Origin of the sequence: Mesorhizobium sp. BH1-1-5 (assembly GCF_020165615.1) — a bacterium.
In the GTDB taxonomy this organism is placed as follows: domain Bacteria; phylum Pseudomonadota; class Alphaproteobacteria; order Rhizobiales; family Rhizobiaceae; genus Mesorhizobium.
In genome coordinates, this window is record NZ_JAIUIM010000022.1 from 56,074 (window position 1) to 113,532 (window position 57,459).

General features: G+C 63.8%; 48 protein-coding genes and 1 tRNA gene (1 of these 49 only partly in view). 21 read left to right on the forward strand and 28 right to left on the reverse strand.

What is annotated here, in order from left to right:
- Window positions 1-106: 106 nt before the first annotated feature.
- Window positions 107-388 carry a DUF1778 domain-containing protein gene (locus tag LB572_RS25490; RefSeq protein WP_140806824.1) on the forward strand — a complete coding sequence of 94 codons (282 nt, stop codon included), beginning with the start codon at window positions 107-109 and terminating at the stop codon, window positions 386-388.
- Window positions 388-873 (forward strand): GNAT family N-acetyltransferase, encoded by a 486-nt coding sequence (locus tag LB572_RS25495; protein ID WP_224669676.1) that lies wholly within the window; start codon window positions 388-390, stop codon window positions 871-873. Before LB572_RS25490 ends, LB572_RS25495 begins: the two co-directional genes overlap by 1 nt.
- Window positions 874-960: 87 nt before the next feature.
- Here the strand turns inward: LB572_RS25495 and LB572_RS25500 are convergent, their stop codons facing one another.
- Window positions 961-1,965, reverse strand: coding sequence for an asparaginase (locus LB572_RS25500; protein WP_224669677.1), 1,005 nt, complete (start codon window positions 1,963-1,965; stop codon window positions 961-963).
- A 150-nt stretch (window positions 1,966-2,115) separates the two neighbouring features.
- Entirely contained in the window at window positions 2,116-3,282 is a 1,167-nt protein-coding gene (locus LB572_RS25505; RefSeq protein WP_224669678.1) for an acetyl-CoA acetyltransferase, read from the reverse strand.
- 281 nt (window positions 3,283-3,563) lie between these two features.
- Here LB572_RS25505 and betI point away from each other — a divergent pair, with 281 nt between their 5' ends.
- Genes betI through betB form a run of 5 tightly spaced genes read left to right on the forward strand, consistent with a single transcriptional unit; the run spans window position 3,564 to window position 9,863 of the window.
- Window positions 3,564-4,154 (forward strand): transcriptional regulator BetI, encoded by a 591-nt coding sequence (gene betI / locus LB572_RS25510; RefSeq protein ID WP_224669679.1) that lies wholly within the window; start codon window positions 3,564-3,566, stop codon window positions 4,152-4,154.
- Window positions 4,151-5,680, forward strand: a complete 1,530-nt coding sequence (betC, locus tag LB572_RS25515; protein WP_224669680.1) for a choline-sulfatase — start codon at window positions 4,151-4,153, stop codon at window positions 5,678-5,680. The genes betI and betC overlap by 4 nt, the downstream gene beginning before the upstream one ends.
- The gene (locus LB572_RS25520) at window positions 5,677-6,687 is read left to right on the forward strand and encodes a threonine/serine dehydratase (RefSeq protein ID WP_181179898.1); all 1,011 of its coding nucleotides are present in this window, start codon (window positions 5,677-5,679) and stop codon (window positions 6,685-6,687) included. Before betC ends, LB572_RS25520 begins: the two co-directional genes overlap by 4 nt.
- A 3-nt stretch (window positions 6,688-6,690) precedes the next feature.
- Window positions 6,691-8,343: a choline dehydrogenase gene (gene betA, locus LB572_RS25525; RefSeq protein ID WP_224669681.1), complete on the forward strand. Its 1,653-nt coding sequence runs from the start codon at window positions 6,691-6,693 to the stop codon at window positions 8,341-8,343.
- Between the two features lie 56 nt (window positions 8,344-8,399).
- A complete protein-coding gene (gene betB, locus LB572_RS25530; RefSeq protein ID WP_224669682.1) occupies window positions 8,400-9,863 on the forward strand; it encodes a betaine-aldehyde dehydrogenase in 1,464 nt (487 codons plus the stop codon).
- Here betB and LB572_RS25535 read toward each other — a convergent pair.
- Both LB572_RS25535 and LB572_RS25540 read right to left on the reverse strand, forming a co-directional pair.
- Entirely contained in the window at window positions 9,857-12,097 is a 2,241-nt protein-coding gene (locus LB572_RS25535; protein WP_224669683.1) for an AGE family epimerase/isomerase, read from the reverse strand. The two genes, betB and LB572_RS25535, sit on opposite strands and share 7 nt — an antisense overlap.
- Before the next feature lie 46 nt (window positions 12,098-12,143).
- The gene (locus LB572_RS25540) at window positions 12,144-13,043 is read right to left on the reverse strand and encodes a LysR family transcriptional regulator (RefSeq protein ID WP_224669684.1); all 900 of its coding nucleotides are present in this window, start codon (window positions 13,041-13,043) and stop codon (window positions 12,144-12,146) included.
- 99 nt (window positions 13,044-13,142) lie between these two features.
- Between LB572_RS25540 and LB572_RS25545 the strand changes: the two genes are divergently transcribed.
- The 3 genes from LB572_RS25545 to LB572_RS25555 all read left to right on the forward strand — a co-directional run bounded on the left by LB572_RS25545 (window position 13,143) and on the right by LB572_RS25555 (window position 14,712).
- The gene (locus LB572_RS25545; protein WP_224669685.1) at window positions 13,143-14,021 is read left to right on the forward strand and encodes an NmrA/HSCARG family protein; all 879 of its coding nucleotides are present in this window, start codon (window positions 13,143-13,145) and stop codon (window positions 14,019-14,021) included.
- Between the two features lie 203 nt (window positions 14,022-14,224).
- Window positions 14,225-14,301, forward strand: a tRNA-Pro gene (locus LB572_RS25550).
- A gap of 87 nt (window positions 14,302-14,388) precedes the next feature.
- Window positions 14,389-14,712 carry an Hpt domain-containing protein gene (locus LB572_RS25555; protein WP_224669686.1) on the forward strand — a complete coding sequence of 108 codons (324 nt, stop codon included), beginning with the start codon at window positions 14,389-14,391 and terminating at the stop codon, window positions 14,710-14,712.
- Window positions 14,713-14,840: 128 nt separating this feature from the next.
- On the opposite strand, the gene LB572_RS25560 is transcribed toward LB572_RS25555, so the two are convergent.
- A complete protein-coding gene (locus LB572_RS25560; RefSeq protein WP_224669687.1) occupies window positions 14,841-15,386 on the reverse strand; it encodes a glycosyltransferase in 546 nt (181 codons plus the stop codon).
- A 207-nt stretch (window positions 15,387-15,593) separates the two neighbouring features.
- Here LB572_RS25560 and LB572_RS25565 point away from each other — a divergent pair, with 207 nt between their 5' ends.
- Window positions 15,594-15,923 carry a hypothetical protein gene (locus tag LB572_RS25565; RefSeq protein ID WP_224669688.1) on the forward strand — a complete coding sequence of 110 codons (330 nt, stop codon included), beginning with the start codon at window positions 15,594-15,596 and terminating at the stop codon, window positions 15,921-15,923.
- A gap of 23 nt (window positions 15,924-15,946) precedes the next feature.
- Here LB572_RS25565 and LB572_RS25570 read toward each other — a convergent pair whose 3' ends face one another.
- The 4 genes from LB572_RS25570 to LB572_RS25585 all read right to left on the reverse strand — a co-directional run bounded on the left by LB572_RS25570 (window position 15,947) and on the right by LB572_RS25585 (window position 21,386).
- A complete protein-coding gene (locus LB572_RS25570; RefSeq protein ID WP_224669689.1) occupies window positions 15,947-17,563 on the reverse strand; it encodes an ABC transporter ATP-binding protein in 1,617 nt (538 codons plus the stop codon).
- A 14-nt stretch (window positions 17,564-17,577) separates the two neighbouring features.
- Window positions 17,578-18,702, reverse strand: coding sequence for an ABC transporter permease (locus tag LB572_RS25575; RefSeq protein ID WP_140803424.1), 1,125 nt, complete (start codon window positions 18,700-18,702; stop codon window positions 17,578-17,580).
- Entirely contained in the window at window positions 18,695-19,618 is a 924-nt protein-coding gene (locus LB572_RS25580; RefSeq protein WP_224669690.1) for an ABC transporter permease subunit, read from the reverse strand. The genes LB572_RS25575 and LB572_RS25580 overlap by 8 nt, the downstream gene beginning before the upstream one ends.
- 175 nt (window positions 19,619-19,793) lie before the next feature.
- Window positions 19,794-21,386, reverse strand: a complete 1,593-nt coding sequence (locus LB572_RS25585; protein WP_140803422.1) for a peptide ABC transporter substrate-binding protein — start codon at window positions 21,384-21,386, stop codon at window positions 19,794-19,796.
- 375 nt (window positions 21,387-21,761) lie between these two features.
- Here LB572_RS25585 and LB572_RS25590 point away from each other — a divergent pair, with 375 nt between their 5' ends.
- Both LB572_RS25590 and LB572_RS25595 read left to right on the forward strand, forming a co-directional pair.
- Window positions 21,762-22,127, forward strand: a complete 366-nt coding sequence (locus LB572_RS25590; RefSeq protein WP_263498329.1) for a TadE family protein — start codon at window positions 21,762-21,764, stop codon at window positions 22,125-22,127.
- Entirely contained in the window at window positions 22,127-23,890 is a 1,764-nt protein-coding gene (locus LB572_RS25595; RefSeq protein ID WP_224669692.1) for a pilus assembly protein TadG-related protein, read from the forward strand. The genes LB572_RS25590 and LB572_RS25595 overlap by 1 nt, the downstream gene beginning before the upstream one ends.
- Before the next feature lie 15 nt (window positions 23,891-23,905).
- Here the strand turns inward: LB572_RS25595 and LB572_RS25600 are convergent, their stop codons facing one another.
- From LB572_RS25600 to LB572_RS25645, 10 genes are all read right to left on the reverse strand, one after another.
- Window positions 23,906-25,561, reverse strand: a complete 1,656-nt coding sequence (locus LB572_RS25600) for an alpha-glucosidase family protein (protein ID WP_224669693.1) — start codon at window positions 25,559-25,561, stop codon at window positions 23,906-23,908.
- A complete protein-coding gene (glgX, locus tag LB572_RS25605) occupies window positions 25,561-27,561 on the reverse strand; it encodes a glycogen debranching protein GlgX (RefSeq protein ID WP_224669694.1) in 2,001 nt (666 codons plus the stop codon). The genes LB572_RS25600 and glgX overlap by 1 nt, the downstream gene beginning before the upstream one ends.
- A 196-nt stretch (window positions 27,562-27,757) precedes the next feature.
- Window positions 27,758-29,386: an alpha-D-glucose phosphate-specific phosphoglucomutase gene (locus LB572_RS25610; RefSeq protein WP_224669695.1), complete on the reverse strand. Its 1,629-nt coding sequence runs from the start codon at window positions 29,384-29,386 to the stop codon at window positions 27,758-27,760.
- Window positions 29,387-29,389: 3 nt separating this feature from the next.
- Entirely contained in the window at window positions 29,390-30,835 is a 1,446-nt protein-coding gene (gene glgA / locus LB572_RS25615; RefSeq protein WP_224669696.1) for a glycogen synthase GlgA, read from the reverse strand.
- An 86-nt stretch (window positions 30,836-30,921) separates the two neighbouring features.
- Window positions 30,922-32,190 carry a glucose-1-phosphate adenylyltransferase gene (glgC, locus tag LB572_RS25620; protein ID WP_140803415.1) on the reverse strand — a complete coding sequence of 423 codons (1,269 nt, stop codon included), beginning with the start codon at window positions 32,188-32,190 and terminating at the stop codon, window positions 30,922-30,924.
- 63 nt (window positions 32,191-32,253) lie between these two features.
- A complete protein-coding gene (gene glgB, locus LB572_RS25625) occupies window positions 32,254-34,467 on the reverse strand; it encodes a 1,4-alpha-glucan branching protein GlgB (protein WP_224669697.1) in 2,214 nt (737 codons plus the stop codon).
- Window positions 34,468-34,571: 104 nt separating this feature from the next.
- Window positions 34,572-37,034 carry a glycogen/starch/alpha-glucan phosphorylase gene (locus tag LB572_RS25630; protein ID WP_224669698.1) on the reverse strand — a complete coding sequence of 821 codons (2,463 nt, stop codon included), beginning with the start codon at window positions 37,032-37,034 and terminating at the stop codon, window positions 34,572-34,574.
- Between the two features lie 132 nt (window positions 37,035-37,166).
- Window positions 37,167-37,946 carry an ATP-binding cassette domain-containing protein gene (locus tag LB572_RS25635; protein ID WP_140803412.1) on the reverse strand — a complete coding sequence of 260 codons (780 nt, stop codon included), beginning with the start codon at window positions 37,944-37,946 and terminating at the stop codon, window positions 37,167-37,169.
- Window positions 37,943-39,019 carry an ABC transporter permease gene (locus tag LB572_RS25640; RefSeq protein WP_140803411.1) on the reverse strand — a complete coding sequence of 359 codons (1,077 nt, stop codon included), beginning with the start codon at window positions 39,017-39,019 and terminating at the stop codon, window positions 37,943-37,945. Before LB572_RS25640 ends, LB572_RS25635 begins: the two co-directional genes overlap by 4 nt.
- Before the next feature lie 192 nt (window positions 39,020-39,211).
- A complete protein-coding gene (locus tag LB572_RS25645; protein WP_140803410.1) occupies window positions 39,212-40,240 on the reverse strand; it encodes a sugar ABC transporter substrate-binding protein in 1,029 nt (342 codons plus the stop codon).
- 211 nt (window positions 40,241-40,451) lie between these two features.
- On the opposite strand from LB572_RS25645, the gene LB572_RS25650 reads away from it, so the two are divergent.
- The 4 genes from LB572_RS25650 (at window position 40,452) to LB572_RS25665 (ending at window position 44,440) form a co-directional block, all read left to right on the forward strand.
- The gene (locus tag LB572_RS25650) at window positions 40,452-41,675 is read left to right on the forward strand and encodes an ROK family transcriptional regulator (protein WP_224669699.1); all 1,224 of its coding nucleotides are present in this window, start codon (window positions 40,452-40,454) and stop codon (window positions 41,673-41,675) included.
- Window position 41,676: 1 nt separating this feature from the next.
- Window positions 41,677-42,123: an RbsD/FucU family protein gene (locus tag LB572_RS25655; RefSeq protein WP_224669700.1), complete on the forward strand. Its 447-nt coding sequence runs from the start codon at window positions 41,677-41,679 to the stop codon at window positions 42,121-42,123.
- Complete coding sequence (locus LB572_RS25660; protein ID WP_224669701.1) at window positions 42,120-43,043, forward strand: carbohydrate kinase family protein; 924 nt, start codon at window positions 42,120-42,122, stop codon at window positions 43,041-43,043. Before LB572_RS25655 ends, LB572_RS25660 begins: the two co-directional genes overlap by 4 nt.
- A 254-nt stretch (window positions 43,044-43,297) precedes the next feature.
- Window positions 43,298-44,440 carry a DegT/DnrJ/EryC1/StrS family aminotransferase gene (locus tag LB572_RS25665; RefSeq protein ID WP_224669702.1) on the forward strand — a complete coding sequence of 381 codons (1,143 nt, stop codon included), beginning with the start codon at window positions 43,298-43,300 and terminating at the stop codon, window positions 44,438-44,440.
- 206 nt (window positions 44,441-44,646) lie between these two features.
- On the opposite strand, the gene cysQ is transcribed toward LB572_RS25665, so the two are convergent.
- From cysQ to LB572_RS25685, 4 genes are all read right to left on the reverse strand, one after another.
- Window positions 44,647-45,426, reverse strand: coding sequence for a 3'(2'),5'-bisphosphate nucleotidase CysQ (gene cysQ, locus LB572_RS25670; RefSeq protein WP_224669722.1), 780 nt, complete (start codon window positions 45,424-45,426; stop codon window positions 44,647-44,649).
- Window positions 45,427-45,436: 10 nt separating this feature from the next.
- Window positions 45,437-47,374 (reverse strand): sulfate adenylyltransferase subunit CysN, encoded by a 1,938-nt coding sequence (gene cysN, locus LB572_RS25675; protein WP_224669703.1) that lies wholly within the window; start codon window positions 47,372-47,374, stop codon window positions 45,437-45,439.
- 2 nt (window positions 47,375-47,376) lie between these two features.
- Window positions 47,377-48,282, reverse strand: a complete 906-nt coding sequence (gene cysD / locus LB572_RS25680) for a sulfate adenylyltransferase subunit CysD (protein ID WP_263498330.1) — start codon at window positions 48,280-48,282, stop codon at window positions 47,377-47,379.
- Between the two features lie 112 nt (window positions 48,283-48,394).
- Entirely contained in the window at window positions 48,395-48,547 is a 153-nt protein-coding gene (locus LB572_RS25685) for a hypothetical protein (RefSeq protein ID WP_224669705.1), read from the reverse strand.
- 191 nt (window positions 48,548-48,738) lie between these two features.
- Between LB572_RS25685 and LB572_RS25690 the strand changes: the two genes are divergently transcribed.
- Together LB572_RS25690 and LB572_RS25695 are read left to right on the forward strand one after the other, a co-directional pair.
- Window positions 48,739-50,031, forward strand: coding sequence for an O-antigen ligase family protein (locus LB572_RS25690; RefSeq protein WP_224669706.1), 1,293 nt, complete (start codon window positions 48,739-48,741; stop codon window positions 50,029-50,031).
- Window positions 50,028-50,972: an NAD-dependent epimerase/dehydratase family protein gene (locus LB572_RS25695; protein WP_224669707.1), complete on the forward strand. Its 945-nt coding sequence runs from the start codon at window positions 50,028-50,030 to the stop codon at window positions 50,970-50,972. Before LB572_RS25690 ends, LB572_RS25695 begins: the two co-directional genes overlap by 4 nt.
- 4 nt (window positions 50,973-50,976) lie before the next feature.
- On the opposite strand, the gene LB572_RS25700 is transcribed toward LB572_RS25695, so the two are convergent.
- From LB572_RS25700 to LB572_RS25710, 3 genes are all read right to left on the reverse strand, one after another.
- Complete coding sequence (locus LB572_RS25700) at window positions 50,977-51,522, reverse strand: sugar transferase (protein ID WP_140803400.1); 546 nt, start codon at window positions 51,520-51,522, stop codon at window positions 50,977-50,979.
- 3 nt (window positions 51,523-51,525) lie between these two features.
- Window positions 51,526-52,437, reverse strand: coding sequence for a glycosyltransferase family 2 protein (locus tag LB572_RS25705; protein WP_318014065.1), 912 nt, complete (start codon window positions 52,435-52,437; stop codon window positions 51,526-51,528).
- Between the two features lie 158 nt (window positions 52,438-52,595).
- On the reverse strand, window positions 52,596-54,629 hold the full coding sequence (locus LB572_RS25710) for a UDP-N-acetylglucosamine 4,6-dehydratase (protein ID WP_224669708.1): 2,034 nt from the start codon (window positions 54,627-54,629) through the stop codon (window positions 52,596-52,598).
- Window positions 54,630-54,919: 290 nt separating this feature from the next.
- Between LB572_RS25710 and LB572_RS25715 the strand changes: the two genes are divergently transcribed.
- Complete coding sequence (locus LB572_RS25715) at window positions 54,920-55,645, forward strand: class I SAM-dependent methyltransferase (protein ID WP_224669709.1); 726 nt, start codon at window positions 54,920-54,922, stop codon at window positions 55,643-55,645.
- Between the two features lie 50 nt (window positions 55,646-55,695).
- Entirely contained in the window at window positions 55,696-56,400 is a 705-nt protein-coding gene (locus LB572_RS25720; protein WP_224669710.1) for a hypothetical protein, read from the forward strand.
- A gap of 6 nt (window positions 56,401-56,406) precedes the next feature.
- Here the strand turns inward: LB572_RS25720 and LB572_RS25725 are convergent, their stop codons facing one another.
- Both LB572_RS25725 and LB572_RS25730 read right to left on the reverse strand, forming a co-directional pair.
- A complete protein-coding gene (locus LB572_RS25725; protein WP_224669711.1) occupies window positions 56,407-56,961 on the reverse strand; it encodes a hypothetical protein in 555 nt (184 codons plus the stop codon).
- Window positions 56,962-57,373: 412 nt separating this feature from the next.
- Window positions 57,374-57,459, reverse strand: partial view of an ABC transporter ATP-binding protein gene (locus LB572_RS25730; RefSeq protein WP_224669712.1) — the end only. Its footprint extends 1,348 nt past the window's final position; only the last 86 of its 1,434 coding nucleotides appear in the window; the start codon falls outside the window, past its right edge; the stop codon is at window positions 57,374-57,376.

The following is a 57,459-nucleotide window of genomic DNA, read 5'->3' on the forward strand; positions in this document are numbered from 1 at the left end:
TGGGCAGCTTTTTTCGGGCTGTCCGGCGGCCAAACCTGACAGCCTTAGATTTAGATACACATTGTGTATGCAAAAATGCTATATGGTGATGGAAGGATTCATCGCCATGGCTACGAAAAACCAGGACAGCCACGCCAAGCCTGTCAATCTACGCATCCGCGAGGATGTCCGCAGCCTGATCGACCGCGCCGCGAAGATACGCGGCAAGACCCGCTCCGACTTCATGATCGACGCAGCTTACCGCGCGGCGGAAGACACGCTGCTCGACCAGACGCTCGTCAAGGTCGATGCCGAGAGCTATCAGCATTATCTCGATATCCTCGACCAGCCACCGAGCGGCGAAGGATTTGCCCGCCTGATGAATGCGCCCAAACCCTGGCGGGACTGATGCTTTCGGCGCCAATCCTTCTTGCCGATAGTCACGAACTCGATCTTTTTCAAAGCGGAACCGACAGCCTGGATCAATGGCTTCGACGGCGGGCGCGCGCCAACCAGGTCAGCGGCGCGTCCAGAACCTATGTGATTGCGGAAAGCACGCGCGTCGTCGGTTATTATTGCCTTTCATCAGGCAGACTTGATCTGGCGGATGCTCCCGGTTCGATCCGCCGCAACATGCCCGGTCCCGTGCCCATGGCTGTACTTGGCCGGCTAGCCGTCGATGCAAGCTGGCAAGGCAAGGGCCTGGGCGTCGCCCTGCTACAGGACGCGGTGCTGCGGACCGGTCAAGCGGCGGCCATTCTCGGCATTCGCGGCCTCCTGGTTCATGCGATATCGGATGAGGCCAAAGCGTTTTATGAGCGCTATGGCTTCCAGGCTTCGCCAAAAAATCCGATGACTTTGGTTCTATCGCTGAAGACGGCTAAGTCAGGATGACGATTCGTTGAATCGTTACCCTGACCTAGTTTTTTGTTGGAGCATGATCTTTTCCGAAAACCGGCTCCCACTTTTCGGGATCATGCTCTAGTTGAGCGCCGCCGTCGGCCGCAGCAAGCCTACCTTGGCCCCTATGCGGCTTTCGATTGCGGGATGGGCGAGCTCGGTGAGCTTTGCCGCAAGCGGTTCATCGCCGCGCAACAGCTTTGCCAGCACCGCGGCGATCATCACTTCCGCCGCCCTGCCGGCGCCGTCATCGCATTTCAAGGCGATGCCGAGGCCAAGTTCGGGCAATGCCGCGCAATAGACGCCTTCGGCGCCGGTCTTGACAAAGATGCGGCCGGGCGCGGCCTGCATCAGCGCGACATCGGCCTTGCCGGTGCCGGCGACGAGGAACGGCTCGGCCATGCAAGCCGAGAGCAGCCGCTTCGCCGCCTTGGCGCGCTCGGGCGCAAAGCCCCTGCCCGTCGCCATGCGGGCAAAGCCCTGGGCGAAGCTTTTCAGGGGCACGGCATAAGTGGGGATCGAGCAGCCGTCCGTGCCGCTGTGGTCGACGCTGTGCGCCGCGCCCGTCACGGATTGCATGGCGTCGCGCACCATCTCCTGCTGCGCATGACCTGCCCTGACATAACCAGCGTGCGCGATGCCGGCATGCACGCAGGTGCAAAGGAAGCCGGAATGCTTGCCGGAGCAGTTGTTGTGCAAAGCATTCGGCGCGCCGCCGGCGCGGGAAAGCGCGATCTCGGCGGCATGGTTCGATGGCCAATGCACGCCGCATTCCAGCGCGGTCTTATCGAGACCGGCCTTGGCCAGCATCGCGGCAGCCAGTTCGACATGGGCCGGCTCGCCCGAATGCGAGGCGCAGGCCAATGCCAGTTCGCGGTTCCTGAAGCCATAGGCATCGGCGGCACCGCTTTCGACCAGCGGCAATGCCTGGATCGCCTTCACCGCGGAGCGCGGGAAGACCGGGCGTTCCGTGTCGCCGATCTCCCAGACAGGCTTGCCGTCGGCGTCGAAGACGGAAACCGCGCCGCGATGCGCGCTTTCCACCACCGCACCGCGCGTGACTTCGACCAGAACCGGATTTGTCATGTCGCCTCCCGCATGCGCGCTCCAAGGTGCGCCGCTTAAAGCGCGCCGCGCTGAAACGGATTCAGAGGCGCGCTTTAAGCCTTTGTTTTGATGCATGTCGCCCAGAACCGCTGCGCAGTTCTGGGCGACATGCATTAATGCGGGCCGCTTCTAGCGAATCCTGTCGAGAATGGAAACGTAGTTGGCCACAGCCGCGCCACCCATGTTGAAGATGCCGCCGAGCTTGGCGCCCGGCACCTGGATGCCGCCGGCCTCGCCCATCAGCTGCATGGCGGTCAGCACATGCATCGACACACCGGTGGCGCCGATCGGATGGCCCTTGGCCTTCAGGCCGCCAGACGGATTGACCGGCAGGCGGCCGTCCTTGGCCGTCGTGCCGTCCAGCGCCAGCCTGGCGCCCTCGCCTGGCTTGGCCAGGCCCATCGCCTCATATTCGATCAGTTCGGCGATGGTGAAGCAGTCATGCGTCTCGACGAAGGAAAGGTCGTCGAGCGTGACGCCGGCCTTCTTCAGCGCCTGCTCCCAGGCGCGCTCGCAGCCCTCGAAGGAGAGGATGTCGCGCTTCGACATCGGCAGGAAGTCCTGCACATGCTCGTTGGCGCGGAAGGTCACGGCGCGGCGCATCTTCAGTGCCGTCGCGGTGTCGGTGAGAATGAGCGCCGCGGCGCCGTCGGAGACCAGCGAACAGTCGGTGCGCTTCAGCGGACCGGCGACGAACGGGTTCTTCTCGCTTTCCTGGCGGCAGAACTCATAGCCGAAATCCTTGCGCATCTGCGCATAGGGATTTTCGACGCCATTTCGGTGGTTCTTGGCCGCGATCATGGCCAGCGCGTCCGACTGGTCGCCGTAACGCTGGAAATAGGCCTGTGCGATCTTGCCGAAGACGCCGGCGAAGCCGGCCGGGGTCTCGCCATCTTCCGGCAGGTAGGAAGCCTTGAGCAGGTTCTTGCCGATCTCAGGACCGGGCGTGGTCGTCATCTGCTCGGCGCCGACCACCAGCACGATGCGGGCGGCGTTGGCGTCGATCGCGCGGATGCCCTGCCGGACGGCGGCCGAGCCGGTGGCGCAGGCGTTCTCGACCCGGGTCGCCGGCTTGAAGCGCAGCCGGTCATCGGCCTGCAGCACAAGGCTCGCGGTGAAATCCTGCGGCGAGAAGCCGGCGTTGAAATGGCCGAGCACGATCTCGTCGACGTCGTCCGGGCCGATGCCGGCATGGTCGAGCGCCTCGACGGCAACCTTGGTGATCAGGCCCTCGAGCGTCTCGCCTTCAAGCTTGCCGAAGCGCGAATGTGCCCAGCCGACGATGCATGCGGTCATAACAGCCTCCATTTGCCGCCGAGCCCAGCGTATGTTGATCTTCAGGTGATGCCGGCCTGCGAATGGGTTCTCGAAAATCGCCATTCTCGGCGCGGCCTGACCTGAACCTCAACCCACGCTAGCACGATCCTTCGCGGCACGTGATTCAATATTGTTCAATAGTGAACCGTTTTCCAGCCCCTGCCATGGTCCAGAACGACACGATCGGTTGATCTCAGTGTCGATTTTTTATTGATTGACGCGTCAATAAAAAATAATCTCTCTTCAGAACCGGATCCCAAATGCCGAAAATTGGAATGGAGCCAGTGCGCCGCAAGGCGCTGATCGATGCGACGATCTCGGCGATCGGCGAGCGCGGATCGCTGGACGTGACGATGTCGGAGATCGCCGGCCGCGCCGGCGTGTCGTCGGCGCTGGCGCATCACTATTTCGGAGCCAAGGACGAGCTGCTGTTCGCGACGATGCGGCACATCCTCGCCGAGCTCAACACCGACACGAGGCGCGCGTTCGGCCTTGCCGTGACGCCGCGCCAGCGCGTCTCGGTGGTCGTCGCCGTCAGCTTTTCCGACGACCAGTTCCAGCCTCAGATCATCGCCGCCTGGCTCGCCTTCTATGTCGAGGCGCAGAAATCGACCGAGTTGCGGCGGCTGCTGCGCATCTATGCGCGGCGGCTGCATTCGAACCTGATGAGCGGGCTGACCGGTATCCTGCCTCGGACCGAGGCCGACCGCGTGGCGGAAGCGACCGCGGCGCTGATCGACGGGCTCTACATCCGCCGCGCGCTGAAGGACGGCGTGCCCGACGCGCAGACCGCGATCACGCTCGTGGAAGACTATCTCGAAACCAAGCTCAACGGACGGAGCCTGCCTTGACCACCCGGCGACCCAATTTCCTGATCGTCATGGTCGATCAGCTCAACGGCACGTTCTTTCCGGACGGCCCGGCCGACTTCCTGCATGCGCCGCACCTGAAGGCGCTTGCCGCGAGCTCGGCGCGCTTCGCCAACAATTACACCGCCTCGCCGCTCTGCGCCCCGGGCCGCGCCTCGTTCATGAGTGGGCAACTGCCGTCGCGCACCGGGGTCTACGACAACGCCGCCGAGTTCACTTCTTCCATTCCGACCTTCGCCCACCATCTGCGCGCCGCCGGCTACTACACCTGCCTGTCCGGCAAGATGCATTTCGTCGGTCCCGACCAGTTGCATGGTTTCGAGGAGCGGCTGACCACCGACATCTACCCGGCCGATTTCGGCTGGACGCCGGACTACCGCAAGCCTGGCGAGCGCATCGAATGGTGGTACCACAATCTGGGTTCTGTCACCGGCGCCGGCGTCGCCGAGACCACCAACCAGATGGAGTATGACGACGAGGTCGTATTCCTGGCCACGCAGAAGCTCTACCAGCTTTCGCGCGAACAGGACGATGCGGGCCGTCGGCCCTGGTGCCTCACCGTCTCGCTGTCGCACCCCCACGACCCCTATGTCGCGCGCAAGCAGTACTGGGACCTCTATGAGCACTGCCAGGCGCTCGATCCGGAAACACCGTTCATCCCGTATGACGAGCAGGATGCGCATTCGCAGCGGCTCTACCGCGCCAGCGACTATCAATCCTTCGAGATCACGCCTGAACAGGTGCGCCGTTCGCGGCGCGGCTATTTCGCCAACATTTCCTATGTCGACGACAAGCTCGGCGAGCTTCTGGACGTCCTCAAGCGCACCCGCATGCTCGACGACACCGTCATCCTGTTCTGCTCGGATCACGGCGACATGCTGGGCGAGCGTGGCCTGTGGTTCAAGATGAGCTTCTTCGAGGGTTCGGCGCGGGTGCCGCTGATGATCGCCGGCAAGGGCGTGCCTGCCGGCCTCATCGAGGCGCCAGTCTCCAATCTCGACGTGACGCCAACGCTCTGCGACCTCGCCGGCATCGATATCGCTGCAATCGCGCCTTGGACCGATGGCCAATCGCTGCTGCCGTTGCTCGACGGCAAGGCGCGCACGGCGCCGGTGTTGATCGAGTATGCGGCCGAAGGCTCATACGCGCCGCTGGTCGCCATCCGCGACGGCAAATACAAGTTCGTCCATTGCGAACTCGACGCGCCGCAACTGTTCGATCTCGAAGCCGATCCGCTCGAGCGCGACAACCTGGCTGAAGATCCGGCGAACGCTGCCCTGGTGGCGGCATTCATGGAAAAAGTCAGGGCCCGCTGGGACATGGCGAGCTTCGACGCCGCCGTGCGAGAAAGCCAGGCGCGCCGCTGGGTCGTCTACCCGGCGCTGCGCAACGGCGCCTACTATCCCTGGGATTTCCAGCCGCTGCAAAAGGCGTCGGAACGCTACATGCGCAATCACATGAACCTCGACAATCTCGAAGAGAGCAAACGGTATCCGAGAGGCGAATGATGGCAGACATTCTCATCCCTACACTTGATCATCTGAAGCAGGCCTATGCCGTCACCGCGGCGGCCACGCAGGTGACGCCGCTCCTGGAGTCGGCGGCTTTAGCCAGGGAGACCGGCGCGGCGCGCGTCTTCGTCAAGCCGGAGTCGCTGCAATGGGCGGGCTCCTTCAAGGTTCGCGGCGCCTATTGGCGGCTGAGCCGACTTTCGCCGGATGAGGCGAAAAAGGGCGTGGTGGCGTATTCCTCCGGCAATTTCGCGCAGGGGCTGGCGGCCGCCGGCCAGGCGCTGGGCATTCCGGTCACCATCGTCATGCCGATCGACGCACCCGCCGCCAAGCGCGATGCGACGGCCGGTTATGGTGCGCGGGTGGTGCTGACAGACCATGGCGAGCGCGCCCGCGAGGAGGTCGCCGCCGCCAAAGCGCGGGAGATCGCCGAGACCGAGCATCTTACGCTGCTCCATCCTTTCGACGATCCGGAGATCGTCGCGGGCCAGGCCGGCGCGGGGCTTGAGGCGCTCGACCAGTTGGCGACGAAGAAGGCGCATGCCGACCTGGTGTTCTGCTCGGTCGGTGGCGGCGGGCTGATCGGCGGTGTCTCGCTCGCCTTCCACTATCTGTCGCCGAAGACCGAAATTATCGCGGTGGAGCCGGAAGGGTTCAACGGCATGGGCTCGTCGCTGGCGCATGGCGCGATCGAGACGATGCCGATCGGGCCAAAATCGATCTGCGACGGGCTGATGGCGCGCAAGCCCGGCAACGCGCCGTTCGCGGCGGTGAGTGCCGCCGGCGTGCGCGGCGTCACCGTCGACGATGCCTCGGTTCGGCGGGCGATGAAGATCGCCTTCGAGCGTATGAAGCTGGTGCTGGAACCTTCGGGCGCGGCATCGCTGGCAGCACTTCTCGGCGGCAAGGTGGATGTGGCGGGAAAAACCGTCCTTGTGATTGCAACCGGCGGCAATGTCTCGCTCGCCGATTTCATCTCACATATGAACGATGGGCGCATATGAACAATGCTTGAAGCGGATTTCGTCATCATCGGCTCCGGCTCCGCCGGCTCGGCCATGGCCTACCGGCTGTCGGAAGACGGCAAGCACTCGGTGATCGTCATCGAGTTCGGCGGCACCGATATGGGGCCGCTGATCCAGATGCCGTCGGCGCTGTCGATCCCGCTCAACATGAGCCTTTACGACTGGGGTTTCGCCAGCGAGCCCGAGCCGCATCTCGGCGGGCGCGTGCTTGCCACGCCGCGCGGCAAGGTGATCGGCGGTTCCTCCTCGATCAACGGCATGGTCTATGTGCGTGGCCATGCGCATGACTTCGACCACTGGGCCGACCAGGGCGCAGCCGGCTGGGCGTTCGCCGACGTGCTCCCCTACTTCAAGCGCATGGAGGATTCCGACGGCGGCGAGGATGGCTGGCGGGGCAAAAGCGGACCGTTGCATGTGCAGCGCGGCACGCGGAAAAATCCGCTCTACGGCGCCTTTGTCGAGGCGGGCCGCCAAGCCGGTTTCGAACTCACCGACGACTATAACGGCTCGAAGCAGGAAGGTTTCGGGGCGATGGAGCAGACCATTCTGGGCGGCCGCCGCTGGTCGGCGGCGAACGCCTATCTGAAGCCGGCTCTGAAACGCGGAAATGTTAGCCTGCTCAAGGGTTTCGCGCGGCGCGTGGTGATCGAGAATCAACGCGCGATCGGTGTCGAGATCGAAGCTAACAAACAGATTCAGGTCGTTAAGGCGCGACGCGAGGTGATCGTCGCGGCCTCGTCGATCAATTCGCCGAAGATCCTCATGCTGTCTGGCATCGGCCCAGGCGCGCATTTGCAGGAAAACGGCATCCGAGTGATCGCCGACCGTCCAGGCGTCGGCGCCAACCTGCAGGATCATTTGGAGCTTTACATCCAGCAGGAATCGACCAAGCCGATCACGCTGAACTCGGTGCTCAACCCTTTCTCCAAGGCGTTGATCGGCGCGCAGTGGCTGTTCTTCAAGACCGGGCTTGGCGCCACCAACCATTTCGAGGCGGCCGCCTTCGTGCGCTCGCGGGCCGGCATCGACTACCCCGATATCCAGTACCACTTCATCCCGGCGGCGGTGCGCTATGACGGCAAGTCGGCGGCGAAGTCGCATGGCTTCCAGGCGCATGTCGGGCCGATGCGCTCGAAGTCGCGCGGCTCGGTGACGCTGCGTTCGCCAGATCCCAAGACCAAGCCGATGATCCGCTTCAACTACATGTCGCATCCGGACGACTGGAGCGAGTTCCGCCACTGCATCCGGCTGACGCGCGAGATCTTCGGCCAGAAGGCGTTCGACGGTTTCCGTGGCAAGGAGATTTCGCCGGGCAGCCAAGTGCAGTCGGATGACGAGCTCGACACCTTCATCCGCGACCATGCCGAAAGCGCCTATCATCCCTGCGGCACTTGCCGGATGGGCCGCGCCGACGACCTGACCAGCGTCGTCGATCCGGAATGCCGGGTGATCGGCGTCGGAGGCTTGCGCGTCGCCGACTCCTCGATCTTCCCGCGGGTGACCAACGGCAACCTCAACGCGCCCTCGATCATGACCGGCGAGAAGGCGTCCGACCACATCCTCGGCCGCACGCCGCTGGCGCCATCCAACCAGGAACCGTGGATCAATCCGCGCTGGCAGGTGGCGGACCGATAGGGCATTGTCGGGGCGGGCGCCCTCCCCGCCCAGCGACCAAAGAACGGAGAAAAGCCATGCGCGCCCAGCCGACGGCATCGCATTATGTCAATGGCCGCTACATCGAAGACGAAGGCGGCGCGCCACTGCCGGTGATCTATCCGGCGACTGGCGAGACCATCGCCACCTTGCATTCGGCGACCTCGAACGTGCTGGAGCTTGCGATCGAAGCCGCGCGGGCCGCGCAGCCGGCCTGGGCGCGGCTGAAGCCGGTCGAGCGCGGCCGCATCCTGCGCCGTGCAGCCGACATCCTGCGCGCGCGCAATGCCGATCTGGCGCGGATCGAGACGCTCGACACCGGCAAGGCGATCCAGGAGACGCTGGTGGCGGATACGCCGTCGGCCGCCGACTGCCTGGAATATTTCGCTGGCGCGATCGCCGCCTTCAACGGCGAGATGATCGATCTCGGCGGGCCTTTCGCCTATACGCGGCGGGAGCCGCTCGGCGTCTGCGTCGGCATCGGCGCCTGGAACTACCCGATCCAGATCGCCGGCTGGAAGTCGGCGCCGGCTTTGGCCATGGGCAACGCCATGGTGTTCAAGCCGTCGGAGAACACCCCTCTGTCAGCCCTGGCGCTGGCCGAGATCTACTCGGAGGCCGGCCTGCCCGACGGACTGTTCAATGTCGTGCAGGGTTATGGCGATGTCGGCGCCGGCCTCGTCGGCCATGACGTCGTGGCAAAAGTCTCGGTGACCGGTTCGGTGCCGACGGGCCGCAAGGTGCTGTCGCTCGCCGGCTTGAAGATGAAGCACGCGACGATGGAGCTCGGCGGCAAGTCGCCGCTCATCGTCTTCGACGACGCCGATCTCGAAAACGCCATCGGCGGCGCCATGCTCGGCAATTTCTATTCGACCGGCCAGATCTGCTCCAACGGCACGCGCGTCTTTGTGCAGAAGGGCCTGCATGACCGTCTCGTCGAACGGCTGGTCGAGCGGACGAAAAAGATCCGCATCGGCGATCCGCTCGATCCGGAAACGCAGATGGGGCCGCTGGTCAACAAGGCGCAGCAGGACAAGGTCGTCTCCTATATCGAAGCCGGCAAGCAGGACGGAGCGAGCCTCGCCTGCGGCGGCAACGTGCCGTCGCTGCAAGGTTTCGAGGGCGGCTTCTTCATCGAGCCGACGGTGTTCACCGGTGTGACCGACACCATGCGCATCGCGCGCGAGGAAATCTTCGGGCCGGTGATGAGCGTCTTGAAGTTCGACAGCGAAGACGAGGTGATCGAGCGCGCCAACGACACCGAATTCGGGCTGGCGGCCGGCGTGTTCACGCGCGACCTGCCGCGCGCGCATCGGGTGATCGCCGAGCTGCAGGCCGGCACCTGCTGGATCAACGCCTACAATCTGACGCCCGTGGAAATGCCCTTCGGCGGCGTCAAGCAGTCCGGCATCGGCCGCGAGAATTCGCTTGCCGCGCTGGCGCATTATTCGCAGCTGAAGGCGGTCTATGTCGAGACCGGGGACGTGGCGGCGCCTTACTGAGACTTCTCCGCCGTCCCGTCCAGATACTGCGTCAGCGCACAGACCAGATGGTAGAAGATGCTCGCCGGCACCTCGGTTGCCAGCGAGCGGCCGCGCTCGTCGATGCGGTCGATCCACAGGCCGAGCGGCGCCGGGTCGATGTGCCAGCGGAACAGGCGGCCGACGCGCGCCTCGATCTCGGGCTTGAGATCCGGACCGCCCGAGCCGTCGAGCGCGATCGCCGCCTTGATCGCCTCGGCCTGCGGCCAGCTGCGCGAGACCGTGTCGAGCGGCAGGCCCTGGCGCGAGACCGCGCCATAGGCAAGGCCGGTGGCGCGGTTGAGGCCGTTGGCAATGGCCGATGCGTAGAGCTTGCGGGCGAAGGCGGTGAGTTCGCTCTGGCCGCTGCGGGCAGCAAAGTCGACCAGCAGCGAAGCCCATTCGAAATGATGGCCAGGCTCGGTCCAGATCCGCTTCTCGCCCGCCGCCGGCTTCCAGCCCTCGTCGAAATATTCGCCGAGCGTCCAGCTCTCGGCATCGAAGAAATGGCTGCGGAAAAGGTCGATGATGCGCGCCGCGCGGCGCAGATATGCGCGCTCGCCCGTCGCCTTGTGCCAGGCGAGGAAGGCTTCGAGCAGATGCATGTGCGGGTTGGAACGCCGTTCCTCCGCGCCGTCTGAGGTTTCCAGGAAGCCGGTCATGCGGGCATCTTCGAGATGCGCATCGAGGAAGGCGAACGTCTCCTCGCCGAGCCGCAACGCGTCTGGATGGCCCGACATATGGGCATGCGCCAGCGCCAGCAGCACGCAGGAATGATCGTAGGCGTCCTCCACCGGATCGGCGACCGAACCGTCGATGTTGAGCGTGCGCACCCAGCCGCCACGCCCGGTGCGGCCCTGCCCCGCCATGAAGTCGATGCCGTGCGCGATCAGCCGGTCCGCCGGGCCGTCCCAGCCGCGCTCCTTGGCCACCGCGAAGGCATAGACCTGACGCGCCTGCGTGCGCATGCGCTTCGGCTTCATCAGCGGCGAAGCATCGAAGCCCAGCGCCTCGTGGAAGCCGCCATGGCGTTCGTCGACGCCAAGGGTCGACCATAGCGGCAATGTCTCGTCGAACAGCCAGTGGCGTACGCGCCGCCGCCAGGCGCCGCTCTCGATGACGCGGTCATGCGCCGGCGTGAACCTGGTCTCCAGCCGGCCGGATTTCTCCAGCTGCTCGACGATCTTCTTGACGTGCTGGCTGTGGCTGACCGGCGCGACGAAAGTGGCGTCGGCGGTGGAGACGATGGCCACGTCCTTCATGCCGATCGCCGACAGCAGGCGACCGTCGCCGCGGATATAGGAGTTCTCGCAATCGATGGCGACGACGTCTCCCAGGATGACGTTGCCGTGCTTGTCGGACGGGCCGACATCGAGCAGCGACTGCCAGGAGCCGAGGTCGTTCCAGCGGAAGCCGGCGGGCACCATGGCGATGTCTTTCGCGCGCTCCATGATGGCGTAGTCGATCGAGGTCGACGGAATCGCGGAATAGAGTTCCAGCGGCATATAGAGGCCGGACAGATCGCTGGTCGCGGCCTTGTAGGCGGCCTCCGTCGCGTGCCAGATTTTCGGTTCGTAGGCCGCGAAGGCATCGCGCATGGCGCCGGCGCGGAACAGGAAGATGCCGGTGTTCCAGTAGAAGCTGCCGGCGTCGAGATAGGCCTGCGCGGCGGCGACATCCGGCTTCTCGACGAAGCGCGAGACGTCGAAGACACCGTCCTTGCCGGCCCCGACCTCGATATAGCCATAGCCCGTCTCGGGCTGTGTCGGTTTCAGGCCGAACACCACGAGCCGGCCGGCATTTGCCGCAGCCGCGCCCGCCTCGATGCTTTGCCAGAACTGGTGAGACGTCGAGATCTCATGGTCGGACGGCACCACCAGCACCAGCTCGTCGCCATATTCGGAGAGCGTGCGCAGGCTGGCAAGCGCCACCGCGGCCGCGGTGTTGCGGCCCGTCGGCTCGAACAGCGGTCCGCCGCCGGCCAGATCGACACCGGCGAGGTCGGCATGGACACGCTCGGCGTGACGTTCCGCGGCGATCAGGAAAATCGGCGTCTCGCCTTGCGAACGCGCCGCCAGCCGGCGCAAGGTCTTGGCCAGCATGGAACCATCGCCCGAGAAGTCGTGGAACTGCTTGGGATTGTCCTCGCGCGACAACGGCCACAGCCGCGATCCGACGCCGCCACTCATAACGAAACTGACGATGCGCTCGGTCATTCGGGTCTCACGCTCAAAAGTTGGCCGATCCGGTAGCACAGATGCTTTAAGCGGTGTTTACACGCTTGGAAATCCGCTCGGCTGCCAGATCGATGAAGGCCTTCACCAGCGGCGACAGATGCCGGCTGCTCGGATAGAGGACATAAAGGCCGCCGACGGGCGTGGTATGACCGACAAGAACCCTGCGCAGCCGCCCCTCGCCTATCAGCGTTTCCGCCATTGCATTGGGGATCTGGGCGATGCCGTAACCGGCAAGGGCGGCCGTGACGACCGCCTGCATCTCGTTGGCGGCGAAACGCCCGGCCACCGTGACCGTCTCCTGCCCATCCGGACCGTCCAGCACCCAGTGGGCGCCGACGGCCGAGGGCCCGGCAATCACGCAATCGTGGCCAGCCAGGTCCGCCGGCGTGCCCGGCGCTCCATTGCGCGCCAGGTAGTCCGGGCTGGCGCAGAGCAGCCTGGGCGCTGCGCCGAGCTTGCGAGCGATCAGCGTCGAATCCTTCAGGACGCCGGTGCGGAAGGAGAGATCTATTCCCTCCTCGACAAGGTTTAGCCTCTCGTCTGTGAGCCGAAGCTCGATCTTGGTCCTCGGATACATGTCGAGAAAGTCGAGGACGGCCCGGTTGAGGAAATAAGGGCCGAAGCCGACTGGCGCGGAAATGCGGATGGTGCCTGTCGGTTCCGCCCTTGCTTCGGCAAGACGCAGATTTGCCTGCTCGATCATGCGCAACGCCTGGCTGCTCTGCTCGTAATAGAGGCGGCCGGCGTCAGTCATGCCGAGACTGCGAGTCGTGCGCTGCAACAGCCGGATCCCCACCTCGCGCTCGAGCGCGGCAACGCGGCGGCTGACCGTCGTCTTGGGCATCGCGAGCAGCCGCGCGGCGGCGGTGAAGCTTCCGGCTTCCACAACGCGGGCAAAGACCATGATGTCGTTGAGGTCGAGCATTGTATCTGTAGATGGAACAAAGTTTTTCAATTATAGGCAATTATGCATCAATTTGGCAACGCCTAACTTCGCTCCATGGACAACAAGGAGCAAAACGAAATGACCAAAAAAGACATTCTGGTGACCGGCGCCACGGGCCAGCAAGGCGGCGCGGTCGCGCGCGTCCTGCTTTCAAAGGGGCATCGCGTCAAAGCGCTGACGCGCTCGCCGGATGGTAAGGCCGCGCGGCAACTGGCAGCAGACGGCGCCGAAATCGTGGCCGGCGACCTCTCCGATGCGGCGTCGATTGTGAAGGCAGCACGCGGAGTCGACACTATGTTCCTGATGGGGAACAGCTATGAGGCCGGGCTGGAGGAAGAGACGAGGCAAGGCATCATCGCGGCCGACGCGGCAAAGGCTGCCGGCGTCGGTCACTTGATCTACTCGTCGGTCGCCGACGCCGACAGGAACACCGGCATTCCGCATTTCGACAGCAAGTATCGGGTCGAGCAGCATATCGAGCGGCTGGGCATCCCCTATACGATCAGCGCCCCGGTCGCCTTCATGGAGAATTTTGTCGCGCCGTGGTCGATCGGCGCGCTGAGCCAGGGCACGCATGCCTTTCCCGTCCCTACCAAGCGCCTTTTGCAGTTGGTCGCGTTGGCAGACATCGGCGCCTTCGTCGCAGCGCTCGCCGAGCGGCGCGAAAAGGTGTTCGGCAAGCGCTTCGATTTCGCCGGCGACGAGTTATCCGGCGAGGAGCAAGCCAGGATCCTGTCGGAGGTCATCGGCCGCCCGATCGCCTATCAGGAAATCCCGATCGCGGCGGCCCGCCAGCAAAGCGAGGATGCGGCGCTGATGTTCGAATGGTTCGACCGCGAGGGTTACGACGTCGATATCGCGGCCTTGCGCCGGGATTTTCCGGACGTTCGCTGGCACAGCTTTGCCGACTGGGCGAAAGCATTCGACTGGAGCGTGCTAGCGCAGCCAGCCGTCTGAGCACGGTGGGTGCCAGGAGCCGCAATGAACGCGGATCGGCCGATCCAAAGGGTCGGTCCGCTGCCCATTTGGTGCAGCCGGCCCGCCTGCTCTGCCGCGAGGTCAAAACGGCCAACGGCGAAAGCCGACGAAATGCGACAGAAGTGCTGTCATTGACGCTTGCAGGATTGGAAAGTGGCAGCTATAAGCCCGCGGTCTGGTCACGGAGTGTAGCGCAGTCTGGTAGCGCACCTCGTTCGGGACGAGGGGGTCGCAGGTTCAAATCCTGCCACTCCGACCAGAAAAGACAATGGGTTAGCGGTATTGCAGTCCGCTAACGGATGTCTCCGCAGAAGAATAGAACAGGACCCGAACCTTTCGGTCCAGCTTGCTCGCGTGCATATCTCGCAATGGAGCCAGCCTCATCGCAAACGATCCCTTCGCCCCGCTCCGCCAACGTTTCCTCGCCCGCTGTACCGATCAGCTCGCCGAGCTGAAAGCCATCGCGCTTCAGGCCGCTCCCCTCCCCGGCAACGATCTGCTCATCCGGCTCGCCCACTCGCTCGCCGGCGCCGCGGGCACGTTCGGCTTTGCGGAGATCAGCGCGCGGGCGTCGGCGCTGGAGACACTGCTTATCGAGCAGGCGGATGGCGCAAGCGTGCGGGCGGCGCTCGATGGCTTGATCGCGGAGATCGAGCGGACGCTGGCGTGAATGGCGCTGGGTTGACGCTGGCACCAATGGCGCCGGGCTGATGCCGCCTGCCGCGCCTATTTCTTGGCGCCGCCGAGGCCGGTCCGGGTCATCTCTCCCCAGCCCTGGTTGCCGCGCAGGAACTGCCACTAGCCTTTCACGCGCCAGAAATTGTTGAGCTGGCGGTAGCCGAAATTCTCGATCACGGCGACGGCCGTCAGCACGGCGAGGTCCCTGGCGCGGGGGAAGCGCTGCAGCTCGGCCTCTTCGAGGATCAGCGAACAGACGCTGACGCTGACGCCATAGGTGAAGACGAGCGCGGTGAAGGCCAAGAGATACTCGGCCGACAGGATGCCGAGCAGCCAGAAGGCCGGGATCAGTATATAGCCCAGCACTTCCGCTATCGGTCTGAGCACGTCGACGATGAAGATGTGGCCGAAGCCGAGGAAGCCGACGCGGCCGTAGCGCGGGTTGAACAGCATCGAACGGTAGCGGAAGAAGCATTCCAGCGCGCCGCGCTGCCAGCGCGAGCGCTGGCGGGCGAGCACGCTCAGCGTTTCCGGCGCCTCGGTCCAGCACACCGGCTCGGGGATGAACTGGATGCGGTATTTGCGCTTCTTGTCGCGCATGTGGCGGTGCAGCTTGATGACGATGTCGAGGTCCTCGCCCATCGAGCCCTTGGTGAAGCCGCCCACGGCAACCGCTTCGGCGCCTGAGCGCAGACCTCAACCTCGAGAGCGATTCCTTCGAGTGGCCTTCCGCATTGACGGTTCCACTTCGAACAGGCAGCCGAAATGGCCGCCGCCATCCATTATGCTCGACAGCCGGCCATTACTTTGGCCTAATGACGTCCTGTCCTTGGTTCGTGGAGCGTGGAGCCGGCAGAGTGGCTAAATGAGAGAATGACGTTCAAGCTTACAGCCATTTCGATCGCGACGCTGCTTCTGGCGGCAGGCTGTTCATCGACCACGGCGTCGATCAGCCCGGCGAAATACGACAAAATGAACTGCCCCGAGCTCAACAATGCGGTCGGCGACACCGCCACCGATATTTCGCGCACGGCAATCGCCCGCGGCAGGGTCGCCAGCACCAGCGTGCCACGCTGGCTGCTCGGGGGCGAGCGCGTGAAGACAGCGGTGGCCAATCGCGAAACCGCCCGGATCGACAGGCTGCAGCAACAGCAGCAGGTGATCGTCGCGACGCGGAGGCAGAGGTGCCCCTCGCCGCGATGACGCGAGCCTGACGGAGCCGGCCTTCAGGCGCTCATGCGGAACCGTGTCGAATCGATCGCCGCGTTCATCAGCGTCTGCGTGTAGGCCTCGCGCGGGTTGTCGAAGATTTCCTGGGTCGGACCTTCCTCGACGATCTTTCCCTGCTTCATGACGATGATGTAGTCGGCCATCGCGCGTACCACCGCGAGGTCGTGGCTGATGAACAGGTAGGACAATTCGTGGTCGGCCTGCAGCTTGCGCAGCAGCTCGACGATCTGCTTCTGCACGGAACGGTCGAGCGCCGAGGTCGGTTCGTCCAGCACCACCACTTTCGGCATCAGGATCATGGCGCGGGCAATGGCGATGCGCTGGCGCTGGCCGCCGGAGAATTCGTGCGGGTAGCGGTTGCGGGCGTTGGGATCGAGGCCGACCTCGCGCAGCGCCTCGACGGCGCGCTGGTCGCGCTGCTTGCCGGTAAGCGAGGGCTCGTGCACCAAAAGGCCTTCGGTGATCACCTGGCCGATGGTCATGCGCGGCGACAGGGAACCGAATGGATCCTGGAAGACGAGCTGCAATTCGCGCCTGAGCGGCCGCATCGCCTGGCGATCCGCCTCGGAGATGTCACGGTCGCCGAAACGGATGACGCCGTCGCTGGGGAGCAGCCTCAGCAGCGCGCGGCCGAGCGTCGACTTGCCCGAACCCGACTCGCCGACGATGCCGATCGTCTGGTTGCGCTTCAGCCGGATCGAGATCCTGTCCACCGCGCGCAGCATCAGCGGCTCGCCGCCGAGGAAGCCGCCGCCGATCTTGAAGACGACCTCGACATTGCGGCCTTCGAGCAGCACTGGCGAACTGGCCGGCGGCGCCGCCTTGGTGCCGGTCGGCTCGGCCGCAAGCAGCATCTTCGTGTAGGCATGCTGCGGGTTGGTGAAGAGCGCTTCCGCCCCGCCCTCCTCCACCACCTCGCCCTGGCGCATGACGTAGACGCGGTCGGCGAAGCGGCGCACGATGCCGAGATCGTGAGTGATGAAGACGATCGCCATGCCGAGCTTGCGCTGCAATTCGGCAAGCAGCATCAGGATCTGCGCCTGGATGGTGACGTCGAGCGCCGTCGTCGGCTCGTCGGCGATCAGGATGTCGGGATCGTTGGCCAGCGCCATGGCGATCATGACGCGCTGCCGCTGGCCGCCCGACATCTCGTGCGGATAGGATTTCATGCGCCGTTCGGGGTCGGGGATATGCACCAGCCGCAAGAGCTTCAGCGCTTCTTCCCGCGCGGCTGTCGCGGAAAGCCCGCGATGCCGGCGGATCGGCTCCATCAGCTGGTTGCCGATGGTGTAGAGCGGGTCGAGCGAGGTCATCGGCTCCTGGAAGATCATGCTGATCTTGCGGCCGCGCACCTTGTTGAGCTCGCTCTTCGACATGGCCAGAAGGTTCTGGCCGCGATAGTCGACATGGCCGGTCGCCTCGCCGTTGGAAGACAAGAGGTTCATCGCGGCCATCATCGTCTGGCTCTTGCCGGACCCGGATTCGCCGACCACGGCGACCGTCTCGCCGGCATTGACCTTGATGTTGATGCCCTTGACCGCCTCGACCGTGCCGTCGAGGGTCTGGAAGCGGACGCGCAGGTCCTTGACGGTGAGGATCGTTTCGGAAGCCATGTCAGCGATCCCCTTTATCGATCTTTCGGGTCGAGCGCGTCGCGCAGGCCGTCGCCGACGAAGTTCAGCGCGAACAGCGTCGAGACGAGGAAGAAGGCCGGGAACAGGAGCAGCCAGTTGGCGTAGCCGATGTTCTTGGCGCCGACCGAGATCAGCACGCCCCAGCTGGTCATCGGCTCCTGCACGCCGAGACCGAGGAAGGAGAGGAAGCTTTCCAGGATGATCACCTGCGGCACCAGGAGCGTCATGTAGATGACGACCGGCCCGAGCAGGTTGGGAATGACATGGCGCAGCAGGATGCCGCGCTGACCGACCCCCATGGCTTCCGCCGCCTGGACATATTCCTGCCTGCGGATCGACAGCGCCTGGCCGCGCACGATGCGGGCCATGTCGAGCCACAGCACCGCGCCCACCGCCAGGAACATCAGCACGAAATTGCGACCGAAGAACACCACCAGCATGATGACGAAGAAGATGAAGGGCAGCGAATAGAGCACGTCGACGATGCGCATCATCACCTCGTCGACCCTGCCGCCGGCGAAGCCCGCGGTCGCGCCGTAGATGACGCCGATGACGCCGGCGACGACGCCGGCAAGCAGGCCGATGGCCAAGGATATGCGTCCCGCCATCAGCGTGCGCGAGAGCAGGTCGCGGCCGGTGTTGTCGGTGCCGAAGAAGAAATATTGCTGCTTCACGGCCGAGCTCATCGTCACTTCGAGGCCGTCGGGCGACTTGTTCTCGATCTTGGTGTCGTCGAAGGCGTCGGAGCGGTCGAGATAGCGGATGTTGCGATCGTCGATCGGCTTGGTCGAGGTGACGGTGACGACGACGCGATTGCCGTCCTGGTGCCATTCCTTGATGTCGGCACGCATGCGCTTGATGGCATCGCCCAGCGCACCCTGGATCATGTCGGGTTTCGGATAGGCCGAGACGCTCGGCGGCATGCGCACATAGTCGCCGTAGATGGTCGTGTATTCATGCGGCACGACCCACGGACCGCAAATGCTGATGACGGCGATGAAAGCCAGGTAGTAGAGGCTGAGCATGGCGGCGCGGTTGCGCTTGAGCCGCGCCCAGGCATTGCCCCAAAGCGAGCGGCCGACGATCGGCTCGGGCACGGCGACGGCGAGGTCAGTCATAGCGCACCCTCGGGTCGACGACCGCGTAGAGCAGGTCGACGATCAGGTTGAAGACGATAGTGAAGAGCGCGATCACCACCACGGTTCCCATGACCAGCGTGTAGTCGCGGTTGAGCGCGGCATCGACGAAGTAGCGGCCGACCCCGGGGATGGAGAAGATCGTCTCGACGATGACCGAGCCGGTCAAGAGGGCCGCGGCCGCCGGGCCGGTGAAGGAGACGATCGGCAGCACGGCGCCGCGCAGCGCGTGCTTGACCACCACCGACCAGTCGGAGAGGCCGAGCGCGCGGGCGGTGCGAATATGGTGCGAGCGCAAGCTCTCGATCATCGAGCCGCGCATCAGGCGCGCGACGATGGCGATCTGCGGCAAGGCCAGCGTCAGCACCGGGCCGACCTTGTTGACGAAGGCGCCGTCGCCCCAGCCGCCGATCGGCAAAAGCTTCCAGGAGAGCCCGAAGACGAGCTGGATCACCGGCGCGATGACGAAGGTCGGGATGGTGCTGCCGGCGGTCGCCAACGCAATCACCGAGTAGTCGGCAAGCTTGTTCTGGTTGAGCGCGGCGATGGTGCCGAGGATGGAGCCCAGCAATAGCGCCAGCACCAGCGCCGAGGCGCCGATCTGGATCGAGATCGGCAGACCCTTGGCGAAGAGCTCGGTGACGGTGAAGTCCGGCAGATTGTAGCTCGGGCCGAAATTGCCGCGCAAAAGGTTGCCGAGATAGTGGACATATTGCAGCCAGAGCGGATCGTTGAGGCCGAACTGGGCTTCGAGATTGGCCCTGATCTCGGGGCTCAAGCCCCTCTCCTGGTTGAACGGGCCGCCTGGCGCGACGCGGATCAGGAAGAACGCCAACGTCACGATGACGAATAGCGTCGGAATGGCGGTCAACAACCGCCGGAAGACATAACGCAGCATCGGCGCCCCGCTTCAGCCAGGGCGACAGGCTCTCCAGTCGAAGATCCGTGGCGCGCCGGCATCTCTGATCTTCGCACCGGGATTCCCGAAAATCCAACCCGACTTTCGGCCCGGCACGACGACAGACCGCACCGCCGCCATCGAAAGATAGCGGCGGCACGGCCAAGGTTGATTGTCAGTCCTTGGAGATGAAGCGGGACGGATGAACGTCCATCACGTTGTCCGTGAAGCCATGCAGCTTCGAGGACACGATGTCGTGGTAGCTGTAGTAGAGCAGCGGGATCTGGCCGACATCGTCGACGAGGATGCGCTCGGCCGCGGCGAGGTCCTTCATGCGATCTTCGGGCTTGCCGCCGGCGGCTGCCGCCTTGTCCATCGCTGCCTCGTAGGCCGGGCTGTCATAATCGGAATAGTTGTTGCCGCTCGCCTTGCGCGAGATGCCGAGGAAGGTCTCGGGATCCTTGTAGTCGGCGATCCAGGCGGCGCGGGCGACGTCGTAATTGCCCTTCTGCTCGAGGAAGCCGTAATGGGTCTTGGTGTCGGTGTTGAGCAACGTCACCTCGACGCCGAGCGGTTTCAGCTGTTCCTGGATGGCGACCGCCGTGTTCTTATGGTTCTCCGAGGTGTTGTAGCGGATTTCCATCTTCAGCGGATGCTCGGGCGTGTAGCCGAGCTTTTCCAGGATCTTCTTGGCCTCGTCCTCGCGGTCGATCTGCGGCATGTCGGCGTATTTGGCCATCGCCGGCGTGTAGCCTTCGATGCCCGGAGGCACCATCGAATAGCCAGGCAGCATGGAGTTCTGCCAGACCTTCTCGGCCAGGAAGTCGCGGTCGATCGCCATCGAGATGGCGTTGCGCAGCTCGACGTTGTTCCAAGGCTCCTTGTCGGTCTTGATGGCGTAGTAATAGGTGCCGAGATATGGGCCGACCTTGATCTGGTCGCCGAACTTGGTCTTGAGGTCCGCCAATTGTTCGGTAGGCAGATCGTCATAGCTGTCGAGCTCGCCGGCCTCGAAGCGCTTCATGGCCGAGGAGCGGTCCTCGGTGGGGATGTAATTGACGGTGTCGATCTTGACGCTGGCGGCGTCCCAGAATTTCGGGTTCTTGACGAGCTTGAGATGGTCGTTGGGCACCCATTCGGCGAGCGTATAGGCGCCGTTGGAGACGAGGTTGCCGGGCTTGATCCAATCGGCGCCGAGCTTGTCCATCGAGGCCTTGTTGACCGGATAGGTCGCCTGGTGGGTCAGCATCTCCAGGAAGTAGGGCGTCGGCGCCTTCAGCGTCACTTCCAGGGTGTTGGCGTCGACCGCCTTCACGCCCATGTCCTCGGGCTTGCCTTTCTTGGTGTTGAAGTCCTCGGCCCCTTTCACCGGATAGAGCATCGAGGCGTATTCAGCGCCGGTCGCCGGATCTTCCAGGCGGTGGAAGGCAAAGACGAAGTCGTCCGCGGTGACCGGGGTCCCGTCGGACCACACGCCGTCCTTGCGCAGCTTGAAGGTGTAGACGGTGCCGTCGTCCGAGACGGTCCAGCTTTCGGCGGCGCCCGGGATGAGGTTGGCCTTCTCGTCCTGCATCACCAAGCCCTGGAACAGATCGCGCAGGATATTGGCTTCGTAGACGGTCGAGGTCTTGTGCGGATCGACCGATTCCGGCTCCGCGGCGCTGCCGCGGTTGTAGACCACTTCGGCAAAAGCATGCGTGTAAAAGGAGCCCGTTGCCAGAGCCATGGTGGTGGCGAACACCGTCGCCTTCAGCATGTTTTTCAGCATGAAGTCTCTCCCTGTCGGCGCAGCCCCTCAGCCGCGCCTTTTTAAGTTTTGACACCCCGGAACCGTTGAAACGGCCCCGTTTCAGGCGTGCCTCCGGTCCGTTCCGGGGGCTGGTGGCAGGAGACTAGACAGAGCGAAATCTTATTTCAACCATTGCCTGCTTGACGCAAAGTGAGCGTCATCACGCTAAAACAGCGGAGCCTAAAGCTTAGAGCTTACCTTCAACTTGGCACACCTGCCGGTTGTTCGACGCGTTTTCTGTTTTTGCAGGCAGGTTTTGGCATTCTCAGCATCATGCTGAAAAACCGAAAATTCCCCGTTTCGTGGTCTCGTTTCTGGGCTGACGCCACGGGCACGTCAGCAATCGAATTCGCCATGCTCGCGCCGATCTTCATCCTGCTCCTGCTCGGCATGGTTGCATACGGGGTCTATTTCGGCGCCAGCCATTCCATACAGCAGATCGCGGCCGACGCGGCGCGCACGGCGATTGCCGGCCTGAACCAGACCGAACGCCAGGCACTGGTCACCGATTTCATCGCTCACGACGTCTCGGGCTATCCCTTCGTCGATCCCAACAAGCTGACCGTCAACGCGCAGGACAGCGTCGCCGACGGCAGCCAGTTCGTCGTTTCGGTCACCTACGATGCCCGCAACCTGCCGATCTGGAACCTGTTCAAGACGCTGCCGCTGCCGGGCACGACGATCCAGCGCCAGTCGACGATCCGTGTCGGAGGGATATGATGCCCATCAAGGGGGGATTGATGGCGGCGACGAGAAGGCTCGTCGCTGACCGTAGCGCGAACTTCGCCGTCATGACGGCGCTGTGCACGCCGGTGGCGCTCGCGCTGACCGCCTTCGCGATCGACGAAGGTTCACTCTACAACGAGCGCCGCGCCGCGCAGTCGATCGTCGACCTTGCCGCCATCACCGCAGCCTCGAACATCACCAATGCCCAGCAGGCGGTGCTGACGACGCTCGCCGACAACGGCATCACCTCGGTCGCCGTACAGCAACAGGGCACCACAGTGGCGCCAACCGCCAGCAAGGCGGTCGTCCAGATCGTGCCGGGGCGCTACACAGGCATCAGCACCATTGCCGCCGGCAGCCGGTTCGAGGCGGGCAAGGTGCCCTACAATGCCGTGCAGGTGTCGTTGAAGAAGCAGGGCACGCTCTATTTCGCCGGCTCGATCATGTCGCCGCCCACTCTTGGCACGACCGCTATCGCCAGCGCGCAGCCACAAGCGGCTTTTTCGGTCGGCTCGCGGCTTGCCAGCCTCAATGGCGGCATTCTCAACGCGCTTCTCGGCGGCCTTCTCGGCAGCAGCATCTCGCTCAGCGTGATGGATTACAATTCGCTGCTGTCGGCCGATATCGACGTTCTTTCGTTCACCGATGCGCTGGCGACGCAACTGCACCTGACCGGCGTCTCCTACAATGACGTGCTCGCCTCCAAGGCAACGGTCGGACAGATCGCCACGGCCATGGCCAACGTGCCCGGGCTCGACCGGACGGCCAAGCTCGCGCTGCAGACGATGGCCTCCAGCGCCACCAACACCGTCAAGATTCCGCTCGACACGCTTGTCGATCTCGGTTCCGTCGGCAATCTCGGCATCGGGCAAAAGCCGCCAGGGCTCAACGTCGCGGCGAGCGCGCTCAGCATGCTGAGCGCCGCGGCCGCCTTGGCCAACGGCAACAATCAGGTCGCGGTCGATCTCGGCGCCACGATACCCGGCCTGTTGTCGACCACGCTTGCCGTCGCCATCGGCGAACCGCCGCAGGCCACGCCCTGGCTGGCGGTGGGCCAAGCGGGCACGGTGGTCCGCACGGCGCAGACGCGCATCAAGCTCAATGCCAGCGTCGGTCTGGGCAACACCAATCTCGGCGGCGGCATCAGCCTGCTCAAGGTCAATCTGCCGCTCAATGTCGAGGTCGCCTATGCCGAGGCCAAGCTGACCGACATCACCTGTCCGACCGGGCCGTCCAGCATCCAGGTTTCGATCGCCGCCCAACCCGGCGTGGTCGCCGCGCATCTCGCCAACAGCAGCGGCAGCGGTTTCGCCGATTTCACCAAGCCGCAGTCCTTCTCCGATGCGGAAATCGCCGATGTCAGCCTGAGGCTTCTGCTGATCAATCTCAGCCTGATACAGATCAATGGATCGTCTTACTTCAACGTCACCAACATGGCGCCGACGAACCTGACGTTCAACGCCACCGACATCAGCAACAAGGCGATCAAGACGGTGTCGACCAGGAACCTGACGCAGTCGCTCACCACGTCGCTGGTCAACAATCTGTCGCTGACGGTCAACGCGCTTGGCCTGGACATCGACCTCACCGCGCTCTTGGGTACGGTGAAGCCGGCCGTGACGACACTGCTCAACGGTGTGACCGCGCCGGTCGACAGCCTGCTCTACAATGTGCTCGGCGCGCTTGGCATCCGGGTCGGCGAGGCCGATGTGCGGGTGACCGGCGCGACCTGCGGACGCTCCGTGCTGGTGCAGTAGCGGCCGTCGAAGCGATCAGCCAAGCCTCGCGACGAAGCAGCCCAAAGGCGGCAACGCCAATCCGCTTTCCTCGGTGACTCCACCCAGAACCCCGGCGACCTCCACGGCAAGGGCCGTCACCTCGAGATCGCCAAGCTCCGGCGGCAGCGCCCAGCCTGCCGGGTCGCCGGCGAAATTGAAGACGCAAAGCAGTTTGTCGTCGTCGCGCTCGCGGATGAAGGCCAGCAGGTCACCTTCCGCATCGAGAAACCGGATCGAGCCGCCGACCAGCGCCGGATGACGCTTCCGCAGCGCCAGGATCGAGCGATAGGCGGACAGGACGGAACCGTCCTGGACATCCTGAACATCGACCGCGCGCGCACGATGCGCCTGCGGCACCGGCAGCCAGGGCTTGGCCGTCGAGAAGCCGGCATTTTCCGCACCCGCCTGCCAGACCATCGGGGTGCGGCAGCCGTCCCTGCCCTTCACGCCCGGCCAGAAGCGGACGCCGACGGGATCGCGCAGATCCTCATAGGCGAGTTCAGCCTCCTCGAGGCCCAGTTCCTCACCCTGGTACAGGCAGATCGAGCCGCGCAGGCAGGCAAGCAGCACGATCGAGAACTTCGCCACCGCGTCCGGATTTCCCCCGGGGCGCGTCCAGCGGCTAACGTGGCGCACCACGTCGTGGTTGGAGAAGGCCCAGCAGACCCAGCCGTCGGCGACGGCGTTCTCGAAAGCCTCGACGCAGCCGCGCACATGGGCGGCGGAAAATTGCGGGCTGAGCAGATCGAACGTGTAGCACATCTGCAATTTGTCGCCGCCTGACACATAGGCGGCGAGCGTCTGCAGCGAACGCTCCTCGTCGCCGACCTCACCGACCGCGGCGCGGCCCGGATATTCATTAAGCAGCGCGCGGAAGCGTTTCAGGAAGTCGAGATTCTCGGGCCGCGTCTTGTCGAAAAGATGCTCCTGGAAGCCGTAGGTGCTGGTCGAACCGTTGGTGCCGGCGACGCTCGACGCCAAGGGCGGGTTGTCGCGCAGCCAGCGGTCATGGACATAGTAGTTGACGGTATCCAGCCGGAAGCCGTCGACGCCGCGCTCCAGCCAGAAGCGCACGGTGTCGAGCAGCGCGTCCTGGACCTGCGGATTGTGGAAGTTCAAATCCGGCTGAGCGGCCAGAAAATTGTGCATGTAGTATTGCCGGCGGGTGGCGTCCCATTCCCAGGACGGGCCGCCAAAGACGGACAGCCAGTTGTTGGGGGCATTGCCGTCCGGCCTGGCGTCCGCCCAGACATACCAATCGGCCTTGGCATTGTCGCGGCTGGCGTGGCTTTCGACGAACCATTCATGCTTGTCGGAAGAATGCGAGATCACCTGGTCGATGATGAGCTTCAAGCCGAACCGATGCGCCTCGGCGACCAGTGCGTCGAAATCCTCCAGCGTCCCGAACATCGGATCGACGTCGCGATAGTCGGACACATCGTAGCCCATGTCGGCCATCGGCGACCTGAAGAAGGGCGACAGCCAGACCGCGTCGACGCCCAGCGACGCGATATGGGCGAGCCGCGCTGTGATGCCCTTCAAGTCGCCGCTGCCGTCGCCGGTCGTATCCTGGAAGGAACGCGGATAGACCTGGTAGATGACGCAGCCGCGCCACCATTCGGTTCCCTGATACGGGTTCTGGCCAGTCATCACGAGCCTTTCCTGCCGCCCGATTTAGCGGCTCGCCGCTCGATCATGAAATTGACGCTGCGGCTGGGCAGCGGCCGCGAGAGGTCCACTGCTTGCGTCTCGATTGCCGGGCGCCATTCAAATCCGTCCCGTGCCGGCAAGGAGAAGACACATTGGCGGCGGTCGCCGTTGACCATGACGGCCAGGCGGTTGCCTTTTGTATCACCCAGGATCATGACGAGGCGGTGCCGGCCAGGATCGTTCCAGTCCGTATCGCCGAGCGGCTCGCCGGTCTCGGTCAGCCAGGCCACGTCGGGAATTGCCGATCCGTCGGCGGGCTCGCCAGTCAGGAAGCGTGCGTCCGCCAGCGCAGGAAAGGCCCGGCGCAGCGAGGCGAGCGAGGCAGCGTACTGCTCGAGCGCCTCATCGCGGCCGGCCCAGTCGAGCCAGGTGATGGCGTTGTCCTGCGCATAGGCATTGTTGTTGCCATTCTGCGTGCGGCCGAACTCGTCGCCGGCGGTCAGCATGATGGTGCCGCGCGAGGCAAAGAGCGTGGCGAGCAGCGCGCTCTGGTCGTTGAAGCGGGCCCTGGCGATTTCGGTGTCGTCCGTCTCGCCTTCGGTGCCGTTGTTCCAGGACAGATTGTCGTTATGGCCGTCGCGGTTCTGCTCGCCATTGGCTTCGTTGTGCTTGCGCTCATAGGCAACGATGTCGGCTAGCGTCATGCCGTCATGCGCGGCGATAAAGTTGACGGTACGGCTCGTCGGTTGGCCGTCCCTGCCGAAGACATCGGAGGAACCGGCGAGCCGGGTTGCGAGCGAGCCGATCGCGCCGGTATCGCCGCGCCAGAAGCGCCTGACATCGTCGCGGTAGCGGTCGTTCCATTCCAGATAGGGCGGCCGGAAATTGCCGAACTGATAGCCGTTCGGACCGATATCCCAGGGCTCGGCGATCAGCACGCGGTCGGCGAGCACAGGGTCGCCGGCGATGGCCTGGAGCAGCGGCGCCTCCGGATCGAAGGCGCCCTCGACGCGGCCGAGCACCGGCGCCAGATCGAAGCGGAAGCCGTCGACGCCGGCGAGGCGGACGAAGTGGCGGAGCGTGTCGAGCACCATCTCGCGCATCACCGGGTGGTCGCAGGCGACGGTGTTGCCGGTGCCGGTGTCGTTGACCAGCCTGCCGTCCGGCTGATGCCGGTAGTAGGCCATCGCATCGAGCCCGCGCAGCGACAGCGTCGGCCCGAGCCGGTCGCTCTCCCCGGTATGGTTGAAAACCAGGTCGAGGATCGTGCCGATGCCCGCCTTGCGCAGCGCGGCGACCGTCTCGCGCAGTTCCTTGAGGCCGCCGGGCGCCAGGCGCGGATCGAGCGCCATGAAGGTGACTGGGTTGTAGCCCCAGGCGTTGCTCAAACGCAATGGCGGCAGGTGCCGCTCGTCGATCGACGCGGTGATCGGCATCAGCTCGACAGCGGAGACGCCGAGACGCTCCAGGTGCTCGACGACGGCCGGATGGGCGAGCGCCGCGATCGTGCCGCGCTCAGCCTCCGGCACGTCCGGATGCAGCCTGGTGAAGGAACGGACATTGAGCTCGTAGATCAGCCCGCCGGGCTGGAACAGCGGCGGATTGGCCGGCACCGGTTTGGGCAGGGACCGCGCTACCGCCTTCGGCATCAGCGCGGCGGTGTCGGCGCTTTCATTGCGTTTGGAGGCGAGCCGCCAGTGATACTGGTACGGACGATCGACCTCGATGGCATAGGGGTCGGTGAGCAACTTGTTCGGGTCGAACCACAGACCGCGTTCCGGCGCATAGTCGCCGTCGGCGCGGAAGCCGTAACGGGTCCCGTCGCCAAGGCCGGGGACAAGGAGCCCATGCACGCCCTCGCCTTCCGGCTTCAGATCCAGGCGGTCGGTTTCACGGTTGCCGCTGCCGTCGAAAAGCGAGACCCAGAGACGCCGAGCCGGTGAGGACCAGACGGCGAAGCGGATGCCTTCGGGAGTGATGGCGGCACCGAGCTGGGTCATGCAAGCGCCTTCCCTTCTCCCCTTGTGGGAGAAGGTGGATCGGCGCGCAGCGCCGAGACGGATGAGGGGTGTTGGAAGGAATGAGGCGTCGATGTCCTGGGCGCCGGTTTGCGCCAAGCTGGAGCACCCCTCATCCGTCGCCTTCGGCGACACCTTGTCCCACAAGGGGAGAAGGGGGAGTCGCGCCGCGCCACCCTCAAGTAATCACGCTCGGCTTGTTGCGGCCGGTGTGGCTCTTGATGCCGGCGATGTCGTCGGCGGCGGCGATGAGATCGGCGAGCGCTTCCTGGGTATCGAGGTCGTGGCGCGCCTTATCCGGCTCGTAACGCTCGATATAGACGCGCAGCGTCGCCCCTGAGGTGCCAGTGCCGGAGAGGCGGAGCACGACGCGCGAGCCGCCCTCGAACAGGATCCTGATGCCCTGATGCTCGCTTACCGAGCCGTCGACTGGATCGTGATAGGCAAAATCGTCGGCCTTGGCGATCTTCAAGCCGCGTACGCTGGTGCCGGGCAGCGAGCCGAGCTTGGCGCGCAATTCGTCGACCAGCGCGTTGGCGCGATCGCTCTCGACCTCCTCATAGTCATGACGCGAATAGTAGTTGCGGCCGTAGGTTGCCCAATGCTCGGTGACGATCTGCTTGCAGCTCTCGCCGCGCGCGGCGAGGATGTTGAGCCACAAAAGCACGGCCCACAGGCCGTCCTTCTCGCGCACATGGTTTGAGCCGGTGCCGGCGCTTTCCTCGCCGCAAATGGTGGCCATGCCGGCGTCGAGCAGATTGCCGAAGAACTTCCAGCCGGTCGGCGTCTCATAGATGCCGATGCCGAGCTTTTCGGCGACGCGATCGGCCGCGCCGCTGGTCGGCATGGAGCGGGCGATACCCTTCAGGCCGTCCTTGTAGCCCGGCGCCAGCCTGGCATTGGCGGCAAGCATCGCGACCGAGTCCGACGGCGTGACGAAGATGCCCCTGCCGATGATCAGATTGCGATCGCCGTCACCGTCGGAGGCCGCGCCGAAGTCCGGCGCGTTGGGTCCCATCATCTCGTCATAGAGATGTTTTGCGTGCACCAGGTTCGGATCCGGGTGATGGCCGCCGAAATCCGGCAGCGGCTTGAAGTTGCGGCACGTGCCGTCCGGCGCGCCGAGGCGATGCTCGATAATCTCCTTGGCGTACGGGCCTGTCACCGCATGCATGGCGTCGAAGCGCATGCGGAAGCCCGACTTGAAGAGCTTCCTCAGCGCATCGAAGTCGAACAGGCTTTCCATCAATTCGGCGTAGTCCTTGACCGGGTCGAAGATCTCGACCGTCATGTCGCCGGCCTTGACAGTGCCGATTTTATCGATGTCGATGGCGCCGATATCGGCGATCTTGAAGCTCTTGATCTCCTTCGACTTGGCGAAGATCGCGTCGGTGATCTTTTCCGGCGCCGGGCCGCCATTGCCGGCATTGTACTTGATGCCGAAATCCTCATGCGGGCCGCCGGGATTGTGGCTGGCGGACAGGATGATGCCGCCGAAGGTCTTGTATTTGCGGATGATGTTGGAGGCGGCCGGCGTCGAGAGAATCCCGCCCTGCCCGACCATCACCTTGCCGAAGCCGTTGCCGGCGGCAATCGCGATGGCCTTCTGGATGACCTCGCGGTTGTAGAAGCGGCCGTCGCCGCCGATCACCAGCGTCTTGCCCTCAAACCCGTCCAGCGCATCGAAGATCGACTGGATGAAGTTCTCGGCATAGTGCTCCTGCTGGAACACCGGCACCTTCTTGCGCAGGCCCGACGTGCCTGGCTTCTGGTCGGTATAGGGTTTGGTGGGGACGGTTCTGATCATGCCTCAGGCAGCCCTTTTCGAAGGCAGCAAGCGATAGAGTTCGACGTATTTTTCGGCGCTCTTGTCCCAGGAGACATCGGCCTTCATGCCCTGGCGCTGGATCGAGGCCCAGACCGCCGGCCTGGCGTGAACCTCGACCAGACGCTGGATGGCATGCAGCATCGCGCCGCCATTGTTGGGCGCGAACTGGAAGCCGGTGGCGACGCCGGCCGACAAGGCGGCCTCGTTGGCGTCGATGATGGTGTCGGCCAAACCGCCTGTCCTGGCGACGACCGGCACGCAGCCATAGCGCAGGCCGTAGAGCTGGGTGAGGCCGCAGGGCTCGAAGCGCGACGGAATGACGATGGCGTCGCAGCCGCCCTGCATGGTGTGCGAAAGCCCTTCGTCGTAACCGACGACGACGCCGACGCGGCCGCGATGGCGGGCGGCCGCGGCGAGCAGCGTGCCTTCGAGGCCGGCATCGCCCGAACCGAGGATGGCGAGGCGGGCGCCGGCGGCGACGATGCCGTCGACGACCGCGGCGAGGATATCCATGCCCTTCTGCCAGGTCAGCCGGCTGATGACGCAGACGATCGGGCTGCCGTCCGCCTCCAGGCCGAAACGCTCCTCAACGGCCTTGCGGTTCTTGGCGCGCGCTGCGAGCGTCTCGGCCGAATAATTGGCGACCAGATGCTTGTCCGTCTCGGGATTCCAGATGTCGACATCGATGCCGTTGACGATGCCGTAGAGATCGGTGGCGCGCATGTTGATCAGCCCGTCGAGGCCCATGCCGAATTCCGGCGCGCGGATTTCCTGCGCATAGGTCGGGCTTACCGTCGTGATCGCCCAGGCGGCTTGCAGGCCGGCCTTGAGAAAGCCGACGCCGCCATAATATTCGACGCCGTCGAGCTGCATCGCCACGGCCGGCAGGCCGAGCTCGCCGAAGATGCCGGCGCCGAACTGGCCCTGGAAGGCCAGGTTGTGCACGGTGATCAGTGACGGCACGCCGACCGCCTTGCCGTAGCGCATATAGGCAAGCGTCATCGCCGACTGCCAGTCATGGGCATGCACAAGGTCAGGCCGGTAGCCGGAAATGGCGCCGCCGGCTATGTCACCGCCGACCTGGCTGAGCGCCGCGAAACGACGCCAGTTATCCGGCCAGTCGGCGCCGGAAGCGGTGCCGTAAGGGCCGCCCTGGCGATCGAAGAGATGCGGCGCATCAAGCACGAAGAGATCGAGATCGCCGATCTTGACGGCATGGATCGAAGCCTTGCCGCCCTGCAGCAGAGGGTACTGGTAGACGGGTTTCTTCTTGGTGAAAGCCGCCATCACCACAGGATAGCCGGGGACCAGTGTGCGCATCGCCACGCCCTTCCCCGCCAGCGCGATCGGCAGGGCGCCGGTCACGTCGGCAAGGCCGCCGGTCTTGATCAGCGGGAAGATCTCGGGCGTGACCGACAGAACCTGCATGGGCCTCACATTCCGATCTTTAAGTGACAGGTCCAAGTGACAACTTATTGATCGACCTACGGGGGTCGACAACTTATTGATCGGCCCTACGGAGTCGACAACTTATTGATCATGTCCTGGGTGATCAGGCAGATGCCCTTTTCCGACACCCGAAAACGCTTGGCGTCCAGCACCGGGTCCTCGCCCACCACCAACCCTTCCGGAATCTGCACGCCATGGTCGATGACGACGCGCTTGAGGCGCGCGTTGCGGCCGACCTGGACGTCGGGCAGCATCACCACTTCCTCGAGCTTGGAATAGGAATTGATGCGGGCGCCGGTGAAGATCAGGCTGCGGCGCAGCGAGGCTCCGGAGACGATGCAGTCGCCCGACACGAGCGAGGAGATCGCCTCGCCGCGGCGGCCGTCCTCGTCATGCACGAACTTTGCCGGCGGCTTCAATTCGGCATAGGTCCAGATCGGCCAGTCGCGGTCGTAGAGGTCGAGCTCGGGCGTGACGTCGGTGAGGTCGATATTGGCTTCCCAATAGGCGTCCACCGTTCCGACGTCGCGCCAATAGGGCTCGGACTCATGCGAGGAGCGCACGCAGGATTTGGCGAAGCGGTGGGCGATCGCCTTACCGTGCTGGACGATATAGGGGATGATGTCCTTGCCAAAGTCGCGGCTGGAGCCGGGCTCGGCGGCGTCGCGGCGCAGCTGTTCCATCAGGAACTTGGTCCTGAAGACATAGATGCCCATCGAGGCCAGGGCGAATTCCGGCTTGTCCGGAATGCCCGGCGGATCGGCCGGCTTTTCGACGAAGGCGATGATGTTGTCCTTCTTGTCGACATGCATGACGCCGAAGCCGGTCGCCTCCATGCGCGGCACTTCCAGGCAACCGACGGTGACATCGGCGCCGGCGTCGACGTGCTGGCGCAGCATCAGTTCGTAATCCATCTTGTAGATGTGGTCGCCGGCGAGGATGACCATGTATTCGGGCCCGTAGGCCTCGATGATGTCGATGTTCTGGTAGACGGCGTCGGCCGTGCCTTCATACCACTGCGTTTCCGAGACGCGCTGCGAGGCAGGCAGGATGTCGAAGCTTTCGTTTCGCTCCGGCCGCAGGAAGTTCCAGCCGCGCTGCAGGTGGCGGATCAGCGAATGCGCCTTGTACTGGGTGGCGACGCCGAGGCGGCGAATGCCGGAGTTGAGCGCATTGGAGAGGGCGAAATCGATGATGCGCGTCTTGCCGCCGAAATAGACGGCCGGCTTGGCGCGCCGGTCGGTCAGTTCCCTGAGGCGGCTGCCGCGGCCGCCGGCCAGCACATAGGCCATGGCATCGCGTGCCAGCGGCTGGGTTCTTTTGATCTCTGCCATTTTGTTACCCTCCCAAACAAGCTGCCCGGACCGTTGCAAGAGCAGGATGAGACATCATCTGCTTCAATCCGTGACGAATTCCAGCATGATCGTCGACAGCGGCGGCAGAAGCATCGTCGCCGAGACGCCGCCCCCTTCGCCGCTCGCCTCGACCATGCTGCCATTGCCCATGCCGGAGCCGCCATAGTCGGTGGCATCCGTATTGATGATTTCGCGCCACTTTCCCGCCTTCGGCAGCGGCACGCGATAGTTCTCGCGCGGCACCGGCGTGAAATTGGAGACGACGGCGATCGGGTTGCCGTCCGGCGCGCTGCGCAGCCAGGCGAAGACCGAATTGTCGCGGTCGTCTACGATCAGCCAGGAGAAGCCCTCCGGCTCGCAGTCGCGCGCATGCAGCGCCGGGCGCGAGCGGTAGAGATAGTTCAGGTCGCGCACCGTCTGCCAGACGCCGCGATGCGGCGCGAATTCGAGCAGGTTCCAGTCGAGCGCGCGCTCTTCGCTCCACTCGCGGCGCTGGGCGAATTCCTGGCCCATGAACAGCAGCTTCTTGCCGGGATAGCCCCACATGAAGGCGTAGTAGGCGCGCAGCGTGGCGAACTTCTGCCAGTCGTCGCCCGCCATCTTGTTGAGCAGCGTGCCTTTGCCGTGCACGACCTCGTCATGCGAGAGCGGCAGCACGAAATTTTCCGAGAAAGCGTAGGTCAGGCCGAAGGTAATGTCGTTGTGGTGGTGCTTGCGGAAGATCGGCTCCTTGGAGAGGTACTCCAGCGTGTCATGCATGAAGCCCATGTTCCACTTGAAGCCGAAGCCGAGCCCGCCTTCGTGCACGGGACGCGACACTTTCGGCCATGAGGTCGATTCCTCGGCGATCGTCACGACGCCGGGGTGGTGGCCGTAGAGCTCCTTGTTCATCTTCTGCAGGAAGCTGACGGCATGCAGGTTCTCGCGCCCGCCCTTCTCGTTCGGAATCCACTCGCCCGCCTTGCGCGAATAATCGAGGTAGAGCATCGAGGCGACCGCGTCGACGCGCAGGCCGTCGACATGGTACTTTTCCGCCCAGAACAGCGCGTTGTTGACGAGGAACGACACCACCTCGCGGCGGCCGAAATTGTAGATGGCGGTGTTCCAGTCGGGATGGAAACCCTGGCGCGGATCGGCATGCTCGTAGAGCGCGGTGCCATCGAATTTCACCAGTCCGTGCTCGTCGACCGGAAAATGCGCCGGCACCCAGTCGAGGATGACGCCGACGCCGGCGCGATGCGCGCCGTCGACGAAGCGGGCGAAGCCGTCGCGATCGCCGAAGCGGGCCGTCGGCGCATAAAGGCCGGTGGTCTGGTAGCCCCAGGATGGGTCGTAGGGGTGCTCCGAGATCGGCAGGAACTCGATATGGGTGAAACCGGTGTCCACCACGTAGGGGATCAACCGCGCGGCGAGCTCGTCCCAGGAGAGGAACGTGCCGTCGTCGCGGCGCTGCCAGGAACCGGCATGGACCTCGTAAATCGAGATCGCCTCGCGCCTGGGGTCGGCTTTCTGCCAATAATTGCGATGCGCCTCGTCGCCCCATTGATGCGCCATGGGCGGCGCCGTCACCGAGGCGGTCGCCGGGCGCAGTTCCGACTCGAATGCGAACGGATCGGCCTTGAGCGGCAGGCGCACCCCGTCGGGCGCGATGATCTCGAACTTGTAGGGCTGGCCCGCGCCGAGATCGGGAATGAACAATTCCCAGATGCCGGTGTCCCTGCGGTCGCGCATGGTGTGGCGGCGGCCGTCCCAGTCGTTGAAGGCGCCGACCACGGAGACGCGCCTGGCATTAGGCGCCCAGACGGCGAAATGCACGCCGGTGGCGCCCTCATGTTCGATGATGTGGGCTCCGAGCTTGTCGAAGAGCCTCAAGTGCGAACCCTCGGCCATATAGTAATCGTCCATCGGGCCGAGCACCGGACCGAAGGAATAAGGATCGGTCAGCCACCAGTCGCCGCCGGCGTTCCTGGCGTGATAGCGCAGCGGCTGGCGCTTGCGGATCGAGACCTTGCCCTCGAAGAAGCCGGCATCGTCGCGGCGGGAGAGCTCGCCGACGTCCTTGCCGGTCAGCGTATAGGCGGAGACGAATTCAGCGTTGGGCACGAAGCAGCGCGCGACGAAACCCTTGCCGGCTTCCTGCACGCCCAGAACCGCGAAAGGATTGCCATGCGTTCCGGCGACAATCGCCGCGACATCACCGGCTGGCGCCAGTCCGTCCGGCCCGCTTGTCGCAGCGGTCGCGCGCGGCTTCCTCATCAAGCGGTCGCCCTCCCCGGGCACCTTTGTTTTGGGTGCACCCGCCCAGCACAGTTGGACAGAATACACCTGGGCCACATTGTTTGTAGCCTCATGCAATCATATCAGACGGGTACGTTCCAGATTTCTTTCGCATATTGGCGGATCGTGCGATCGGACGAGAACCAGCCCATGCGGGCAACGTTGTGGATGGCGCGCGCGTTCCAGTCGGGACTGTCGCGCCAGACGCGGTCCACCTCGCGCTGGCAGGCGGCGTAGGAATCGAAGTCGGCGGCCACCATGAACCAGTCGCTGCTGTAGAGCCCGTTCATGAGGTCGCGGTAGCGATTGGGGTCATCGGGCGAGAAGACGCCGGACGAGATCGCCGCGACAGCCTGCGACAATTCAGAGGACGCCTCAATGATGCCGCGCGGGTTGTAGCCATTGTTGCGCCGGTCGGCGACCTCGGCGGTGGTGAGGCCGAAAATGAAGATGTTGTCGGCGCCGACATGTTCCTTCATCTCGACATTGGCGCCGTCGAGCGTGCCGATGGTGAGCGCGCCGTTCATGCCGAACTTCATGTTGCCGGTGCCGGATGCTTCCATGCCGGCGGTCGAGATCTGCTCGGAAAGATCGGCGGCGGGCATCAGCACTTCGGCCAGGCTGACATTGTAGTTCGGCACGAACACCACTTTCAGCAGGCCGCGCACCGACGGATCGCCGTTGATGACTTTCGCGACGTCGTTGGCCAGTTTGATGATCAGCTTGGCGTTGTGGTAGCTGGGTGCTGCCTTGCCGCCGAATATCTTGACCCGCGGCATCCAGTCCCGCTCGGGATGCGAGCGGATCTGGTCGTAGAGCGCGATCGCCTCGAGGATGTTGAGCAGCTGGCGCTTGTATTCGTGGATGCGCTTGACCTGGATATCGAACAGCGCCGACGGGTCGAGCCGAATGCCGAGCCGGTCGGCGATCAGGTTGGCGAGCCTCACCTTGTTCTGCCGCTTCACCGCCGCGAATTTTTCGCGGAAAGCCGCGTTGCCGGCGAGCGAATCGAGGTCCTTGATCGCCTCGATGTCGTCCATGAAGCGGTCGCCGATCGCCTCGCGGGCAAGCGAGGTCAGACCCGGATTGCACTGGATCAGCCAGCGCCTGGGCGTGATGCCGTTGGTCTTGTTGTTGATGCGATCGGGATAGAGCTTGTGGAGATCGGCGAACACCGTCTCCTTCATCAGCTCGGTGTGCAGCGCCGAGACGCCGTTGATCGAATGCGAGCCGACGAATGCCAAATTGCCCATGCGCACGCGGCGGTCGCCATTTTCCTGGATCAGCGAGATCCGGGCGATCTGATCGCCGGAGAACTGGTTGGTGGCGCGGGCCTCGAGCAGCACCTGCGCGTTGATGGCGTAGACGATCTGCATGTGGCGCGGCAGCAGACGCTCGAAGAGCGGCACCGGCCAGCTTTCCAGCGCCTCTGGCAGCAGCGTGTGGTTGGTGTAGCCGAAAGTGCGCTTGGTGATATCCCAGGCCTGGTCGAAGTCCATGCCGTGGACGTCCATCAGCAGCCGCATCAGCTCCGGCACGGCGACCGCGGGATGGGTGTCGTTCAAGTGGATCGCCGCCTTGTCGGGCAGCGATTTCAGGTCGCCATACTGGCTGAGATGACGCTGGACGATGTCCTGCAGCGAGGCGGTGGAGAAGAAATACTCCTGCCGCAGCCTCAACTCCTGCCCGGCCATGTGGGAATCGGCCGGATAGAGCACGCGCGACAGCGCGTCGGCCTTGTTGCTTTCGGCCAGCGCGCCGATGTGGTCGCCGGCATTGAACTTGTCGAGCAGGATCGGGTCGATCGGCATGCCGGACCAGAGCCGCAGCGTGTTGACGCGCCTGGCATGCCAGCCGGCGACGGGCGTGTCGTAGGCGACGGCGAGGACATGCTCGGTCGGCTTCCAGACGTGGCGTTCGAGCCGGCCGTCCTTGGAGGTGATCGATTCCACCGAGCCGCCGAAGCCGACCTCGAAGGAGCGCTCGCGCCGCTCGAACTCCCAGGGGTTGCCGTGGTCGAGCCAGGTCTCCGGCAGCTCGACCTGCCAGCCGCCCTGGATTTCCTGGCGGAACATGCCGTTGGCATAGCGGATGCCGTAGCCATGGGCGGGGATGTCGACGGTCGCCATGCTCTCCATGAAGCAGGCGGCGAGACGGCCGAGGCCGCCATTGCCGAGCGCCGCGTCCGGTTCGAGGCCCGCGATCAGGTCGAGGTCGACGCCGAGCGAGGACAGCGCCTCGCGCATGTTCTCCATCAGGCCGAGATTGGAGAAGGCGTCGCGCATCAGGCGCCCGATCAGGAATTCCAGCGAAAGGTAGTAGACGCGCTTTTCCTGCTGGTCGTAGGCTTCCTTGGTCGCCTGGATCCAGTGGTCGACGATGCGGTCGCGCACCACCTTGATCGAGGCCGTCAGCCAGTCATAGGGCGTGGCGACGGTGGTATCCTTGCCGACCCGGTATTTGAGCGACAGCAAGACCTCTTCGGCGAGCGTCTTGGGGTCTGGATTGTCGAGGACGGGGACTTCGATCGTCATGGCGGATGTCATTTCGCCTCTCGTTCAACTGGCCTGATCATAGCGGCTTTCACCGTTCCTCCCAGCCTATCTTAGTGCGTTGCAGCATAGGTTCAATCGATTTAAGCAGGCCACGCTCACCATTCCCACGACAATGCGGCGCGATCAGGCTGCCAACACCTCTGGCGGAGCCTTGGCTCCGGTCATGAAGGCGACGGCGTCGGACATTGTATATTGTTTCGGATCGATGACGGCGAGGCGACGGCCCAGGCGATGGATGTGGATGCGATCGGCCACCTCGAAGACATGCGGCATGTTGTGCGAGATGAGCACGATCGGCAGGCCGCGCTTCTTGACGTCGAGCATCAGCTCCAGCACGCGGCGGCTTTCCTTGACGCCGAGCGCCGCAGTCGGCTCGTCCATGATGACGACGCGGCTGCCGAAGGCCGCCGCGCGAGCCACGGCGACACCCTGGCGCTGGCCGCCCGAGAGCGTTTCGACCGACTGGTTGATGTTCTGGATGGTCATCAGCCCGAGCTCGGACAATTTCTCGCGGGCGATACGCGCCATGGCGGAGCGGTCGAGCCGGCGCAGCCACTGTCCGGCAAAGCCTGGCTTGCGCAGCTCGCGGCCGAGGAACATGTTGTCGGCGATCGACAGCGCCGGCGACAGCGCCAGGTTCTGGTAGACGGTCTCGATGCCGGCCATGCGCGCCTCGATCGGCGAGCGGAAATGCACCGGCTGGCCGTTGAGCTCGATCGTGCCGGAGTCCGGAATGACCGCGCCGCACAGCGCCTTGACCAGCGTCGACTTGCCGGCGCCGTTGTCGCCGATGACGGCAAGGATCTCGCCCGGCATCAGGTCGAAATCGGCATTGTCGAGCGCGACGACCCGGCCGTAGCGCTTGTTGAGGCCTTTTCCTTGAAGAATGGGCTGCGTGCTCATGCCGAAATCTTCCTGATCCACTGATCGATGGTGACGGCGAGGATGATGAGGATACCAACGGTGAACTCCTGCCAGAGCGAATCGACGCCGGCGAGCGCCAGACCATTGCGGAAGACGCCGACGATCAACGCCCCGAACAGCGTGCCGACGATCGAGCCGCGGCCGCCGAACAGCGAGGTGCCGCCGATCACCACGGCGGTGATGGCATCGAGATTGGCGGTCTGGTTGCCGAGCGGGCTCGCCGCGCCGATACGGCCGATCAGCGCCCAGGCGGCAACGGCGCAGATGAAGCCGGCCAGCGTGTAGACGGCGATGAACACACCGCGCGTGTTGATACCGGCAAGGCGCGCAGCCTCGTCGTCATCGCCGGTAGCGTAGACGTGGCGGCCGAATGCGGTGCGGTTCAGCACGTACCAGATGATGATTGCCGTCAGGATCATGGCGATCGCGCCGTAAGTCAGCACGGCACCGCCACCCAATCTGATCGTATGTCCCAGCCACTGCAGCAGCGGTCCGGCCGCCTCGATATCCTGGGCGCGCACGGTCTCGGAATGCGAGACGTAGATGACCATCGCGCCGTAGACGCTCCAGGTGCCGAGCGTGACGATGAAGGGGGGCAGCTTGATCACCGCCACCAGAACACCGTTGATCAGGCCGCAGACAAGGCCGGTCAGCAGGCCCAGCACGAAGCTCAATTCGACGGGCACGCCGTAGGTGACGGTCAGCCTGCCCATGACGATGGACGACAGCACCATCATCGCGCCGACCGAAAGATCGATGCCGGCGGTCAGGATGACCAGCGTCTGGGCGATGCCCAGAAAGGCGATGATGGTGACCTGCTGCAGCACCAGCGAAAGATTGAATGGCGCAAAGAAGCGACCGCCGGCGGCGACGGAAAAAATCAAAACGCCGATGACCAGGACAATGAACGGGACGGCCGTAGGATATTCATGCAGGAAGCGCTGGACGCTCTTCAGGGCCGAGCCCCGGTCTTCGTCGAAGCTGGCCACGGACTGGTCATGGCCCTTAAGGCCGCGCTCGGCCGAGACCGAGCCGGTTGCGTCGTCGCTCATCTTTATCCCCTCCCAGGATCCCGTGTTTCGGGAAAGGGCGGCCGGAGCCGCCCTTTCAGTGAGTTTAATCCGTATTTGCGGGTAAATCAGTACGACATTCGGTCGAATGCCATCCTGATCCAACTCTTTGTTGGAGCATGATCTTTCCCGAAAACCGGTTCCCGCTTTTCGGGATCATGCTCCAGGAAGGCATCAGCCCCAGCAAAGTTCCGCGCCCTTCTTGCTGTCGATCGACTCGACGCCGTTGACGGGCTTGTCGGTGATCAGCGTGGCGCCGGTGTCGAAGAACTCCTTGCCGGGGGTCGGCTTCGGCTTCTCGCCGGTCTTGGCGAACTTCTCGATCGCTTCCATGGCCATGGCGGCCATCTTCAGCGGGTATTGCTGCGAGGTCGCGCCGATGACGCCGGCCGCGACGTTCTTGACGCCCGGGCAACCGCCGTCGATCGAAACCACCAGCACCGAGCCGTCATCCTTGCCGGCCGCCTTGAGCGCCTGGTACCCGCCGGCCGCCGCCGGTTCGTTGATCGTGTACATCACGTTCACGTCCGGGCATTTCTGCAGCAGCGTCTCCATGGCGGTGCGGCCGCCATCCTCGGCGCCGCCGGTCATCTCATGGCCGCAGATGCGGGCATCGTCCTCGTCGCCGTATTTCTTCGGATCCTTGATGTCGATGCCGAAGCCCTTCATGAAGCCCTGGTCGCGCAGATAGTCGACGGTCGGCTGGTTGGTGGCGAGATCGAGGAAGGCGATCTTGGCGGCCGAGGCCTTGTCGCCCAGCGTGCCCTTGGCCCACTCGCCGATCAGCTCGCCGGCCTTGAAGTTGTCGGTGGCGAAAGTGGCGTCGGCGGCATCGATCGGATCGAGCGGCGTGTCGAGCACGATGACCAGAAGGCCGGCGTCGCGCGCCTTCTTGATGGTCGGCACGATGGCGCTCGAATCGCTCGGCACAATGGCGAAGCCCTTGGCGCCGGCCGAGATCAGGTTCTCGATGGCCGCGACCTGGCTGTCATTGTCGCCGTCGAACTTGCCGGCGAAAGTCTGCAGCGTCAGGCCGAGCTCCTTGGCCTTGGCCTGCGCGCCTTCACGCATCTTGACGAAGAACGGGTTGCCCTCGGTCTTGGTGATCAGGCCGACGATGTCGGCGGCATACGAGGCCGTGGCCATCGCACCATAAAAGGCGAGGCCGGCAACGGCCGCCTTCAGGATAGTCCATTTACGCATGATTTCCTCCCAGTGAACCACTCCGGCGCCGGCCAACCGGCGCCTGCGGAGCGCCCACCGAAGTTCTCCCAGCGTGGGCGCGATGTCAAAAAGACACCAGTCCGCAACCGCTGTCAATAATTAAATCACTCTTATTTATTATTGACACTCTTGCGCTGTTCACTCATTCTGAACGAAAAGCATCGAGGGGAAACAGACGGGAGGAACAGGGGTGGAGACCGGCATTGCGAGGCACGGTTCGCCCGAGGCTTTGGAAAGCCGGCTGCATCGCGGCACCAACCAGAGCGGCATGCGCGACCACAATGAGCGGCTCGTGCTGTCCCTGGTGCGCCAGCATGGCAGCCTGGCTAAATCCGACATCGCGCGCATGACGGGCCTGTCGGCCCAAACGGTGTCGGTCATCATGCGCGAGCTCGAGGAAGACAAGCTGCTCGTGCGCCAGGCGCCGCTGCGCGGCAAGATCGGCCAACCTTCGATCCCGATGGCGCTCAACCCCGAAGGCGCCTTCTTCATCGGGCTCAAGATCGGCCGCCGCAGCGCCGAGCTCGTTCTGATCGACTTCCTCGGCAATGTGCGCGCCATGCTGCAGCATTCCTACCGCTATCCCGCACCGCGCGAGACCGTCGAGTTCGTCACCGCCGGCATCAAGACGATGCGTGGCGCGCTTACGCCGGCTCAGGACAAGCGCATCGCCGGGCTCGGCATCGCCATGCCGTTCGAGCTATGGAACTGGGTCGACACCGCCGGCGCGCCGCGCGAGATCATGGACGAATGGCGCCATCGCGACATCCGTACCGACATCCAGGGTCAGTGCGAGTTTCCCGTCTACCTGCAGAACGACGCGACGTCGGCCTGTGGCGCGGAGCTGGTCTTCGGGCGGGCGGGCGGAGCGCGCGATTTCGTCTATTTCTACATCGGCGCCTTCGCCGGCGGCGGCATCGTGCTCAACGGCCGCCTCTACAGCGGGCCGAAAGGCAACGCCGGCGCGCTGGGCTCGATGCCGGTGCCGGGGCCGGACGGCAAGCCGACGCAGCTCATCGACGTCGCCTCGATCGCGATGCTGGAAAGGGCGCTCTCGGCCAAGGGCATCGACGGCTCCTATCTTTGGACCTCGCCGCAGGAATGGGGCGAGATCGGCGCCGATCTTGACGAATGGATCGCCAGCGCCTCGCGGGCGCTTGCCTATGCCATCGTCGCGGCCTCGTCGGTCATCGATTTCGAAGCGGCGGTCATCGATGGCTGGATGCCGCTCGACGTGCGGCGCCGGCTGGTCGATGCCGTGACGGAAGCGATTGCCCGCATCGATGCCGAAGGACTGAAGCTGCCCATCGTGCGCGAGGGGACGGTCGGCATCCACGCTCGCGCCATGGGCGGCGCCAGCCTGCCGCTGTCCGAGCGCTTCCTGATCGGGCCGAACACGTCCGGGGGCGCCTGACATGCTGATCGGCATCCCGTCGCTGCTCGGGCCACAGTTCCTGGCGACGCTCAGGGCAATGGGCCATGGCGACGAGATCGCCATCGTCGACGGCAATTATCCGGCCGAGGAACAGGCGCGGCGGCTGATCCGCGCGGACGGCCACCAGGTCATTGCCGTCCTCGACGCCGTGCTCAGCGTGCTGCCGGTAGATGAAGCGGTGCCGGAGGCGCTGTTCCGGGCCTCGGTGAAGGGCGACCCGACGCTCGCCGACCCGGTGCACCGCGAGATGGAAGCGGTCTGCGCCAGGCGCGCGCCGGGCCACAAGGTGGTTGCGCTGGCCGGGCCCGACTTTTATGCACGCGTCAAGGCCGCGCACGCGATCGTGGCGACCAGCGAACCCAGGCTCTTTGCCAACATCATCATCCGCAAGGGCGTGATCCATCCGCCGGAGACCAAGACGACATGATCCTTTGCTGTGGCGAAGCCCTGATCGACATGCTGCCGCGCACCACGACGGAAGGCGAAGCGGCCTTCGCGCCTTACGTCGGCGGCGCGGTGTTCAACTCGGCGATCGCGCTCGGCCGGCTCGGCGCGCCGGCAGGCTTCTTTTCCGGCCTCTCCTCCGACCTGTTCGGCGGCCAGTTCCGCGAGGCGCTCGGCGCGAGCAAGGTGAGTTCCACCTATGCGCACACCTCGCCACGTCCGACCACGCTCGCCTTCGTGCGGCTCACCAACGGCCAGGCGACCTACACCTTCTATGACGAGAACACCGCCGGGCGCATGCTGACCATCGAGGACCTGCCGAAGCTCGGGACCGAGATCGAAGCGATGCTGTTCGGCGCCATCAGCCTGATCTCCGAACCTGCCGGATCGGCCTACGAGGAGTTCATGCGGCGCGAGCACGGGAGCCGGGTGATGATGCTCGACCCCAACATCCGGCCGAACTTCATCCCGGACAAGGCCAAGCATCTGCGGCGCATCCGCGAGATGATGGCGATGGCCGACATCGTCAAACTCTCGGACGAGGACCTCAAATGGTTCGACGAGGCCGGCTCGCACGAGAACGTGGTGCGCAACTGGCTGGATCGCGGGCCAAAGCTGATCGTCGTCACGCATGGCAGCGAAGGCGCCGTCGGCTACAGCAAGGCGCACAAGGTCACGGTCATGCCGCGGAAGGTGAAGGTCATCGACACGGTCGGCGCCGGCGACACCTTCAATGCCGGCATTCTGGCCTCGCTGCATGAGCAGGGCCTGCTCACCAAGGCTGCGATCGGCGACCTGCAGCAGGACGCGATCCGCAAGGCGCTGGAGCTCGGCGCCAAGGCGGCGGCGGTGACGGTTTCGCGGGCCGGCGCCAATCCGCCCTGGCGGCACGAGATCGCCTGATCCGGCGGCGGGATGGGCGTGAAACCGCCCTCCCCGGCCGATCACTTTATGTTTCCCGACGACGGAACGGCGCGATAAGAGAGGCCGGAAAACGCTTCTCAAAGCTCGGATTTCCGGCTTTTTCAGGCATTGCGCCGGCAAAATCGGTAAAAGGCTGAGACACATCGGCAATTCGTGCCCGCCGCCACCGGCTTTCTCAGCCGGTTCAAGTCTGTTACCAGCGGGCCGGTTTTACAGGCAGTTTCGAGGCCGACATGCAGTTCATCGATCTTGGCGCGCAGCGCGAACGTATCCGCGACCGGCTGAAGGGCGCCATCGACAAGGTTGTCGAGGAAGGCCGCTATATCCTGGGACCCCAGGTCACAGAATTCGAGAACAAGCTGGCCGCCTATATCGGCGTCAAGCATGTGGTGGCCTGCGCCAACGGCACCGACGCGCTGCTCCTGCCGCTGTTTGCCGCCGGCATCGGCCCGGGCGACGCGGTGTTCGTGCCGAGCTTCACCTTTGCCGCGACGGCCGAAGTGGTGGCGCTGGCCAAGGCCGAGCCGGTCTTCGTCGACGTCGACCGCGACACCTACAACATCGACATCGCCAGCCTCGAGGCGGCGATCGAGATGATCAAGAAGGAAGGAAGGCTGAAGCCGAAGGCGATCATTCCCGTCGACCTGTTCGGGCTCTCCGCCGACTACGACGCGATCATGACGATCGCCAATCGCGAGAACCTCCTGGTGATCGAGGACGCCGCCCAGTCGATGGGCGGTTCCGCCGACGCCAAGATGTGCGGCGCCTTCGGCCATGTCGGCTCGACCAGTTTTTACCCGGCCAAGCCGCTTGGCTGCTACGGCGACGGCGGCGCGATGTTCACCAATGACGGCGCGCTGGCCGACAAGCTCCGTTCCTTCGCCTTCCACGGCAAGGGCGAGACGCAATACGACAATGTCCGCATCGGCATCAATTCGCGCCTCGACACGCTGCAGGCGGCGATCCTGATCGAAAAGCTCGCGATCCTCGAGGACGAGATGGTGGCGCGGCAAGTCGTGGCCGACCGTTACGCCAAGGGCCTCGGCGACATCGTCAAGGCGTCGCGCAATCTTGGCCATGGCCGCTCGGCCTGGGCACAATATGCGATCGAGACGCCGAAGCGCGACGGGCTCAAGGCGCATCTCGGCGAAAAGGGCATCCCGTCGGTGATTTACTACGTGAAGCCGCTGCACGAACAGGTGGCCTACAAGGACTGCCCGCGCACGCCGACCGGCCTCGCCGTCTCGGAAGCGCTGCCGAAGCAGATTCTTTGCCTGCCGATGCACGCGTATTTGAGTGAGGCCGACCAGGACCGCATCATCGAGACGATCCGCAATTACATCGGCTCGAACTCGGCGCATGTAGCCGCAGCCTGAAAGGTCGGCGCGAAGCCCCCCCTCTGCCCTGCCGGGCATCTCCCCCTCAAGGGGGGAGATCGGATGTCACGCAGGCTTTCGCCAACTTTCAACGTTGAAAGAGTGAGCGACGCGCTGAAACTGCCAATCTCCCCCCTTGAGGAGAGATGTCCGGCAGGGCAGAGAGGGGGGCTTCGCGCCAAGATCTACAGATTGGCGACGTGCGACTACGCGCTCTTCCCCGTCGCGATGAAATGCGGGTTGGCGAAATCGCTGTCGCTCGCCTGGTTGCGCTTGCCGTAGACCAGCGGCGCGCCGTCCAGGGTGCGCGTCATGCCGCCGGCGGCGCGCAGCACCGCGTCGCCTGCCGCCGTGTCCCACTCCATGGTGCGGCCGAAGCGCGGATAGATGTCGGCTTCCGCTGCGGCGAGCAGGCAGAATTTCAGCGACGAGCCGATCGAGACGATCTCGGCGGCGCCGAGGTCGCGGATGAAGGCGTCGGTTTCAGGCGTGTTGTGCGAGCGGCTGGCGACGACGGCGAGCGGCGTGCCCCCTGCCCGCACCGTGATCGGCCGGCGGCCGGTAACCTGATAGTCGGCGTCGACCTTCAGCGCTTCGGCCTTGCCGGGCCGGCCGGAGAAAAAGCGTCCCGTGCACGGCGCGAAAACGACGCCGACTTCCGGCACGCCGCGGCGGACCAGCGCGATGTTGACGGTGAAATCGGTGCGGCGGTTGACGAATTCCTTGGTGCCGTCGAGCGGATCGATCAGGAAGAAGGCGCCTTCGAGATCGGGCGTCGCGATGCCCGCCGCCACCTCTTCCTCGGCCACGCAGGGAATGTCCGGATAGGCGGCGCGCAGGCCGGCGAGGATGATCTTCTCGCTTTCGCGGTCGGCTTCGGTCACCGGCGAGGAGTCGGCCTTGCTGTCGACGGCGCAGCCCTCATGGAAGACGCGCATCACCTCGCGCCCGGCATCGAGCGCCAGGCGCTCGAACACGCCCAGCATCGCCTCGTCGTCAGATACCGCCGCCATTGTCGTACTGCTCCTCGGCAATGTCGCGCTCGGTCAGCCAGTGTTCCAGCGCTTCCGCCATTTCCTGCGGGCTCCTGCCGAGGGTCTTCAGGTGAATTTCCGGATTCTGTGGCGCCTCATAAGGAGAATCCACGCCGGTGAAATTCTTGATCTCGCCGCTCAGAGCCCGCGCGTAGAGGCCCTTCGGGTCGCGGCGCGCGCATTCCTCGAACGGCGTGTCGACGAAGACCTCGACGAACTCGCCCTCGGCCATCAGCTCGCGCGCCATGCGCCGTTCGGCACTGAAGGGCGAGATGAAGGAGACGATGACGATCAGGCCGGCATCGGCCATCAGCTTCGCCACCTCGGCGACGCGGCGGATGTTCTCCACGCGGTCGGCGTCGGTGAAGCCAAGGTCGCGGTTCAAGCCATGGCGAACATTGTCGCCGTCTAGAATATAGGTGTGGCGGCCGGACGCGAACAGCTTCTTCTCGAAGAGGTTGGCGATGGTCGACTTGCCGGAGCCGGACAGGCCGGTGAACCAGAACACGGCCGGACGCTGGTTCTTCAGGTCGGAGCGGCCGCGCTTGCCGACATCGAGCGACTGCCAGTGGATGTTTTCGGCGCGGCGAAGCGAATGCAGGATCATACCGGCGCCGACCGTGGCGTTGGTGATGCGGTCGATCAGGATGAAGGCGCCGGTGGTGCGGTTCTCGGCGAACGGATCGAAAGCGATCGGCGCGCGGGTCGAGAGGTTGCAGACGCCGACCTCGTTGATGTCGAGCGACTTCGCCGCCTCATGCGCGAAGTCGTTGACGTTGACCCGGTATTTCAGCTCGGTGACGGTGGCGCTGACTTGGTCGGTCTCGGTGCGCAATACGTAGGAGCGGCCCGGCAGCAGCGCCTGCTCGTCGAACCAGACGATGTTGGCGGCGAACTGATCGGCGACCTGCGGGCGCGCGGCCGGCGACACCAGCAGGTTGCCGCGCGACACCTCGACCTCGTCCTCGAGGACGAGCGTGATCGCCTGGCCAGCGACCGCATGCTCGAGATCGCCGCCCTGGGCGACGATGCGCTTGACCCGGGACGCCTTGCCCGACTTGGCGACGACGACCTCGTCTCCTTCCGAGACAGTGCCCGAGGCGATGGTGCCGGCGAAACCGCGGAAATCGAGGTTCGGGCGGTTCACATACTGGACGGGGAAGCGGAACGGCAGCTCGACGGCGGCTTCGTCGACCGACACGGTTTCGAGATGCTCGATCAGCGATGGCCCGGAATACCAGGGCGTGCGCTCGGAGCGGCTGGTGACGTTGTCGCCGAAGCGCGCCGACATCGGGATCGGCACCACGCTAACGAAGCCGAGGTCTTTCGCGAACTCGCCATAGTCGGCGACGATCTGGTCGAACGCGGTCTCGTCGAAGCCGACGAGGTCGATCTTGTTGACCGCAAGCACGATGTGACGGATGCCGAGCAGCGAGGCGATGATCGAATGACGCCTGGTCTGGCGCAGCACGCCCTGGCGCGCATCGATCAACACAATGGCGAGATCGGCGGTCGAGGCGCCCGTCGCCATATTGCGCGTGTACTGCTCATGGCCGGGCGTGTCGGCGACGATGAACTTGCGCTTCGGTGTGGCGAAGAAGCGATAGGCGACGTCGATGGTGATGCCCTGCTCGCGCTCCGCCTCCAGCCCGTCGACCAGCAGCGCGAAGTCGATGTCGTCGCCGGTGGTGCCGTGCTTGCGCGAATCCTTCTCGAGCGCGGCAAGCTGGTCCTCGAAAATCTGCTTGGTGTCGGAGAGCAGACGGCCGATCAGCGTCGACTTGCCATCGTCAACGGAGCCGCAGGTGAGGAAGCGCAGCAGCGACTTCTTCTCCTGCGCGGCCATGTAGTCGCGGATGCCGTCGGTCGGGGCGAGGCTCTTTGCCATGATGTGGCGCATTATCAGAAATAACCCTCGCGCTTCTTCTTTTCCATCGAGCCTGCCTCGTCGCGGTCGATGAGGCGGCCCTGGCGCTCGGAGGTTCGCGCCGTCAGCATCTCGCCAACGATCGCCTCCAGCGTATCGGCTTCCGATTCGATCGCGCCGGTCAGCGGGTAGCAGCCGAGCGTACGGAAGCGCACCAGGCGGTTCTCGACCGTTTCGCCGGGACGCAGTTGCATGCGATCGTCATCCTTCATGATCAGCATGCCGTCGCGCTCGACCACCGGCCGCTCCTTGGCGAAATAGAGCGGCACGATCGGGATGTTTTCCTGCAGGATGTACTGCCAGATGTCGAGCTCGGTCCAGTTCGACAGCGGGAAGACGCGGATCGACTCGCCCGGCGCGATGCGGGTGTTGAAGATCTTCCACATTTCCGGCCGCTGGTTCTTGGGATCCCAGGAATGCTGGGCGTTGCGGAAGGAGAAGATACGCTCCTTGGCGCGCGACTTCTCCTCGTCGCGGCGGGCGCCGCCGAACGCGGCGTCGAAGCCGTATTTGTCGAGCGCCTGGCGCAGGGCCACCGTCTTCATCACATGGGTGTGGGTGTTGGAGCCATGATCGAAGGGGTTGATGTCCTCGCGCACGCCATCCTCGTTGACATGGACCAAAAGGTCGAAGCCGAGCTTCTGCGCCATCTGATCGCGAAAGGCGATCATCTCGCGGAACTTCCAGGTGGTGTCGACATGCAGGAACGGGAAAGGCGGCTTGGCCGGGTAGAAGGCCTTCATCGCCAGATGCATCAGCACGGAAGAATCCTTGCCGACCGAATAGAGCATCACCGGCTTGGAGAAAGAGGCCGCGACCTCGCGGAAGATGTGGATGGATTCGGCCTCGAGCCGCTGCAGATGCGTGAGCGCGATATTCATGGACTGTCGAGCGTTCTCTCGTGCCGTCGAGCGGAAATCTTGCATTGGAGGCGCAATTCCATGCCGCCCCGGCGCAAATTTCACTTCGGACAAACTGTTTCGTGCGGGCGTTCTACCAGATCGGCGCCGCCGATAACAATGCAAGACCGGCGCGGCGCGAGGTCATTGGAGAACGAATTTTCCAAGCATGGGCGGCAAAGCGGAAAATCCTGCCAGAGCCATTGAAAAGCCGGAAGCGGGGAAAGGCGGCGGCGGCCGGGAGCATTCCAGGGTCTCCCGATCCTCGCCGGATAGGGGGATTTCTGCCGCAACATCGTCGACCGCACTATCGCAGTGAGACGCCAGCCGCTATACGGGCTCGGGGGACGGGCAAGGCGCGGCAAACGGAGATCGGCGAGGCGGCCTTCAGCTGGCTCCAAGGATCCGGGCGCAAGCTGGAAGTTGCGAAGCAAGCATTTGAACCCGTTCACAACGCTCCGGCGCCACCTCACCCCCGCACAGATCAACATCTATTTCTCGATCATCTGCTTTTTTTCGCCACCGGTGCTTGGATCGCTGGTCAGCATCGCTTTCAATGCCGGTGGTGTGTGGTCCGCGATGCTGCTGGCCGCGAAACGGCGACGCTTCAACATCGACCGGCCGATACTCGCCTTGACGGTGGCGATCTATGCCTATTGCGCGGCGATGGTCCTGGCTTCGATCGTCAACGGCACGCTGGCCGCCGATCTGCGGTTTTTCCTGCCACTGATCACCTTCCTGCTGTTCCCCATATCCTATTCGACCTGGAGCATCACCGAGAAGGGCGCGCTGGCACGCATCGCCATTCTGGCCAGCACCGCGGCCTGCTTCGGCGCGCTGGCGATGGCCGTGTTTCAGTACTATCGGCTCGGTGTCAGGGCGGAGGGCGGCGCCGGCAATCCGATCGTCTTCGCGACCGTTACCTGCCTTGCCGTCATGACATGCCTTGCCGGCGTGCTGTCGGGTATCGAGAAGCGCTGGAAGCTGCTGGTCCTGGCGGCGATGGCCGGAGCCATTGCGATTGTCTATTCGGGGTCGCGCATGATCTGGGTGGCCGTGCCGATTGCCAGCATCGTCGTGCTTCTCATCAACCGCCGCCGGTTCACCGGCGCCAGCCTGGCGCGCTTCGTGGCGATCGGCATCGTGGTCGCCCTGGTGATCGCCGCCATCGGCTCCCGCGCCGTGATGGATAGAACCGACTTCCTGGTCAGCGACTGGGATGCGCTGAACGCCAATGGCGACCATTCGACGGCGCTCGGCCTGCGCGTGGCGATGTGGGAAATCGGCTTTGCCGCGTTTCGCGAGATGCCGATTTTCGGCCATGGCATCACGGCCAGCCGCGCGCTGATGAAGCAGGGTTTTCACGACCAGTTCGGCCTAAGCGCGGGCTTCAGCCATTTTCATAACGGCTTCCTGACGGCGATGGTCGAGGCCGGCCTGGTGGGGGCGCTGGCCCTGGCGGCGATCTTCATCGTCGCCGCCTGGAACGCGGCACGGACGCTGCGCCTCAGCGCCGATCCGGTGGAGCGATTCGGCGCGACGATGGTGCTTGTCGCGGCCATCACCTATCTCACCGGCGGAATGGCCGGCATCCTCGTCGGCCACGACATCCTCGACGCGACGCTGATGGTGTTCCTGATTGTGGGGACATACATTGCGTCCGGGCGCACGATCGCCCCGACCGGGAAAAGCGCGCCTGCGATGGCGCCGGGCGCCAGCCCGCAACCATGAAGGTTCTGGTCACCGGCGCGACAGGCTTCATTGGACGCCGGGTCGTCAGCCGGTTGCGCGAGGCCGGATTCGACATACGGATCGCCTCCCGCCTGCCGCAACGGCTGGCAGGCGCGGACGACTCCGTCGCGCTGCCCACCGCCGATGCGCCGCAGGAAGCCTTTCTGGCGCTGATGCGCGACGTGACGCATGTCGTCCACTGCGCGGCGCTCAACAATGACCGCAGCGCCGGCCCGGCCGACTTCCAAACCGTCAACGCAACCCTGACCGGGCGGCTCGCCCAGGCGGCGGCCACGCGCATCGACGGGCGCTTCATCTATCTCTCCTCGATCCGCGCCGTGGCGGGCGCCGGTTTCAGCGGCGCCATCGACGAGGCCACGCCCCCTGCCCCGCAATGCGCCTACGGGCGCTCCAAGCGCGAAGGCGAGATCAAAATGCTGGAGGCTTTTGCAAAGGCCGGACGTGACGGCGCGACGGCGCTTCGGCTGCCGCCGGTCTATGGCGAAGGCATGAAGGGAAACCTGCGCGGGCTGATGCGGCTCGCGGACACCGGCCTGTCGCTGCCGAAAGCCGCCCTGACGGCGGTTCGCTCGCTCGTCTCGCATGACGCCGTGGCCGGCGCCGTGACGCATCTCTTGATCCGTCGCCCGCCGCCGCGCCCGACCTATGTGCTCAGCGACGCTTCGCCGGTTGCGATGTCCGAAATCATCAGAGCGTTCCGGCTCGGATACAGCCGGCCCATCCGGCTTCTCCCCATGCCGGCCTGGCCGTTGCGACTGGCGGCCACGCTGGTTGGCAGACAGGCATCATGGCAAGCCTTTTTGGCGACGCAGATCTGTGACCCATCGCTGCTGATCTCGGAAGGCTGGGTGCCGGAAACCGATACGCTCGGCCGACTCGAGGAGCTGGCGCGGCAGAGGAGCGATTCGCCGTATCCGTAAACGGTCAAATGCTCCGTGCGCGAAAGAACGTGCCCAGCAATATCTTGAAGTCGAGGCCTGCCGAGGCGACCTTGATGTAGGCCGCATCGGTTTCCGCGCAAAGTCTTGGATCGGACATGTCGATGCCCCTGATCTGCGCGAGCCCTGTGATGCCTGGAAGTGTGGCGAGCACGCCCAGTTCCTTTCGGCGTTCGATCAGTTCCGCCTGGGTCGGCAGGCATGGGCGCGGCCCGACAAGGCTCATCTCGCCCCTGAGCACGTTCCAGAGCTGCGGCAATTCGTCGATCTTGGTTGCCCGCAGCACCTTGCCGACCGCGGTGACCGAACCGGCCGGCGCCTCGTGCGTGGGCAAGGAAGGCGTTGCGCGATACATGGTGCGCAATTTGCGGCAGGCAAAGAGGGCGCCTCCCTGACCGACGCGGACCTGCGAGAAGATGGCGGGGCCGGCCGACGTTGCCCGGATTGCCAGCATCGCGACAAGCAGGACGGGAGCTGCCACCACCAGCATCGGAACGGCGACCGCTAGGTCGAGCGCGCGCTTCGCGGTCATGGCTCAGATCCGGCGCCAAAGGAAAGCGACATAGAGCCCGAGCGTCCCCATGAATGTCTGCCGGTAGACGCCGCTTTTGCCGAGCAGGCTGAAGCGCTTGAAGATGTTGCCCTTGCGCGCCCTGATGAACAGGCGAAGGCAAAGTGCTGCATCGCGCGCGACGAGGTCGCGGTTGACGGCGAGGCCGCGCAGGTTGGTGTCCGTCCAGGTGGCGAACTGGCCCTGGGCCAGGCGTCCCAACCTTGAAAACCTCGCTCTCCACGAGACATTGGCGCCGACGAGATTTGCATCGTGCTGGCGGTATCTGACCAGCGGCCGCGGCTCGTAGCGGACCTTGCCGCCGGCGGCGGTGACGATGAGATAGGCCCACCAGTCATGGCTGACGAACTCGGTTCTGGCCGATGCTCTCGCCAGAAGGTCGCGCGCCTTGCGGTTGAAGAGCATGGTGTTGCCGCCGGCGATGCTTTGCACCAGCGCATTGCGGAAGGACGGGGGGCGACGAAAGAGCGGCGAGTAGCCGGCCGGAACGCCGGTCTGCGAAACGGTCGCCGTGCGCGAGCAGAACAGGAGCGGCGTTTCCATATCCTCTCCCTCCATCCAGCGGATGGCGCTCTCCAGCCGATCCGGCTCCCAGACATCGTCCTGGTCGCAAAAGGCATAGTAGTCGGCATCGATGCGCGGATCGATGATCATCGAGCGGAAATTGGCGGCGAAACCCTTTCGCGGGCCTTCCACAAGCGTAAGGGAACCCTTGTCCCAGCGGGATCGCCACGCCTCGACGGTCGCGGCCGTGGCGTCCGACGAGCCGTCGTCGGAGACCCAGAGATCGACGAGCGGCCAGGATTGCGCAAGCAGGGATTCCAATTGTTCGCCGATATAGGCTGCGCCGTCCTTCGTGCCCATGAGAACGGCCACGCGCTGATCTTTTCTGGTCACGGCTCTGGAATCACTTGCCCGTAGGGTGTTTGAACAGGTTTCGATAGCCAATTGCGGGCGCGCGGCACAGGTTTAAAGCGCATATGCGCTTTGCATGTCTTTATCCCGAAACCGGTTTCCACTTTCGGGAGACATGCTTAGCCGACCCGTCCGGCTGTTTTCGATGCCGCCTCTTCGCGCGCGCCGCCAATGTCTTCTTCCGCCCCGTAGAGCCCGCCCAGGATGGCAAGCGCCGCCGCCTTGTCGCGATCGTGCATGGCGGCCACCAGCGCCGGCAGGGCCGCCTCGATCCTCGGCCATTCGATGACGCCGGTCCTGAGGCCGAAGATCTTGGCGATGTCGAGCTTGACCACGTCCTCGTTCTCGGCGTGCAGCGTCTCGTGCAGCTTCTCGCCAGGCCTGATGCCGGTGAAGCGGATCGGGATGTCGGTGTAAGGGCTTTTGCCAGCCATGCGGATCATGGTTTCGGCGACTTCGAGGATCGGCACGGGCTTGCCCATGTCGAGCATGTAGATGGCGTAGTCGTCCGCGCCCTGGCGCTGCTCGGCGTCGGCTGCCGACATGATGACGAGATCGACGGCCTCGGCCACGGTCATGAAATAGCGGGTCATGCGCCGGTCGGTGATGGTGACCGGGCCGCCGGCCTCGATCTGCGCCTGGAAGATGGTCGCCACCGAGCCGTTGGAGCCGAAGACGTTGCCGAAGCGCACGGCGATGAATTTCGTGCCTGAATGACGTAGACCGGGAGCGCCGGCATGGCCGTTCGCCGCGCCGGCACGCGGCGGCGACGCTGCTGCCTGGGCTTCATGCAGCGAGGAGACGACCTGCTCGGCCGCCCGCTTGGTGACGCCCAGCACCGAAGTCGGGTCGACGGCCTTGTCGCTGGAAATCAGCAGGAACTGCGGCACCCCGCATTCGGCGGCGATCTCGGCGCAGGCGAGCGTGCCGAAGACATTCGTCTCGATTGCCGCTTCCCAGTTCTCCTCGAGCAGCGGCACATGCTTCAGCGCCGCGGCGTGAAAGATGATGGCGGGTTTGAACTCGTTGACGAGGCGCGTCATGTGGGGCCGGTCGGTGACGTCGACGATGCGGCTGGTCAGCCGGTCGCGGTCGCCGTCGTCGATCAGCTGATCGAGCTGGAAAATGCCGAACTCGGAATTGTCGGCCACCAGCACCGCCTCGGCGCCCAGCTCCAGCGCGCGCTTGACGAGCACACGGCCGATCGAGCCGGCGCCGCCAGTGACCATCACACGCTTGCCGCCCACGAAAGCGCCGATGCGCGTGGTATCGGTGGCAACCGCCGAACGGCGCATGATGGTTTCCATCTCGACGGCATCGAGAACCAGCTTGCCGCCCTGCCCCAGTTCCGACAGGCCGGAAAACTGGACAACGCCGATGCCGCTATGGCGGGCGACGCGCACAAGCTCGGCATAGTCCTCGATCTCGCGCTCGACCCCCTGTCCGAAGATCAGGAGGTCGAGGCTTTCCGTGCCCTTGACATAGTCTTCCAGCACTTCGACCAGCCGCGGCCGCAGCGCAACGACCGGGACGCCCTGGATCTGCGTGCCGAGCGGCGCATCGCTCTCGGTGGCCATGATGCCAGAGATGGCATATTCGGACGGCTGGGCCGTGCGGATGAAGCGGACGATCACGTCGGCCTCGCTCAGCCGGCCAATGAACAGCGCCTGCTTGGTCGAGGCATCGCCGGCAGCACGGCGCAGGATGCGCCAGCTCGCGCCATCACGCAGGAAGCGATAATAGAGCCTGGGCGCCGAGATGATGGTGAAGGAGACCAGGAAGAAGACGATGAACTGGCGCTCGTTGAGGCCGGCGACCGGCTGGAAAAAGAAGCGGAAGGCAAGCGAGGCCAGATAGAGCACCACCGTCAGGCTGCCGCAGCCCTTGAGGATGTTGAAGAAATCGGGCGTGGAGGCAAAGCGCCAGACGGTGTTGTAGAGACCGCAAGTGCGGAACAACAGATGGGCGGCGAGCACGATGAGCACCCAGCAGGCCAGCCCACTGGCGGAGAACGCGTCGAAGGACAGCCGCGACTGCGACAGGATGAGGCTAAGAGCGACCGCGACCAGGACCATGACGAGGTCCTGGGCCATGATGATGGCGCGCCGCATCCTCGGTCGAAGTTCCGATACGGCTTCTACATAGGCGGTCATCGGGTAGTACTGGACTCCAGGCGTGGAGAGATTGGCACCAGAACGTCACCGGACCAGCCATCGCCGGCACCACCCTGGACTGCAAATCCCCTACCCCCGTTACCCGGTTATGGCCTTAGCGCGGAGCGGGCGGGAGAGCCAGAGTTTTTTTGAAACCATACTCGTCCGAAAAGAATCAATTCACATGTTGCCTGTCGCGCTAGGGCAAAATAGATGTGTCATCGGATGGCATGCAGTCGGACTCTGGGCGGGACGCTCCACTGCTAAGGCAGACTAGAGGAGAGTCAGCGATGCAGGACGTCGACTTCAGAGAGCGTGTTTCAGGAAAGTCTTATGTTAACTTGCTGGAAGACATCCACAAAAAGACGAAACCAACGACATATTTTGAGATTGGTGTCCAATTTGGCGATACTATAAAGTTAGCAGAATGCGCGACGATCGGTGTTGATCCGCGTTTCAGATGCGAGACAAACATTATAGGTGGCAAACCGATTTGCCAGCTATTTCAGCAAACGAGCGATGTCTTTTTTGAGAATCACAATCCGTCAACCATATTCGGACGATCCATCGATCTTGCCTTTCTCGACGGCATGCATTTATTCGAGTTTCTGCTTCGGGACTTCATAAACACCGAAAAGCACTGCGCTCCCGATTCAGTCATCGCTTTGCACGATTGTTTGCCACCCGGCTTCTATATGACGTCCCGGGACATGGCTGATGCCAACCATCCTCACTCGGCGTTTCCAGGCTGGTGGGCAGGCGATGTGTGGAAGATGATCCCCACCTTGCAGAAATATCGCCCAGACCTCTCACTCACAATCATAGACAGCGCGCCGACAGGGCTTGTCTTGATTACGCGTCTCGACCCTTCAGATAACACGCTATCGGAAAATTATGGGAAAATAATAGCTGACTTTCAAGCAATGGATCGAGACGAGTTTACCGGCTATTGGTCCCGCGTACAGGTGACTTCGACGGATCGTTTAAATTTAACGGAACTTCGGCTTTTCAAATAGAATCTCGGCAGTGACAATTGTGCGTCGTCACGACCAAAGGGAAAATGGCAATGGCTAGGGTGAGACTCCCTTTTCGGCGACTCGATCAGCGTTTAACCGGAGGTCTTGAATCACTTTTCACACTCGATATTGCCGAACTCGCGACCATCACCGTAGTCGGAGCGACTCCGGTCGTTGCAGCGGGGCGCAAGGAAGACCTTGCCGAGCATCTCAAAATGGTGAGACAGGAGTTTGTAGGAAAAACCGAGGTTGAATACGCACTTGCGGCCATAATCGTGCTTTTACGGAGACGTGTGGCCGAGGAACGCTGCTGGAGCCGTTTCCAAAAAATCTGGAAAGAAGCCGGACCTCTTCTATTGGAGCGATTGAATACACGTTGGCTCGTTTCAGCCTGTGACACAATTGCCGACCATTCCTCTGATCGAACAGAGCGGGCGCTAGGCCTTGCCGGTTCTCTCCTAGTGAACACCGTGAAGTTATACGAAACTGAAAATTGGATGAAGGACAACGAACCCGGCGAATATGAACGCCTCCCAGAAGGAAGCACGACGCTTTTCGATGGTGTAACGCCCTTCATTGTTGGCGGCGGAGATATGGTAGCAAACTTGAACGCGAGACTAAAATCTCTGTGTGAAAAGCCAACGATCGCCTCAACGATTCTTCTTGAGCTGTTTCGCCGACTTCACCAAAGCAACACAGTTTTTCGACGATTTCATCTGCTTCATTCTATAGAATCAACTAAATGGACGACTTGATTTAAGTCAATCCCTCTTTAAGAAGTACTTACTCCATATTTCTATCTCTCTTATTCGTTTCTGTTTCTTGTTATCTTCTAATATATTAATTTTTCTAAATATACCACTACTTACCAATTTTTTTGCATAGCTTATATTCATCTTCCTGAATTCCATCTTTACTTCATCCGGAGAAGGAAGGCAGGAGAACGATCGACCGGTCAACGCGCGGGCAATTGCTGCCGCTAAGCCGTTGCCGTCGCCACGTTCATATTGGTTGATATTATCGGAAATCTGGAAAAGGTCGAACAGACTGGAGAATTTAGACGAGTACCCGATCAGCGCGACCTGTCGACCCGATAAGAGACCCCAATAGGCGACATGATATGAGTTGGTCACAATCCTTCCAGTTCGCGCGAACCTAACTCGAAACTCCGTCTCCGAAAGTGCGTTAGTACCGATTACCGTGTCAGCGTCCATGGAGGAGAATACATCCATCAGAGCATTTCCGCTGGCAGCGGGGTTTTGATTTACAAAGATCCCCAACGCCGTTCCTGGCGGAATGTCGACAATGTCTCCCATCACGCTCACGCATGGGACCAAGGTCGAATTGGCCGCGACAAGAGCGCGATCTCGAGAACTGAAAAAAGAGAAGCTTGTCGAAATCGACCCAGTAACCTGCGAAGACCTTTCAGAAAATGGTATACTTTTACCAATTCCCCACGCTATCTTTATATCCGAATTTATTAAAGAGGCTATATTATTACCTAGATCGTTAAACGCCCCTCCTCCCAAAATGAGTATTTTGTTTATAGAGTATACATTTAGAGAATTACATTCGAAGTCAAAATAATGCCTCGGACTTGAAAGATAGTCACCTATGTTAAAAGTAGATGGCCAAGAATGTACGAAAGATATTAAGGCACCGTTACTTTCTTTCAAGATTTCCGGAAACTGAGATTCGAATCCAGCAGGAGGGACAGACATTCTCCCCTCACCGCTCGATCGTCACTACCATGGAGAGATCCACCAAGCCTGCGGGCAAGCTTTCGTCCTCCTCAGCCACTCTGAAGGCCATCG

What these genes read in the sequence shown, in the direction of transcription:
- LB572_RS25520 (WP_181179898.1), top strand. Translation starts at nt 5,677, where the DNA reads ATGATGGCAGACATTCTCATCCCTACACTTGATCATCTGAAGCAGGCC.
- LB572_RS25665 (WP_224669702.1), top strand. Translation starts at nt 43,298, where the DNA reads ATGCAGTTCATCGATCTTGGCGCGCAGCGCGAACGTATCCGCGACCGG.
- LB572_RS25570 (WP_224669689.1), bottom strand. Translation starts at nt 17,563, where the DNA reads ATGGCTTCCGAAACGATCCTCACCGTCAAGGACCTGCGCGTCCGCTTC.
- LB572_RS25500 (WP_224669677.1), bottom strand. Translation starts at nt 1,965, where the DNA reads ATGACAAATCCGGTTCTGGTCGAAGTCACGCGCGGTGCGGTGGTGGAA.
- LB572_RS25695 (WP_224669707.1), top strand. Translation starts at nt 50,028, where the DNA reads ATGAAGGTTCTGGTCACCGGCGCGACAGGCTTCATTGGACGCCGGGTC.
- LB572_RS25545 (WP_224669685.1), top strand. Translation starts at nt 13,143, where the DNA reads ATGACCAAAAAAGACATTCTGGTGACCGGCGCCACGGGCCAGCAAGGC.
- LB572_RS25505 (WP_224669678.1), bottom strand. Translation starts at nt 3,282, where the DNA reads ATGACCGCATGCATCGTCGGCTGGGCACATTCGCGCTTCGGCAAGCTT.
- LB572_RS25660 (WP_224669701.1), top strand. Translation starts at nt 42,120, where the DNA reads ATGATCCTTTGCTGTGGCGAAGCCCTGATCGACATGCTGCCGCGCACC.
- LB572_RS25595 (WP_224669692.1), top strand. Translation starts at nt 22,127, where the DNA reads ATGCCCATCAAGGGGGGATTGATGGCGGCGACGAGAAGGCTCGTCGCT.
- LB572_RS25645 (WP_140803410.1), bottom strand. Translation starts at nt 40,240, where the DNA reads ATGCGTAAATGGACTATCCTGAAGGCGGCCGTTGCCGGCCTCGCCTTT.
- glgC (WP_140803415.1), bottom strand. Translation starts at nt 32,190, where the DNA reads ATGGCAGAGATCAAAAGAACCCAGCCGCTGGCACGCGATGCCATGGCC.
- glgB (WP_224669697.1), bottom strand. Translation starts at nt 34,467, where the DNA reads ATGAGGAAGCCGCGCGCGACCGCTGCGACAAGCGGGCCGGACGGACTG.
- betI (WP_224669679.1), top strand. Translation starts at nt 3,564, where the DNA reads ATGCCGAAAATTGGAATGGAGCCAGTGCGCCGCAAGGCGCTGATCGAT.
- cysD (WP_263498330.1), bottom strand. Translation starts at nt 48,282, where the DNA reads ATGAATATCGCGCTCACGCATCTGCAGCGGCTCGAGGCCGAATCCATC.
- LB572_RS25490 (WP_140806824.1), top strand. Translation starts at nt 107, where the DNA reads ATGGCTACGAAAAACCAGGACAGCCACGCCAAGCCTGTCAATCTACGC.
- LB572_RS25580 (WP_224669690.1), bottom strand. Translation starts at nt 19,618, where the DNA reads ATGCTGCGTTATGTCTTCCGGCGGTTGTTGACCGCCATTCCGACGCTA.
- LB572_RS25725 (WP_224669711.1), bottom strand. Translation starts at nt 56,961, where the DNA reads ATGGGAGACATTGTCGACATTCCGCCAGGAACGGCGTTGGGGATCTTT.
- LB572_RS25585 (WP_140803422.1), bottom strand. Translation starts at nt 21,386, where the DNA reads ATGCTGAAAAACATGCTGAAGGCGACGGTGTTCGCCACCACCATGGCT.
- cysQ (WP_224669722.1), bottom strand. Translation starts at nt 45,426, where the DNA reads ATGCTGGGCGTGTTCGAGCGCCTGGCGCTCGATGCCGGGCGCGAGGTG.
- betB (WP_224669682.1), top strand. Translation starts at nt 8,400, where the DNA reads ATGCGCGCCCAGCCGACGGCATCGCATTATGTCAATGGCCGCTACATC.
- LB572_RS25575 (WP_140803424.1), bottom strand. Translation starts at nt 18,702, where the DNA reads ATGACTGACCTCGCCGTCGCCGTGCCCGAGCCGATCGTCGGCCGCTCG.
- LB572_RS25720 (WP_224669710.1), top strand. Translation starts at nt 55,696, where the DNA reads ATGGCTAGGGTGAGACTCCCTTTTCGGCGACTCGATCAGCGTTTAACC.
- betA (WP_224669681.1), top strand. Translation starts at nt 6,691, where the DNA reads ATGCTTGAAGCGGATTTCGTCATCATCGGCTCCGGCTCCGCCGGCTCG.
- glgA (WP_224669696.1), bottom strand. Translation starts at nt 30,835, where the DNA reads ATGCAGGTTCTGTCGGTCACGCCCGAGATCTTCCCGCTGATCAAGACC.
- LB572_RS25540 (WP_224669684.1), bottom strand. Translation starts at nt 13,043, where the DNA reads ATGCTCGACCTCAACGACATCATGGTCTTTGCCCGCGTTGTGGAAGCC.
- LB572_RS25600 (WP_224669693.1), bottom strand. Translation starts at nt 25,561, where the DNA reads ATGACTGGCCAGAACCCGTATCAGGGAACCGAATGGTGGCGCGGCTGC.
- LB572_RS25535 (WP_224669683.1), bottom strand. Translation starts at nt 12,097, where the DNA reads ATGACCGAGCGCATCGTCAGTTTCGTTATGAGTGGCGGCGTCGGATCG.
- LB572_RS25715 (WP_224669709.1), top strand. Translation starts at nt 54,920, where the DNA reads ATGCAGGACGTCGACTTCAGAGAGCGTGTTTCAGGAAAGTCTTATGTT.
- LB572_RS25635 (WP_140803412.1), bottom strand. Translation starts at nt 37,946, where the DNA reads ATGAGCACGCAGCCCATTCTTCAAGGAAAAGGCCTCAACAAGCGCTAC.
- LB572_RS25565 (WP_224669688.1), top strand. Translation starts at nt 15,594, where the DNA reads ATGACGTTCAAGCTTACAGCCATTTCGATCGCGACGCTGCTTCTGGCG.
- glgX (WP_224669694.1), bottom strand. Translation starts at nt 27,561, where the DNA reads ATGACCCAGCTCGGTGCCGCCATCACTCCCGAAGGCATCCGCTTCGCC.
- LB572_RS25655 (WP_224669700.1), top strand. Translation starts at nt 41,677, where the DNA reads ATGCTGATCGGCATCCCGTCGCTGCTCGGGCCACAGTTCCTGGCGACG.
- LB572_RS25630 (WP_224669698.1), bottom strand. Translation starts at nt 37,034, where the DNA reads ATGACATCCGCCATGACGATCGAAGTCCCCGTCCTCGACAATCCAGAC.
- LB572_RS25710 (WP_224669708.1), bottom strand. Translation starts at nt 54,629, where the DNA reads ATGACCGCCTATGTAGAAGCCGTATCGGAACTTCGACCGAGGATGCGG.
- LB572_RS25685 (WP_224669705.1), bottom strand. Translation starts at nt 48,547, where the DNA reads ATGCTCCCGGCCGCCGCCGCCTTTCCCCGCTTCCGGCTTTTCAATGGC.
- LB572_RS25590 (WP_263498329.1), top strand. Translation starts at nt 21,762, where the DNA reads ATGCTCGCGCCGATCTTCATCCTGCTCCTGCTCGGCATGGTTGCATAC.
- cysN (WP_224669703.1), bottom strand. Translation starts at nt 47,374, where the DNA reads ATGCGCCACATCATGGCAAAGAGCCTCGCCCCGACCGACGGCATCCGC.
- LB572_RS25700 (WP_140803400.1), bottom strand. Translation starts at nt 51,522, where the DNA reads ATGACCGCGAAGCGCGCGCTCGACCTAGCGGTCGCCGTTCCGATGCTG.
- LB572_RS25495 (WP_224669676.1), top strand. Translation starts at nt 388, where the DNA reads ATGCTTTCGGCGCCAATCCTTCTTGCCGATAGTCACGAACTCGATCTT.
- LB572_RS25640 (WP_140803411.1), bottom strand. Translation starts at nt 39,019, where the DNA reads ATGAGCGACGACGCAACCGGCTCGGTCTCGGCCGAGCGCGGCCTTAAG.
- LB572_RS25610 (WP_224669695.1), bottom strand. Translation starts at nt 29,386, where the DNA reads ATGATCAGAACCGTCCCCACCAAACCCTATACCGACCAGAAGCCAGGC.